This is a genomic window from Rossellomorea orangium (assembly GCF_019334305.1).
In the GTDB taxonomy this organism is placed as follows: Bacteria; Bacillota; Bacilli; order Bacillales; family Bacillaceae_B; genus Rossellomorea.
Window position 1 is genome coordinate 1 of record NZ_JAHWGH010000006.1, and the last position, 42,673, is coordinate 42,673.

Consider the following 42,673-nt stretch of genomic DNA (forward strand, 5'->3'; position numbering starts at 1 on the left):
AGGTCACACCCGTTCCCATGCCGAACACGGAAGTTAAGCTCTTCAGCGCCGATGGTAGTTGGGGGATCTCCCCCTGTGAGAGTAGGACGTCGCCAGGCGAAACAAATTCTTTTTCGTACAATCACTTTATTTGTGAAGGTGCATATAGTAAGATAGAATATAGTAACATTTTTATCGTCGCGGGGTGGAGCAGTTCGGTAGCTCGTCGGGCTCATAACCCGAAGGTCGCAGGTTCAAATCCTGTCCCCGCAATACCATTTTGATTTATTTATGAATTAGGCAGTTGATAATTCGCGATGAGTCACGTATGGATAGTTATTTTCGCTAACGCGAGGTAAGGAAACCTATTTTGCTAGCGCAAAAAGCTTTGGTCCGGTAGTTCAGTTGGTTAGAATGCCTGCCTGTCACGCAGGAGGTCGCGGGTTCGAGTCCCGTCCGGACCGCCATTTCTGTTCATTCAAACGAAACATTGTTTCGTTTTTTTTATTGTCTTTTTTCAGAACCTTTACTCTCATACCCCAAAAAGGGTAAACTACATATATACATTCTCCCTTAGGGTAACAAACGATCCTAAGGTTTTTTTATACTCTAAATGATGATTGAGGAGATTAACATGAATCAGTTCGAGGTTTTAACAAACAGCCCGGAAGAAACAGGCCGCTTTGCAGAAAAGCTGGCAGCACTATTAGAGCCAGGGGCTGTATTAACATTGGAAGGTGACCTTGGAGCGGGGAAGACAACGTTTACGAAAGGTCTTGCGAAGGGTCTTGGTGTCACGAAAACCGTGAACAGTCCCACCTTTACTATCATTAAAGAATATAAGGGGCATTTGCCTCTTTATCATATGGATGTATACAGACTCGATGATTCCTTTGAAGATCTGGGATTCGACGAATACTTTGAAGGAGAAGGTGTGACGGTCGTCGAGTGGGCGCATCTCATACAGGATCAACTTCCGGAAGAGTTGTTGAGTCTGTCGATATACCGTGAAGGCGATTCTAAGAGAAGGATCGTGTTGAAGCCATATGGAGCCCGATATAGTGAATTGTGTAAGGAGATTGTGTCATGACGATATTAGCAATAGATACATCCAATTATCCGTTTGGGGTTGCCCTCATTCAGGAGGACAGAGTAATTGGAGAGTACATTACCTATATTAAAAAAAATCATTCTGTAAGAGCGATGCCTGCCATCGAGCAGTTATTGAAAGACTGTGGGATAGAGGCTAAGGAGCTAACGAAGATCGTCGTTGCAAACGGTCCAGGTTCCTATACGGGCGTACGGATTGGAGTCACATTGGCCAAGACTCTTGCATGGTCATTGAGTATCCCTCTTATACCGGTTTCAAGCCTCGCCACACTGGCTTCATCTGGAAGGTATTTTTCAGGATATATTGTTCCTTTGTTTGATGCAAGAAGAGGACAGGTATATACAGGACTCTATGAGTTTCAAGGAGACCAACTTGTTTGCAAGGAAGAGGATCGAAATGTGATGCTTGAGGAATGGGTCATAAAGTTAAAAGAGTTGGATAAAGATATATTATTCGTCGGGAATGATGTCTCCCTGCATGAAAATAAGATTCAGGAAGTACTGGGAAAACAGGCGAGAATCGCTCCGTTTGTCAGTCATAATCCACGCCCGTCCGAGCTTGCTTATATTGGAATGGGTCTTAAAGAAACGACGGCTCATGAAGTGCTCCCTAATTATATTAGGATGGCAGAAGCCGAAGTGAAGTGGCTGGAGTCTCAAAAAAATCTCAATAAATGATAAGGATCGTTACGACATGGATATACGATTTATGACAGTCGATGATTTAGATGATGTAATGGAAATTGAAAATCAATCTTTTAGCATTCCTTGGAGCCGGGACGCTTTCTTGAATGAGCTTGAACACAATCATTTGTCCAGTTATCTTGTGGCGGAGGATGGGGACAGGCTTGCAGGCTATTGTGGGGTATGGCTCGTCGTGGATGAGGCACATATCACAAATGTGGCCGTTTTACCAGATTATCGGGGACAGGGCATGGGAGAAGCTCTCATGCGCAAGATTATGGGAATCGCCATTGAATTTGGCGCCCGGGTGATGACGCTAGAGGTCAGGATCTCAAACGCACCTGCCCAGCATTTATATCGGAAGCTCGGCTTTCAGGATGGCGGGATCCGTAAACGATACTATTCGGACAATCAAGAGGATGCTTTAGTAATGTGGGTGAACTTATGAAGAAGGATATATTTGTATTGGGAATCGAAACAAGCTGCGATGAAACAGCCGTTGCGATTATTAAAAATGGAACAGAAATTGTGACGAATATTGTTTCGTCTCAGATTGAAAGTCATAAGCGATTTGGTGGCGTGGTACCTGAAATTGCGTCACGCCATCATGTGGAGCAAGTTACATTTGTACTGGAGGAAGCTCTGGAACAAGCCGGGATGACCATGGACAATATTGATTGTGTTGCAGTGACTGAGGGGCCGGGGTTAGTAGGTGCGCTTTTAATTGGTGTCAATGCGGCCAAAGCACTTGCGTTTGCCCATAATAAACCATTAGTCGGAGTTCATCATATTGCAGGGCATATCTATGCAAATCGTCTATTGAAAGAGATGGAATTCCCACTCCTTTCCCTGGTCGTTTCAGGAGGACATACTGAGCTTATTCTCATGAAAGAGCACGGTTCCTTTGAGGTCATCGGTGAAACACGTGATGATGCAGCTGGAGAAGCTTATGATAAGGTAGCCCGTACCTTGGGTCTTCCGTATCCGGGTGGTCCACATATCGACCGTTTGGCACATGAGGGCGAACCAAGTATTGATCTTCCACGGGCATGGCTTGAGGAAGGATCTTATGATTTCAGCTTCAGTGGGCTTAAATCAGCCGTTATCAACACTTTACACAATGCGAAACAAAAAGGGATAAATATTCCTCCACAGGATTTGGCAGCAAGCTTTCAAGCCAGTGTAATTGATGTGTTAGTGACCAAAACCTTAAAAGCAGTAAAGGAACATGAAGTGGAGCAAGTACTCCTGGCCGGAGGAGTGGCGGCTAATAAAGGATTGCGTGCTGCATTACAAGAAGCATTTGAAGGAATGGATGCGGAGTTGATCATCCCGCCGTTATCCTTATGTACAGATAATGCCGCCATGATTGCGGCAGCCGGGACGATATTATTTGAACAAGGCAAAAGGGGAAGCATGGATATGAATGCTCACCCTGGACTTGATATCGAGAGTTTTTAAAGGTAAGGCTTGAGCGAAGATTTCGTTCAAGCTTTTTTTCGTTTCGGATATCCACGTCTGTTGATATCGTGTGAGTAATCTACAGAATCTCCGATGAATGTGAACGAACATACGTTTTATCAACAGATTGTGGATAAGTTGTTAGTAACTTATTAAAAAATGTGTACAGCATGTGAAAAAACCGTAGAACAAACTTCCATTTATTGGGTTTTTGCTGTGGATAAATAAGGTTATTCTTGTGGATATTGTGGAAAAGTGATATGAATAACGGTTCATACGTGTTTTGGTTGTGGATAATTATGTGGAATAAGAAAGGATTGGGGAGTAGTACTTATCCCCAATCCTGTGGATTACTGTCCTAGCAGTTCTTCAAGTTCTGTCCATTCTTCTAGTAAAGAATCCAGTTCTTCTTTTGCTTTTGTGAGTGATTCATTGATGTCCTGCACTTTCTCGTGATCTTGAAAGATTTCCGGATCACAGAGAAGGTCTTCTTTTTCCTGTATGGTTGTTTCAAGGGTTTCCATAAGGTCTTCGATTTCCTCTACTCTGCGCTTTCGTTGACGTTCGAGTTTTTTCGCTTCTTTATCAATCTTATGGGTTTGTTTTTGAGTCGTACTTTGAGATAGAGCTGTTTTACCTTGTTCCAAACTTTCAAGTGCTGCAAGCTCTTCCTGTTGCTGTAACTTCTCGACATAATAATCATAATCACCAAGGTATTCGGTTGATCCCTGCTTGGATAATTCCACGACCTTGGTGGCAATGCGGTTGATGAAATAACGGTCATGGGAAACGAAGAGGATGGTCCCTGGATAGTCGATCAGGGCATTCTCCAGCACTTCCTTACTGTCTAAATCCAGATGGTTAGTCGGTTCATCGAGTATAAGGACGTTCCCTTTTTCCATCATTAGCTTGGAGAGGGCTAAACGGGCTTTTTCTCCACCGCTTAATGTCGATACGGGCTTCAGGACATCTTCCCCGGAGAAGAGGAAGTTGCCGAGTACCGTACGGATCTCTTTCTCCATCTTCATCGGGTATTCGTCCCACAGTTCATTCAAGACCGTCTTGTTGGATGAGAGTTCGGCTTGTTCCTGGTCGTAGTAACTGATGGACACATTGGATCCGAATTTAAATGCACCGTCCAAAGGCTGAAGCTTATTCACCAATGTTTTTAACAGTGTCGATTTGCCGACTCCGTTCGGGCCGACGAGTGCGATGCTGTCCCCTTTTTTGACAGAAAAGTCAATATGGGAGGAAATGGTCTCACTCTCCCCATATCCGATGGTAAGATCCTGGACGTGGAGAACATCATTTCCGCTTGGGCGGTCGATCTGAAACGCGAAGTTGGCGGATTTCTCATCCCCGAGGGGACGGTCCATCATATCCATGCGCTCTAATTTCTTCCGGCGGCTCTGTGCCATCTTTGTGGTGGAGGCCCGTGCAATATTCCGTTGGATGAAGTCTTCAAGCTTTGCGACTTCCTGCTGCTGGCGCTCGAACATTTTCAGATCTTTTTCGTAGTCTTCTGCTTTTTGTTCAAGGTATCTGCTGTAGTTCCCCAGGTATTTCTTGCTCCGGTTCCGGGAAATCTCATATACTTGATTGACGACGCTGTCTAAGAAATAGCGATCATGGGAAACGATCAGGACCGCACCTGCATAGCTTTGCAGATAGGTCTCGAGCCATGATAATGTTTCGATATCCAAGTGGTTGGTCGGTTCATCAAGGATGAGGATGTCAGGCTTGGTGAGTAGAAGCTTACCGAGAGCAAGTCGGGTTTTCTGACCACCGCTCAAAGTGGATATCTTGGTTTCATAATCGAAATCGGCAAAGTTCAATCCGTGAAGGACGGAACGGATATCGGCTTCATATTGATAACCTCCTGAATCTTTGAAGCGGATCTGAAGTTCATCATATTCTTTTAATACCCGTTGATAGACTTCTTCGGCTTCATATACAGATGGATCTGCCATCTGCTGCTCCAATGCTCGTAATTGGGTTTCCTGACGGCGCAATTCTTCGAAGACGGTCAACATTTCGGACCAAATCGATAAATCCGACTCCAAGCCAGTGTTCTGTGCCAAGTATCCGATGGAGACACCTTTTGGCTTTGTAATCTCACCCGCATCATAGGAAAGATGACCTGCGATTATTTTTAGAAGCGTCGACTTCCCGGCTCCGTTACGTCCAACAAGGGCGACGCGATCTCTTGTCTGTATTTCAAGTTTAATATTTGATAGGATATTATCTGCACCAAAGTTTTTCGTTAATTGATTCACTTGTAGAAGAATCATGACGTTTCACCTCTATTTCATAGTGCTAGTGTACCGTATTCGAGAGGGGAACGGCAATAAAACACCTATTAATCTTCGTACACTTTGGATAAAATATAGTGTATGATGAGTAGTAGAGTTTATTAATACTGTGTGCTTTCTATTTTGGAAGCGGTATCAGAGGTTTTGAAAAGATGTGGGGGAATACAATATGAACCAGGATACAACGAAAATTCCACAGGCAACTGCCAAGCGCCTTCCGTTATACTATCGTTTTATCAAGAACCTGTACTCATCCGGTAAGCAGAGGGTGTCATCGAAGGAATTAAGTGAAGCGGTGAAGGTTGATTCTGCCACCATCCGCAGAGACTTTTCTTACTTTGGGGCATTGGGGAAGAAGGGATATGGCTATAATGTCAATTACCTACTATCCTTTTTCCGAAAGACGTTAGATCAGGATGCCCTTACGAAGGTTGTGCTGATCGGGGTGGGGAACCTGGGTACAGCGTTTCTTCATTATAATTTCATCAAAAATAATAATACGAAGATCGAGATGGCATTTGAAGTGGATGAAAATAAGGTCGGGACGCAAATCAGTGATGTACCCGTTTTTCATTTAAATGATTTAGAAGAGAAGCTTGTAGGGCATGATATTGAAGTAGCGATCTTGACGGTGCCGGCATCTTCTGCTCAAAATATCACAGACCGATTGGTTTCTTCTAATATTAAAGGGATCCTGAATTTCACTCCTGCGAGATTGACGGTACCGGATCATATCCGCGTCCATCATATCGACTTGGCTGTCGAGCTTCAGTCACTCGTTTATTTTTTGAAGCATTACTCAGAGGATGACACGGAAATGTCACAAGATGGAATCATAACAGAATAGAAAATTCTTCATATTTACGTTATGATAGAATGGTAAAAGAGGAGGTGTCTCATTATGTTAGGTGCAGGTAGTATCGTACTAATAACCGTTGTGGCTTTACTGATCTTTGGACCGAAGAAATTGCCCGAGTTAGGAAAAGCGGCTGGGAATACATTACGCGAATTCAAGAATGCAACAAAGGGCTTAGCAGATGATGAGGACGACAACAGCAAAAAAGCTAAGTAGGGTAGGATGAACGCCATGAGTCAAAGTCAAAGAGACATGACAGTCTATGAACATATAGGAGAATTGCAGAAACGACTCATGTTTGTAGTCGTTTTCTTCTTGTTGGCGGTTATCGTGAGTTTCTTTCTTGCGGAACCGTTAATTCGATATTTGCAGCACGCCGATGAGGCGAAAGAGCTGACCATGAACGCCTTTCGGATCACAGACCCTCTCAAAATCTATATGGAAATGATCATGTTCATTGCCATCATCATGACATCACCCATCATTTTATACCAAGTGTGGTCATTCATTAGTCCGGGTCTATATGAGAGAGAGAGAAAGGTGACGCTCAGCTACATACCGATTTCTCTTTTGCTTTTCTTAGGTGGATTGTCATTTTCATATTTTATTTTGTTTCCGTACGTCGTGAAATTCATGATGGGGTTATCAACCAATCTGAATATCGAGCAAGTCATAGGAATAAATGAATACTTTCATTTCCTGTTTCAAATTACGATCCCATTTGGATTTTTGTTTCAGCTACCGGTCATCATGCTATTCCTGACCCGTTTGGGAATTGTCACGCCGATGCTGCTGGCCCAAATGAGGAAAGTCGCTTACTTCATCCTGTTGGTCGTTGCGGCCTTCATTACACCGCCTGATATCGTATCCCATATGATGGTGACGGTTCCTTTGCTGCTTCTATATGAAATCAGTATATGGATCTCCAAGATCGGATACAAAAAGGTGCTGGAAGCGGAGCAGAAGCTTGAAATGGAACAGTTCGAGAATATAAATAAGGATTGATCAAATGATCAATCCTTATTTTTTGTTCTTTATTTGTTTTTTGATCTTGAAATGCAACATGATCATCCGTAGCCCGGAACCGAAGTCCAGGGTCGCAAGAAAGATGAGCATGTACGTGAAAAATCCCCAACCTTCATCATTCTGTACATTTTGTACAGCAAAGTATGTGAAGAGCACACCGAGAAGGAGATAGATCACTCCTGAGAATAATGGTGATCTCCTCATAGAAATAATCCTCCAATAAATCCTTGTATTTTTTCAGCTTCGTTCATCATTTTCTCGATTTCGTCCTTATAGATAGATTGCATTAGAACGACCGTTGTATTCATGGCAACGTGGGCAAATATTGGCACCAGGATCCGCTTCGTTTTTACATAAAGGAAGGCGAATGTGAAGCCCATCGCGGAATAAAGGATCACATGCTCCGGCTCGAAATGGGCTAGAGCGAAAATGACCGAGCTGATCAGAGCGGCAAAGAAGAAATGCATCTTCTCGTAAAGCACGCCGAAAATGATCTTCCTGAATACGATCTCTTCCAATATAGGTCCGATGATGGCCGCGACCAGCATGGATAACGGCACTTTTTCAATGATGCCGATGATCATCTGCGTATTTTCAGATCCCATTTGAATTCCCAGTGCATATTCAACTTGTATCGCAACCGATTGAGCGATGAATGCCATGAAGATCCCGAGAACCGCCCAAACAATCGAACGACCGGCACCCATGGGAGCACTCCGTTCAAGCCGGGTACTTGTTTCGCTTTTCCTGAGGATGCCTCCCACAATGAGAAGGGTCAGCGTGAAGCTGATGACAAGCCAGTATCCAGGGACAAGGCTCCGTACCGTCTCATCGGGTTTACCGAGGACGTCGACACCGATCTTATATAAAAGGGGTACCCCGACAATGCTTGAAAGCTGCATGACGATATAGGCAATTAAGATAAATCCAAAATGTTTTTTCAACGTTTGATCTCCTTTTGCACCTGTAAGATAACGATCAACCTAGTTACTCCTGTACAATTCTACTAAGAAAAGCGGAACTGTTCAAATCTAAGGGTTTCATTCGTCCTGGAATATATGGGGAACGGGGGGCATAGGATAGGAGGGTGTGAAAAAAAGAGAAATATGACGAAAAAAATTTTAAGCAGGAGTCTTGCAAAATGAAAACGAATTAATTAATATAATAGTTGTGTTAGCACTCACAGAGTGCGAGTGCTAATAAATATCATTTACATATTTCAAGGAGGTTGTTTCACTTGTTAAAACCACTAGGTGATCGCGTCGTTATCGAGCTAGTTGAGTCAGAAGAAAAAACAGCAAGCGGTATTGTGCTACCGGATTCCGCAAAGGAAAAGCCACAAGAAGGTAAAGTGATGGCTGTAGGTACTGGTCGCATTCTAGACAACGGTGAGCGCGTTGCTCTTGAGGTAGCTGTCGGCGATCGGATCATTTTCTCTAAATACGCTGGTACAGAAGTGAAATACCAAGGCACAGAATACCTGATCCTTCGCGATAGCGATATTCTGGCTGTAGTTGGCGAATAATTAAATTTCCGTAAACGTAAACCATACATTATTTAAATAAGAGGAGGACTTTATCAATGGCTAAAGATATTAAATTCAGCGAAGAAGCACGCCGTTCCATGCTTCGCGGTGTCGATCAATTAGCAAATGCAGTAAAAGTAACTCTTGGACCAAAAGGACGTAACGTGGTGCTTGAGAAGAAATTCGGTTCACCACTTATCACAAATGACGGTGTAACCATTGCGAAAGAAATTGAACTAGAAGATGCATTCGAAAACATGGGTGCGAAACTGGTTGCTGAAGTAGCAAGCAAAACAAACGAAATCGCCGGTGACGGTACAACGACTGCAACGGTCCTTGCTCAAGCAATGATCCGTGAAGGTCTTAAAAACGTAACAGCTGGTGCGAACCCTGTCGGCGTCCGTAAAGGAATCGAAAAAGCGGTTCAAGCTGCTATCGAAGAATTAAAAGTGATCTCCAAGCCGATCGAAGGCAAAGATTCCATCGCTCAAGTTGCAGCCATCTCAGCTGCTGACGAAGAAGTCGGTCAACTGATTGCAGAAGCAATGGAGCGCGTTGGAAACGACGGCGTTATCACAATCGAAGAATCTAAAGGGTTCACTACAGAACTTGACGTAGTAGAAGGAATGCAGTTCGACCGCGGATATGCATCTCCATACATGGTCACTGATTCAGATAAAATGGAAGCTGTCTTAGAAAATCCATACATCTTAATCACTGACAAGAAAATCGGTAACATCCAGGAAGTACTTCCTGTCCTTGAGCAAGTTGTACAACAAGGTAAGCCATTACTAATGGTAGCAGAAGATGTTGAAGGTGAAGCTCTTGCAACGCTTGTTGTGAACAAACTTCGCGGAACATTCAACGCTGTAGCTGTTAAAGCTCCTGGCTTTGGTGACCGTCGTAAAGCCATGCTTGAAGACTTAGCGGTTCTAACTGGTGGAGAAGTGATCACAGAAGATCTAGGCTTAGACCTTAAATCTGCAAACATCACTCAACTTGGCCGCGCTGCGAAAGTAGTCGTAACGAAAGAAAACACGACTGTCGTAGAAGGCTCTGGAGATCCAGAAAAAATCGCAGCTCGCGTAAACCAAATCCGTGCTCAATTAGAAGAGTCTACTTCTGAGTTCGACAAGGAAAAATTACAAGAGCGCCTTGCTAAGCTTGCAGGTGGAGTAGCAGTCGTGAAAGTTGGAGCTGCAACTGAAACCGAGCTTAAAGAGCGTAAACTACGCATCGAAGACGCCCTGAACTCTACTCGTGCAGCAGTAGAAGAAGGTATCGTATCCGGTGGTGGTACGGCACTCGTGAACGTATACAACAAAGTAGCATCAATCGAAGCGGATGCAGATGTAGCAACTGGTATCAACATCGTGCTACGCGCTCTAGAAGAGCCGATCCGTCAAATCGCTCACAACGCTGGATTAGAAGGTTCTATCATCGTAGAACGTCTGAAGAAGGAAGAAGTAGGCGTTGGATTCAACGCAGCTACTGGTGAGTGGGTCAACATGATCGAAAAAGGTATCGTAGATCCAACCAAAGTAACTCGTTCTGCACTGCAAAACGCAGCGTCTGTAGCAGCAATGTTCCTAACTACTGAAGCAGTAGTAGCGGACATTCCTGAAGAAGGCGGCGGCATGCCGGATATGTCCGGTATGGGCGGTATGGGTGGAATGGGCGGCATGATGTAATTCATCATCGCCATTCCCTTGGATGACATTAAGGTGAATAAAGAGAGGCTTCTCAGGAGTTCGGTGAACTTTTGGGGGGCTTCTTTTTTTTATGAGATAGGATTCGTTGGGGTTTAAAACCTGTTTTTGAAAATAAATACTGATGTTAGACTATGTAAAGTACTCAAAGTGGTCATTCCAACCGGAGTGACCACTTTTTCTCATCCCAAGAGAGTCCAAACGTTTACAAAATCACCATATAGGTAAAAAGTATGATAAAAACACATCCCTATCGAAATACTTTACGTATACTCCGTGTGACTTCTACTTTTTAACTAAACAAAAGCAGGTGATAATATGGACTACACAACGATGAAACTCAGGACACTGGTAGAGCGGGTCATTGAAGGAGACAAAATGGCAAAAGAAGAATTCGAAAGGCGATGGGAGATTCCGTGGGAGCAGGTCGGGACGGTCTCGATATCCATTGAAAAGAAGCCAAGGGACTGACGTGGTTCCATCCAACCTTCTTATGATAAAGTATGGATAGAACAGTTCAGAAAGAGGGTTAACGATGACAGTCAAACAATACTATCAAGATGCCTATATGAAAAGATTTCAAACATCCATTCAAGAACAGCAGGAGGATGAGTCAGGCTGGTACGTCGTATTAGAAAAGACGACTTTCTATCCAACAGGCGGCGGCCAGCCCCATGATACAGGTACATTACAGGATAAGCGAATTATCAATGTAGAAGAAGTGAACGGAGAGATCCGTCATTACATAGAAGAACCGTTTGAAGATATTTCAGGTATTGTCGAGGGACAGATCGATTGGAAACGCCGATTCGACCATATGCAGCAGCACGCCGGTCAGCATATCCTGTCGGCTGCATTTGCAGAAGCATTCCAATACGAGACGATCAGCTTTCATCTCGGGAAAGAGTTCCTCACCATCGACTTAAACGTAAGTGATATTAGTAACTCGGACGCACTGAAAGCAGAAGAACTCGCCAACCAAATCATAAGGGAAGCGCGTCCGGTCGAGACGAAGTGGTTGACGGAAGCGGAACTGTCCGACTATCCGCTGCGCAAACAGCCATCCGTCACGGATGAAATCCGTCTCGTCATCATCCCGGACTTCGACTATAACGGTTGCGGTGGAACCCATCCACGTTCCACGAGTGAAGTCGGAGCCATCAAGATCCTTGATTGGGAAAAGCACAAAGGCCATATCCGCCTGCAATTTATCTGCGGTGACAGGGTCCTCCATCAACTGCACCGGAAGCATGGACTGCTGAAAGAGCTCACAAGTATACTCCAGGTACCAGAAGAAACGATGGTACTGACCGCCGAGCAACTGATCGCCAAACAAAAAGAGCAGGAAAAAGCACTCGAAGGATTGAAAGAAGTCCTGCTTACATATGAAGCGGAAGGATTACTCGGAATCCCAAAAGATGACTATACACTCATTCAAAAAGCTTACAGTGACCGGCCGATCCAGGAACTCCAGAAGATCGCCCAGCATATCGTCTCTAAGAGAGAAGATGCGATTGTGATGCTGGTCGTGCATAATGATCAAAAGCTTCAGCTCGTAGTGGCGAAGGGGTCTCTCCAGACGATTGACTTAAGAGAAGTCGCACAAAAAGTTTTCCCGCTCATCAATGGAAAAGGGGGCGGGAAAGAATCGTTTGTTCAAGGCGGTGGAGAGGCAGTTATGAGTAAGGAAGATTTACTTGAAAAACTGGTAAACGAACTATAGAGAAGATGAATGAGCCATCCGGCGTGACCGGGTGGCTTTTTCAATTATATGGCTGATATTATCTGAATTTGGAAAATTCGAACAACATAAAAATCCCATGGTGCAGTCACACCTCATTCACAAATGATTCCAATTACCTACCAATTTTAATACTTGTAATAAAACACCTAAAAATTACCACTATAAAATTCAAATCCTCTGTTGATAAAAGTGAAGTAATCCTTTCGTAACTATACAAAATACCTATTTTTACCTATGGAAAATTTTATAAAATAGTCCAATGATAACAGACAAAATTCGACAAAACCTTTGTCGGATTGACGTTCCCGGTTACCAGTGATAATTATTATATAGAAAAAAAGTATCAGGATTTTACAATGAAAAGTTTTTAAACATGAAATTCGTGGTAAATAAGGATAGAATTAATTCCATTTTCTTCAAACCTCATACTAACGAATCATTTTGAGGGAAATGTGACATTGTTTTGTCTTTTGGTTCGTAGATACAACTAGAAGTGGGGGATGAATAAAGAACCTAGATATTTAACTACCTGCAAAAGAGTAATCAACAATTAATAGTAACTAAACAACCTTGTAATGGAGTGACATTGGAGATGATTGAGTCCAAAAAAAGGGCATTTATATTTTTGTTTTTAGCATTTCTATTAGCCGTCGGTGCAGGCTACTTGGTATACGACAAAGTGAAAGATCTAAATTCTGAGTTGGGTGGCATGACAAAGGTTTATGTGGCAAAAAGTGATATTCCGTCAAGAACGCCTATAAAAGAAAATCAGATCGATGTAATGGAAATACCTAATAAATTCGTTACAAAATCACATATTACAGGGAAACTTCAATTGGAGAACCGGGTATCAGTGGTCCCCCTTAAAGCCGGTGATATTATCACTGAAAATATGATTAAACCTGTTTCAAATTTAAATAACGAAAACAATAGATTAGTTGCCATTTATCGGAATGATAAGGTTCAATTCGACCAGGTAATAGAAGCTCTGGATAGAATCGATATCATTGTTTCCACTGAAGTGAATGGTGAAAGAAAGACGGAGCTATTTATGAAGGATGTACCAGTCTCATATGCTGAGGGAGATGAAAAGAATTTCGCTGGAGTTGCGGTCGAGGTTCCGGAAGAAAAGGCACCCAAGTTAATACATATGCAAAACTACGCGGAGCATATACGAATTTTAAAAGCTAATGTAGGGAAAATGGAAGGACCTCCAGCTGAACAAGAAAAACCTGAAAAGTCCGCGGAAACCGAAAAGAAAGAACAACCTGCACAGACTACAAAAGAAAAGACATCAGATCAAAAGCCAGCTGAACAAAACAAACCAAAAGAATCAAATCAAGGAGACGCATCAAATGGAAAAGAATCTTGATATTCTACTAGTAAGTGAAGATGACGTAGTGACCAATCAAGTCTTAAACACCCTTGATCAAGAGGATAGTAGAGTTTCTGTCATACCCGCAGAAGATACAGTAAGGGAAGTAAATAGACAACCAAGAGATATGATCGTATTTGTCCAATCAAATAATGATAATTCAGTCGAGCTGATCCAATACATTAAATCAGTTAATCCTTCCACTTATATCATTTTTTTAGCAAGAGATTCAGATTTTACTATATTACGAAACATTTCAAAAGCTGGTGCAGAAGACTTCTTCGTATTGCCGGATGAGATGTCATTGTTCCTTAGTAGGTTCCCAACAATTAAGAAGAATTATGAAATGAAAAAGAGCAGTCAAGAAGAGAGTACAGTGGTCTTTGGAAAGGGACGTGGACAAATCTATTCGTTTTACAGCGGAAAGGGAGGAAGTGGGAAGTCAATCATATCTTCTACTTTTGCCCAAACGCTCAAGCTTGAGTCGGCTGCAGAAGTTATCCTTATTGATTTCAATCTGCAGTATGGCGGTATTGAAACGATGATGTCGATTGAAACGAATCGATCTATAGCTGATTTGACGCCAGTCATTGAAGAGCTGAATGAAAGCCATGTAAGGAATGTTTCTCAAACCGAAACGCATTCCCAATTAGAAATATTAGTAAGTCCATGCGATGCAGAAGTAGGGGAAACATTAGATGAACAATTCATCGCTAAACTTCTTAGAACATGTAGAAGGTCATTTGATTATGTCATCATCGATTTACCATCTGACGTCAATAATTTAATTGTCACGGCGATGGAAGAGTCAGACAAGATTTATTACGTTCTATATCCGGAAACTTCATCTTTGAAAGTCCTTAAGCATTATGAAGAATTATGTACCCGCTTAGGGATAGATCTTCAATCTCGATTGGAAATTGTTCTAAATGAGATTTCCAAAGAAAACGAACTGCAGCAGAGTGACTTAAAGGACATTCTTAGATTTCCAATATCGGCGTCCATAAGGAGAGATCTTAAAGGACTGCAAACTTATATTAATAAGGGTGAACCGGTGCGGAAATCACCTAAGGAGAAAAGGTTGATTCCTTTTGCAAAGGATGTAAGAAAATTCACTATGGCAGTCTTGAAATAGGAGGGAATAAAGATTGTCGTCCCTATTCGATAAACGAAAAGAAAAAATGAAGAAAAATCGGCCGACAACATATGAATATGAAAATCATTTAGTTGACGACCTTGTTGAACACTATAAAGCAAGACTTCTTAGAGATACGAATTTAGAAGCCCTTACCCAATTAACTCAAGGGGAAATGAGATTAAAGATTGAACAATTGGTATCGCAATTCATGTCGGAGGAGAGAGTAATTATATCTCGACATGATAAGGAGTTATTGATCTCTAGAATTCTTGATGAAGCAGTGGGATTTGGACCGTTGGAGCCACTTATTAATGATGAGACCGTCACGGAAATCCTGATTAATGGGTATGAAGAAATTTATGTCGAAAGATTAGGGAAGTTAGAAGTTAGTAACATTAAGTTCCGTGATGATGAGCATGTACGGCATGTGGTAGATCGAATCGTTGCACCATTAGGAAGACGGATTGATGAAAGTTCACCAATGGTAGACGCCAGACTTCCTGATGGAAGCCGTGTGAATGCGGTTATCTCTCCGATTAGCTTAAACGGTACCTTGGTGTCAATCAGGAAATTCAGAGCAGAACCATTTAAAATGGAAGATCTATTAAACTTCAACTCATTGAATTCTCATATGGCCCACTTTTTAGAGGCGGTTGTAAAATCCAAACTTAACACGTTGATCTCAGGCGGTACCGGTTCTGGGAAGACAACGATCTTGAATGTCATTGCTGCGTCTATCCCTTATGGTGAAAGGGTTATAACGATAGAGGATTCAGCAGAACTTAGACTCGATCGACCCAACGTTGTCGGGATGGAAGCAAGACCTGAAAATGTCGAAGGTCGAGGCGAGGTTACGATTCGTAATCTGGTGAAAAACGCTTTGCGTATGAGACCTGACCGCATCATCGTTGGGGAAGTTCGTAGTGGAGAAGCTTTTGATATGCTTCAAGCCATGAATACGGGTCATGAAGGTTCTATTACGACAGTGCATGCCAACTCACCTGAAGATGCATTGAGGCGTGTAGAAGCCATGGTTGTAATGGCAGGAATGGATCTCCCGTCCCATATTGTTAGGGAATATATTGTAGGTGCCTTGGATATCATCATTCAAGCAACACGATTGACTGATGGTACAAGGAAGATCATCTCGATATCGGAAGTTATAAAACACTCTGATGGTCGTCATGAAATGAAAGAAATCTTTACGTTTAAAAGAACGGGTATGAAAAAAGATGGGTCCATAGAAGGCCATTATACGGCCACAGGATATGTACCTAAGTGCCTGGAACGACTGAAGGTGTTTGGGAATAACATTTCCGAATCCGCCTTCACACCTGTTTTTGAGGAGGTGAGCACTTGATATCTGCTGCCATAGCGACTCTCTCGGCTCTTCTATTCATTATTTCCATAAGCTTCTATTTGGATTACCGCAAGGAAAAAAGAGAATGGAAAAAGCAAGTAAACGATTTTTATAGTAATGGAGAAAAAAGAAAAAGTTATATCGTCCTCTTAGGAGATAAGTTTGACCGAACAGAAACGGCGAAACCTATTTTTGAGAAACTAAGGGAGTCAAATATTCCCCTTACTCCGTCTGAATACTTTGGTGCACAATTTGTGGCTTTTATGGGAATCGTCATTATGCTGAAGAACTTTTTCAGTCTTAGCTTTCTAATCAGTATCTTTGTGTCTCTCCTTTTCTTGGAAGGGGGAAAAAGACTTCTCTTTCTATTGAGGAAAAACAAATTGAAACAACGACTGGTTGAACAATTACCTGAAATTTGCCGCTTGCTTGCAAATGCAACCAGATCGGGGATGACGTTGAATCAGGGAGTACAGCTTGTAGCCCAGGAAGTAAATGAACCAGCTAAAGGGGAATTCAAACGATTAGCGCAGGAAATTTCATTGGGGATTGATTTTAACACAGCCATTCGATCGATGGAAAAGCGCGTTGACAACCGTGAATTCAAACTATTCGTTGCTACAATTCTCATTCAGAAAAAAGCCGGAGGTAATTTATTCTCTGTTTTGGATGAGATGGGCCAAACGTTGGAAGAGCGGAAGATCTTAATGCAAGAAATTAAAACGATGACAGCAGAACAACGTTATGTTGCCTATATCGTTCCGGTCATTCCAATTTTCCTGGTTCTGATGATGAACAATATAATCGACGGATTCTTAGATCCTTTGTTCACAGGTCTTGGTGTCATCCTGTTGCTATTATTCATAGGTGGTACTTTATTAACTTTTATCCTAGTTAAAAAAGTAACCAATATTAGGGTGTGAGACGATGGATGGTTTAATTGTCATATTTCTAGTGTTAACCTTGTTGTTTTTGGGTTTAAGCCTGAGAAGTTTTTACACATATATTATTTATAAAAATGATCTAAAGAAGGAAATAGAAGAAAAAACGTATATTTATAATTCTTTTGAAAAGAAAATTACGAGAAAAGAAAAAATACTCAGTAAACTTTTTGAGTATGCAGATGATTTTTCCGGTATTGGACAAAGGGTGAACTTCTTCAGCGAAGATCACGACATACAGAAGTTGCTGATTAAAGCCGGGCACCCTTATGGACTTACGGTTCAACGATTTCAAGGGTTAAAGATGTTCTTTCTCGTAATTGGATTTATTGTAGGAGGGATTTGCTTTCTCTTAAGACTACCATTCTCGCAGATTGCGGTGATTATCTATCCACTTGCAGGGTATGGAGGAGCCATTCTATGGTTAAATGGAAAAGCCAAAAAACGACAAGAAGACTTGTCCTTTCAACTTCCAGACTTTCTCGACACCATGAGCGTCACTCTTCAAGCAGGGGTAGGGTTGGATCAAGCCTTAAGGGATATCGTCCCCTACTTTGAAGGACCCATCAGGGAAGAGTTCGGGCGCTTCATTCAGGAGTTAAGTGTAGGCGTTCCGAGAGGGGAAGCATATAACACCTTGTTAGAACGAAACGATAGTAGAGAATTTCAATTACTCTTAAAGTCATTAATACAAGGCGAAAGACTCGGAGTTCCAATATCAAAGACATTCAAATTACAAGCCGAAGAAATGAGGAAAATCAAGAAAGAAATGATTAAAGAGAAGGCTGCCAAAGCCTCTCCAAAAGTAACGCTGATTACCACATTTCTAGTTTTGCCATCTGCACTAATTCTGATTGGCGGCTTGATGATTATAAATATGTTTAGTGAAAACCGAAACATTTTACAAATGTTTCAGTAAATAAAATTAAAACCAACTTTAAGGAGAGAAAAAAACATGATGAACAAACTAACAGAACTTTACGTGAAATTTACTACACCGGTGAAAAATGAAAGAGGAGCTCAATCGTTAGAGTGGTTAGGATTAGCGGCTTTATTGATTTTAGTATTGGGTATTGTATCGACGGCTGTGAGTGATAACAAGGATAGCGTATCATCAATTATTAGTAAAATATTCTCCAAAATCGGCAAGATGGTAGGAGAATAATGAAATCCATAAAAAGTTTATTAAGTATAATAATAGTTTTATCACTATTTATTATCGGTTGTGGTAACGAGAGTAAAGAAGGAAAAGAAAAAGCAAATCAACAAGGGGAACCCCCTCAAGAAACATCTAAAGTCGATAAAGATAAGGAAGTAAATGAAAAGGAGGTAGAGGTTCAAGTCGAACCTTTACCTTCTACATATAGCGAACTGGAGAATAAACCCGTTGGAAAAGATTCGAATTATATTCCATTATCTACTTCTGAAGATAAAGAAAAGGCAGTAGAAAGGTTCAAAGATCTGCCGGAGATAAAAAATGATCCAAGTGAAAAAGAATTGGATTACTATTATCAAGAGCTATTGAAACGTGTCCAGAGAGACTTTAATGGGCCAGATAGCTTGATAAAACAGCTTAAATTTCAATCCTTTGGTAATCCAGAAATAGAAGATCCAAGATATCAGTTCAAAGAGAATTTGAATGTTGAAGTGATCCTTGATGCGTCTGGGAGCATGGCTCAAGACGCTGGTGGCCAAACAAAGATGAAAGCAGCAAAAGAAGAAATCACACAATTTGTAAAGAATTTGCCTGAGGGAACTAAAGTAGGTCTGAGAGTATATGGACATAAGGGTAGCAATGCTGATTCTGATAAGGAGTTGTCTTGCAAAAGCTCGGATATCTTATATCCAATAGATAATTACGATTCTACAAAGTTTAATCAATCACTCGACAAAGTTAAACCAACTGGGTGGACGCCAATAAGCCTAGCCTTAAATGATGCTAAAAACGATTTGTCCAGTTTTAATGGAGATAAAAATACTAATATTGTTTATTTAGTAAGTGATGGAATTGAAACATGTGACCAAGACCCAGTAGAAGCTGCTAAAGAACTTTATAATTCGGACTTGACTCCAATAATAAATGTGATTGGTTTTAATGTAGATGGGGAAGGTCAGAGACAGCTAAAGGATATTGCGGATGAGACTAATGGTATTTATTCTAATGTTGAAGACCAAGCTGGTCTCAAAACAGAGCTTGAAAAAATAAATAATATTGCAGAGGCATGGAAAAAGTGGAAAGAAAAAGGAGAAAAATCGATAGAGCTTAAAGAGGTGCAAAATAACCTGGAAATCTTCAATTATATTGCTGAGGAGGAGTCTAAGTCTCTCAAAGAAAAAGACCAGATTAATCTCCTGATCTACACCTTACAACAAAAGAATTTAATGAGTAAGGAATCACGTGAGTATATTGAAAAGAAGAACAATGAATATCACAGTTGGATAGATTCCGAGATTAATAACTTTAATGATGAATTAAAGAAAATTAACCAACAAAGCTATCTCGAGGCCAAAGAAGCACTTGAAGAAAAATATCAAATTAACACTCAATAAGACTGGGGTGAGAATGAGTTGAATATAACCAGAGTTTTCAGTCTGATGTTAACGTTCACGATATTATTTTGGAATGTATTCCCTGTAGTGAGTATGGCCGCCGGTACATTTATAACCCCAGGAGAATCCATCAAACCAGGTCAAGCAATCACTCCAGGTGAAGCAATAAGCGGTGGTGAATTCCTTGTTCCTGGTGATGTGTTCAAACCAGGCCAAGCGATCAAGCCCGGGGAGTCATATAATGGAGGTCAAGTTTCGAATTCGGGAAAACCAATCTTAGAAAATTTCCCTTTAAATAACGGTACTTTCATAATTCCAAACGCTCCACCACCTGTTCCAAACTTTGTATTTGGAGGAGAGAGTTTTACTACTGGAGGACCGATTACTCCAGGGACTCCTCCTAATTCAGGCAAATCAGTAGAAGGCGGAGATGTAGACGGAAACGGTAAATCAATAGAAGGCGGAGATGTAGGCGGAAACGGTAAATCAATAGAAGGCGGAGATGTAGACGGAAATGGTAAATCAGTAGAAGGTGGGGACGTAGATGGAAATGGTAAATCAGTAGAAGGCGGAGACGTAGATGGAGATGGCAAATCAGTAGAAGGCGGAGACGTAGATGGAGATGGCAAATCAGTAGAAGGCGGAGACGTAGATGGAGATGGTAAATCAGTAGAAGGCGGAGACGTAGATGGAGATGGTAAATCAACAGAAGGTGGAGATGTAGACGGGAATGGTAAGTCAGTAAAGGGCGTTGAAACTCTTGATGAAAAACTATCGTCAAGTTTAGCATGGATTAAAGCTGCGAAAAGATGGGGAACTGATATGTTATTCGCAGCAGATGATATTGTTCAGGGATTAGTTGCTCATAAAGCTGGTTACAAATTTGTCAAAGACGGGACGAAAAATTGGAAATTGAAAGGGGATCGCAAGACTGGTAACAAAGTTACACAATGGTTCCTTGATCGATTCAATGACAATGATAGTATTAATAATGGGAAGAAAAACTTTAATAATTTCAGAAGGAATGAATTCCTAGACGGAAAAAAGTTAAATGGATTTACTTCTAACCTTAAAAAAAGTATAAGGGATAAATGGATACCTTTTTATAAAAAGACAGAAGAAATTCAAAAAAAGGGTTGGATGAAGCCCAAATATGTATCCAATTGGACTTTTAATACAAAGGTATTAAAGCCTATGCAACTGATTAAGGGGAGTGCTCCGGTAAATTTTGTACTTACAACTGGTCAAACCCTAATAGATTATACAGTCGGTGCCAAAAAGAGTATGTTCAATACTTCTGATTTTTATGCTGACCTTTCAACAGATCTGACAATAGGTGCTGGAACCACACTGGTTGGTTCAATTGTAGGATCAGCTGCAACAGGTGCTGTAGGGGGTTCTATTGTTCCAGGGTTAGGCACAGCAATTGGTGCAGTAGCTGGTATCGGAGTGGGTGTAGGTTCTTATTTCTTTATGCAATCCAGACCAGGAAAGGCGCTAAGACGCGGTATTCGGTCGGGATATAAGAAAGCATATGATTTTGTTGGAAATTCAGCGAAAAAAATTGGAAGCAAGGTCGGCGAATTAGGAGATAAACTGAAGTCAGGATTGGGTGGTATTTTTGGATGAAACGAACAACCTTTCTTTTAAAGAAAGCAGGATCATACATGTTACGGTTTCTATAATAATTGTTACTTTCTTATTTAGTGCTCTGCCAGAATGGTATACTCCACAATTCATTATGAACAGTATTGTTTCTAGCATATTAGTCATCATAATTGTGGTTTCTTGGAGAATAGTGGAACTTAAAGTGAGATATTTCTCTATCCAAAGCTATTGTTTAGTTTTCAGTCTTTCCTTTTTGTTTGCCCAGCCACTTATTAAATACTTCTGGCAAGAAGAAAATTCCATATGGTTTTTCTTATTAGGAATTTGGATAGGAAGCTTTATCATTACACATCTCTTAAAGGAGAATATTTTTCAAGCCTTTTCAAAGACGTTTGAAAATAAGTTTAGCATTGCTTTTCATATTGTAGTCTTTATCTGCATAACGGTTGGTCCAATGTTTATCATTATCGGGAATGCAAATGATTTTAATAAAAATATTTCATATGGGTTGGTATTATATTTTTTATCAGCTCTATTACAAATTACTCTCCCTGCGTTTTTAAAGCACCCAAAAGATATTTAAGATAATTTCTAGGTCATAATATCTTATGTATGGCCTAGAAACTTTCTTTAGAAAGAAGTGGTTTTTTGGTTAATATTAATGGAATTTTAAAGACCATAAGTTACCCCTTATTAGTAAATGTGGTAATCGGATTTTTATTTGGTATCTTTGATTTAAGTAATATGAACTTGCTATTTATTTTATTGTTTGTAATTAGTCACCTACTAATTGGTTGGACAGCTCCAAAATTCAATCCGGATACTCCATATTTTTCTTGCTATATCTCAACGGTCACATTTAACTTTCTAAATTACTTGGCAGGGACATATGTGTTTGAGTTTTATATTTTGGAATCACCAGATTTAGTGAATCGTAATATGGTGTTAAGTTCTATTTTTGCACTCGTAATATCTACAGTTTACTTAAAGGTAATAGAACGAAAAGGTGAAAAATATGCTTAAAGAAACGTTTTATATATTTAATCAAAATTTGGTAAAGATTTTCCTTTTAAGTTTGGCGGTGGTACTGCCAGTAAGTTATTTGATTCAGTCTTTCGTCATATATTTCTTAACTGCGGATTATTTGATGACACCGAACCTTTATTCAATGTGTATGGTGTTAATTAACTTCACCATTTTATTCCCTCCATTTGTTGTAGTGGCTAAGAATTACCTAAATGATGAAGAGTATAGTATTAAAGATTCATTACAAAGTTTCTTGGATAACTTTTTTTTAATATTAATAGTCACAATCATTGCATTTATAATTATGGTCGTGGGATCACCCTTAATACTGATTCCTACCTTAATTTCTTTATCATTTTTAATTGTATTCCCACTGTTTGCTACAGATGATATCCCATTGATCAATAAAATAAAAAATGCGTGGTCGGTAATGAAAAATGAGAATATAGGTCTGTTAGGAGATTTGATACTCGTCATTTCAATAAATATTTTGCTGTGGTTTTTACTCACTTTATTTGTCGATAAAATGGAGAACAGTTTAATAGTTTATTTAACATTAAAAGTGTTGATTTTCACTATATTTTCTCCATTAATATACATCTACTTAGCGGTGAAATATCATAAAAGCAATACAACAATATAAAAAGAGGGAGAAAATGAATGGCTGATAAAACAATGATATTTAAGAAATCAAACTTATTCTTCCTTATTCCAATATCCATACTTACATTTGGTGTTTATTATGCTTATTGGTTTATTTCAAGAAAAAAGTCGTTTTCTCAACTCACTTCTAAAAATTTCATACCTCATGGATGGTGGAAATTTTTCTTGGTATTTACAATTGTATCTTTAATTTACGATCTAATTAAGGACTCGTTCTTCACGGGATATGGCATATCTATATTAGATAGTTATGACATAATTTTATCTTTCTATTTTGTAGGTTGCCTTTACTATTCAGTTTTTAGGGCAAGGGAAATGATAGAAGAACATTTTGACGAAAAAATTTTTAAACCTTGGTTATTAGTCATATTTAATGTTTGGTATCTCCAATTCAAAATCAATCGACTAAAAGAAAATTAGGAGAGGGTAGCAATGAGAAAGTACTTCAAAAAAGTAAATAATGAAAAAGGTGCTCTCACATTTGAATTCCTTGGAATTCTACCTTTCTTCTTCATGTTTTTTCTGCTCCTCTGGCAGGTTGTAGCGTCAGGGTATGCCATATATACAGTTAAAACGGCAGTGAATGAAGGGGCTAAATCTTACTCTGCTACTAAAGATGCATTAGAAGCAGAAAATACGGTAAAAAAAGCAATTGGAGCAAGCAATGTGATAACTTATGATGGAATGTCCATTACTACACCCGATGTCAACGGAAAGTTTGAAATTAATGTTAAGGTCGAGCACCCGCTTGTGTTTATTCCTAAACAATGGAAAGATGAAACGGCTCTTTCATTTGATCAATCGGCAGTGGGCCAGGTGTTGGTGGAATGAGAAAGTATATAGACAATGAGAAAGGGAACTCAATCTTTTTTATTCTTTGGCTATTTGGCATCGTTGCTGTCGTTTTTCTGATTGTGGCAAATATTGCAAAGATCTACGTTGTTCAAGCCCAGGCAAACAGTTCTGTAGAGCAAGCTGCCTTTGCTGGTACGTCTGTATTAATAGATGAAACAACGAAAACGGTAGAAGAATTCGACGGTAGTGTCATTTCCGCCGCTCAGAAGGCCTTAGATGGTGGTAAAAGTATTAATGAACAAATCGAAGAAAAACAACAGGAGCTCAAGGATTCTGGGAAAGCTTCTGATCTTGCTTATATACAGGCGCTCAATGACGTGCTCCCTGGCGAATTAGAAGAACACCCTTTATTGAAAGAGGCTTTTAGAGAGCATTTTTCTGATTCTACTCTTAATAGTAGAATTCAAAATGCAGCTCAATCTATATTGACCGACAATGATGCAAACCCTGAAGATATGGATATTATTTTATCTACAGAGGATTGGAGAATTGAAGTAAAGTCAACGGCAACTTTCGAAAGTATTTCGGACAATAAACTCATTAAGGTATTTCAAGAGAAAATCCCTCAGAAGGGATATGGGCCTAAACTGAAATATCTTGAGAAGGTATATGAATAATTAAGTGGAGAAGACCTTGGAAGTTAGTTTTTTCAAGGTTTTTATTTTTTTTTGTGAACACAATATAGAAATTATGATTTGGAAGTAATAGAAATGTGTCTTTAGAAGCTGATGCACATATTGCCATTTTACTAGTGGGAGAACAGATTAAATATTTGTAAGAGACTTCGAAAATGCAGTCAATGAAAAACTCTCTCGGTATAAGCAAGAGCAAGGTTAACCCCAAAAATCTCAGTTACGGAAGGTGGGTTAGAATGAATGCAGAGATTCTCTTATCAAAGGCATATAAACATAAGAGATTATTTGAAACCGTCCTTATTAATCCATTCGGTTACATGGTCAGTGGGACATATTATTATTTATCAATCTATAAAAGAAAGAATAAAGTTAAGGGATACTCAGTGATCTCAGAAGATGATCCTGTAGAAAACGATGCTCTTGAAGCATTTGAGATTCTTGTTTTATATACAGCTTATGCAAACAACTATTTCTCGATTGGAGAAAAAAGAGGGCAATTAAGCACGGATTATTTCTTTAAGCCGGTAAGTGTAATTAATGATTATTTAATTAATAATGAAAATAACGTATTGGCAAAAGGGAAAAATATCTTATTGGAATATGGTAATCTTCAGAAAGATTTAAAGAAAAGAGTTATTGGTTTTTCAAATGATTACGACCATCGTATATTAAAGGAAAATATTATAACAGATCAAGATTATGAAAATTTAATAGAAATTCTTATACATGTCGATAGAGTCCAATATATCCAATCTAAAACATTACTAGAAAACTTCGAGGTCCTAAAACGAATGTTGGCTGAGATGAAAGAGACAAATATATTTGGAAAACTCCCAAAAGAGAATAAAGATTTTTTAGAGGAGTTTTTAAAAGGCAAGAAAGAAGTTGAACAATCATTAAAAGAGTTTGATCAAGATAGACAAGCAGAAATTCTGACTGACAATCACGATATGAATGAAATAAAAAAGACATATTATAAAAACGGAATTGAAAAATTGCGACGCTATAAACAAGACCTACGTTATCCAAAGCAAGGTGAATGAGGATTGATATTAATGAATATACCAGTATTAAAAAGAAATGCGAATAAACACAAGAAATTATTCGAAAATAAGGTAATGATAAATCAATTTGGTTATGAAGTAAACGATGTAAGTTACTATTTAGCGATTTATAAAAAGGGAATAAGCATAGAGGATATACCGTTATTGCTGAAGAGGAATACTCTGAAGCTGATGCAATTCTAGCTTTTGAAAAGTTAGTCTTGTTTACCGCGTACGTTAATAATTTTTTTGATCTTGAAAAGATGAAGATGAGACTTTCACCAGAGTCCTTTTCCAATATAAGTACTGTGGTAGATCCATATGTTGATAAGAATGACTGCTTAAAAAAAGGAAAAGAAGTGATTGACCAACTAAATGATAGAACTTCAAGAAAGATTAAAAGCGTATACGCATTATTACGATAATCATATATTGGTTCATCATACACTCGACGACCAGGAGATTCAGACAGTATTAGAAGCATCGGCACACTTAAATCGGCTGCAATACAAACAGGCAAGGGTGCTAATTGATTCCTTTAAAAATATTAAAAAGACGTATAAAGAAATGAAGAAATTAAATCTCTTGAAATTGCTCAACGAGTATGATCGGACAGTATTGAAGGAGCTCGCTCGTGGAGTAGGGGAAACAAAGAAAAGTATTAAGGATTTTACATATGAGAAAGAAATAGCACATCTTCCAGTGGAACAACAAATAGAGTTAATCGTGCAGAGTATAGAAAAGGCTGGTCAGGAAAAACTACCGCGTTATAAACAAGACTTGCGATATCCAAGAGCCTAAGTACGTATAACCGCCATACATGTTTATGGTGAATCATGGGCGTGTACACTTGGTTACGATGCAAAGGTGAATGAAGTTAGGAACAAATAATAAAATTTGGTTTACTAATTTATTTTCACAACAAACTTGATAAAGGAGAAATACTCTTGAGTAAAAACCTTTTTATTACGATTTTGGTTATATGCTTATCCTTCGCTATTACAGGTTGTCAATCAGCAGATGATAAATCTGATGGTAGCAAAGAAGCAGAAATGAAAAACGAAAGTTCTATATTAAATGAACAAGAAAATGATGAAAAAAATCTGCTTTCCAATTATCCAGAGCTTTCATCGACGCCTGATGCTCCTAAAACAATGGAAGAAGTAATTGATTATCCTGCCGGACCATATGCAAATGCAAAGTTTGATAAGAATAACGAAGAGATCGTTAAAGAGATAAATCAGCTTCCTGCAATTAAAGGTTCTGCCGATGAAGAGTTTCTTGAGTCATACTGGAACCAACTTCTTTCACTCTTCGCTGTAGATTATAAGGATCCACAAATCATGCTTGAAAAATTAAAAGCAAAGTCATTTGGGAGTCCTGAAATTGAAGATCCACGTTATCAATTTAAAGAAAATTTAAATGTTGAAATTATCCTTGACGCAAGCGGCAGTATGAAGGCGCAGGTAAAGGGACGTACGAAGATGGAGTTAGCTAAAGAAGCAATCGATACTTTTGCATCTTCACTTCCTAAAGGTAGTAAAGTGGCACTTAGAGTATATGGTCATAAAGGGACAGGCAGTGATAAGGATAAAGAAATGTCCTGTAAAGCAAATGAAAAAGTTTATGATTTTCAAAGCTATGACAAAAGTAAATTAAACCAATCTTTAAAAGATGTTGAAGCAAAAGGTTGGACCCCGGTAGCCGCTTCTTTAAGAGAAGCTCAAAAGGATTTATCTCAATTTCCTGCAGAGCAAAACACAAATATCATTTTCCTGGTCAGTGACGGAATTGAGACATGTGATGGTAACCCCGTTGAGGTAGCAAAGTCTTTACAAGACTCTTCTGTAAAACCAATTGTCAATATTATTGGATTTGATGTTGATGCAGAAGGCCAAAAACAACTTCAGGATGTCGCAGAGAATGCCTCTGGTTCATACGCAAATGTTTACGATTTAGATGAATTGAACTCAGAGTTTAATCGCGCAGAAGAAATAGCGAAACAGTGGGAAAGTTGGAAGAGTAAAGCGCTAAATAATAATGATCTAGAACAGTATCTGAATACTAGTGAAATATCTGAATTTACCTATGATTGGTCGTATAAACGTATTAAAGAAAACAATAATCTCTTAGGAGTCATTCTCTATCTTAAAGATAAGGGTGAATTAACAGATGAAGCATACACATATTTGTCTGATAAAGCCAAAAGAAGACAAAAGGATGTCTTCAAGTATTCAAAAGAAATTAAAAGTGAACTCCATAAAGTAAATGATGCAAGTTATGAAGAAACGAAAAGTTTGATAAATGAAAAGTTTAATAAAAATAATGATTAGGTAGTAAGTAGAGAATGTGGAGTCAGTCTCCTGCATAGTAATGCGTGATTGTGACGGGGGACTGCCCCCGTTTTTTGGGAGGAGCCTATACTTTGTATGGGAACGGTCATCGGGGGCATTGCATATCTGTATTTCTATATGAGTGACGGTGTGGTGGATGATGGTGACCGGAATATCATGATAACGGCCGTTGTTTTAGTCGTTATTTCAGTGTTTGGCCTGTCCATTGATATGTCGACAGATGGAGGGAAGAATACGAGTAAGAAAGCGATTATGGCCGGGGGTAGTTTTGCGATGTTCATGCTGGTGTGGCGAGTTCTGGCTTCGTTATTTTAAGATGGGGCTTTTAGGGATAGTAGGTATTGCGCTTTTTGTGAATCTCTCTCATTTATTATTTGAACAATTAATCAAACGTTTGTTTAAAACCACAACCTAAACTAATCATTCGATATCCCACCCAATATTGGTTAAAATAGATAAGACACATCATGTTCAACAATTGGCTATAGCTTAAAGGAGAGAAATACATGACGAACTATGCAGATGATAGTTTAGCGTTGCATACAGATTTGTATCAGATCAATATGACGAAGGCTTACTGGGATGATGATTTCCATAATCGAAAGGCTGTTTTTGAAGTGTTCTTTCGAAAGCTGCCTTTTGGCAATGGATATGCGGTATTTGCCGGGCTTGAACGGATCATTGAATATGTGAAAAAGTTTCATTTCTCGGAGAGTGATATCGAGTATTTACGGGAGCTCGGGTATGAGGAGGCTTTCCTGGAATATTTGGCGGAGCTCCGTTTCACCGGGACGATTCGATCCATGCAGGAAGGGGAGGTTGCGTTCGGGAATGTCCCCCTTGTTCGTGTGGAGGCGCCGCTTGCTCAGGCTCAGTTACTGGAGACGGCGATCTTGAATATCGTGAACTACCAGACGTTGATTGCGACGAAGGCGAACCGGATCAAGCAGGTGGTGCAGGATGAAGTCGTGATGGAGTTCGGTACGAGGCGTGCCCATGAGCTGGATGCGGCGATTTGGGGAACCCGGGCAGCGTACATCGGCGGATTTGATGCGACGAGTAATGTCCGTGCCGGGAAATTATTCGGCATGCCGGTTTCCGGAACCCACGCTCATGCCATGGTTCAGGCTTATCGGGATGAATATCAGGCTTTCCATAAGTATGCGGAGAGCCATAAGGATTGTGTGTTCCTAGTCGATACGTATGACACATTGAAATCCGGTGTACCGACGGCAATCAGAGTGGCGAAGGAGCTTGGCGATAAGATCAACTTCAAGGGGATCCGTCTTGATAGCGGTGACATGGCGTACCAATCAAAGATTGCCCGCAAGATGCTGGATGATGCCGGCTTTACGGATACGAAAATCATCGCTTCCAACGACTTGGACGAGTATACGATCTTGAACTTGAAGGCGCAAGGGGCACAGATTGATGTGTGGGGTGTCGGGACGAAGCTGATCACAGCGTACGATCAGCCTGCTTTAGGTGCCGTGTATAAGCTTGTGTCTATTGAAAATGAGTCAGGTGAAATGGAAGACACGATTAAAATATCGAGCAACGCGGAGAAAGTTTCGACTCCCGGGATGAAAAGGGTTTACCGCATCATCAATACGGTTAATCGTAAATCAGAGGGTGAATATATTGCCCTTGACCATGAACATCCTGAAAGTCAGGAACGGTTGAAGATGTTCCATCCCGTTCATACGTACATCAGTAAGTTCGTGACGAATTTTGAAGCGAGGGAGCTTCATGTGGATGTATTCAAGGACGGGGAGCTTGTGTATGATACACCTCCACTGGAAAATATGAGAAGCTTCGTGAATGAAAACCTTGAAATGCTATGGGACGAGTATAAGCGTTCCATGAACCCGGAAGAGTACCCTGTGGACTTAAGTGAAGAGTGTTGGAACAATAAGATGGATCTGATTCACCGTGTAAAAGCCGAAGTGAAGGAAAGACATAGCGAAAATTGGTAAGTTTGCCTGTGTTTGGGTAAGATAAAAAGATATAATATGATGTAACAAAACCTAACATGGAGTGTGAAAACATGGATTCTCTTCAAAAACAAATCGTAGAAGAAATGATGGTCTCCCCGGAAATCAATCCGCAGGAAGAAATCCGTCGCAGTGTCGACTTTATGAAGGCTTACTTGAAGAAGCATTCATTTCTGAAAAGTCTGGTCCTTGGCATTTCAGGAGGTCAGGATTCTACTTTATTAGGGAAACTGGCTCAAATGGCCATTGATGAAATGAATCAGGAGTCAGGATCATCGGATTATGCTTTTTATGCCGTCAGGCTTCCTTACGGGGAGCAGGGTGACGCCCAGGATGCCATCGATGCAGTGGAATTTATCAGCCCGACCGTGTCGATGACGGTCAATGTGCAACCTGCCGTAGATGCAAGCGTCGAAACGTTGAAGAAAAACGGCATCGAGCTTTCCGACTTCGTAAAAGGAAACGAAAAAGCACGTGAACGGATGAAGGTGCAATTCGCCATTGCAGCTATGAAGGATGGCGTGGTGCTCGGGACCGATCACTCTGCTGAAGCGGTCACCGGCTTCTACACGAAATTCGGCGATGGAGCGGCAGACCTTGTTCCTCTATTCCGTTTGAACAAGAGGCAGGGAAAGATGCTCTTAATGGAACTCGGCTGTCCGGAACATTTATACAACAAGAAACCGACAGCAGATCTTGAAGAAAATCGTCCGCAGCTGCCGGATGAAGAAGCCCTTGGGGTCACGTATGATCAGCTGGACGATTACCTGGAAGGGAAAGAAGTGCCTGCTGAAGCCAAGAAAGTTATTGAAGGTCATTACCTGAAAACACAGCATAAACGTCATCTGCCGGTTACGGTGTTTGATGATTTTTGGAAATAAGAAAGTGAAGCCGATTCTCGATTCATGGGATCGGCTTTTATTATTTCGACAAAAATCGCAGCTCCCCACCCTCATAACCACCTTATCTCCTACCAATTCCCTAAAATTTCTATGCGAATTTACCATTTTATAGAGGATTTTCGACTTTTTAAACGAAAGTAGTAATAGTTAAAGATGAGTTTGAATCATTCAGGAGGGGTACGATGTCGTCACATGAAATGGTGAATCCGAAGTTGCAAAGTATCATTGATAATATAGAGAAAGTCATGATTGGAAAGAGAAAGGTAGCGGAGCTGAGCATTGTCTCTCTGCTTGCCGGCGGGCATGTATTGCTTGAAGATGTTCCGGGTGTCGGGAAGACGATGATGGTGCGTGCATTGGCGAAGTCCGTAGGGGCAAGCTTCAAGCGGATTCAGTTTACACCTGATTTGCTGCCATCTGACGTGATCGGTGTATCGATTTATAACCCGAAGGAAATGGAGTTCACTTTCAGGCCGGGGCCAATCATGGGGAATATCATTCTCGCGGATGAAATCAACCGTACTTCGCCGAAGACCCAGTCCGCGTTACTTGAAGGGATGGAAGAGAGCAGCGTCACGATTGACGGGATGACCCGGAAGCTTGATAAGCCGTTCTTCGTTATGGCGACTCAGAATCCGATTGAGTATGAAGGGACTTACCCGCTTCCGGAAGCGCAGCTCGACCGATTCCTGTTGAAGATGAAGATGGGGTATCCGGAGCCGGAAGAAGAGATGGAAGTCCTTCACCGCGCCCAGCGGACTCCTCCGATCGATGAATTGGAGCCGGTGATGACCCTTGAGGAATTGAGATATATCCAAGGGGATGTGAAGGAAGTGTTGGTGGACGACACCATCAAGAAATACATTGTTGAAATTGCGAACCGCACGAGGATCCATGCCAATGTATACCTCGGGGCGAGCCCGCGTGGATCGATTGCGTTGATGAAGGCGTGTCAGGCTTATGCTTATTTACGAGGCAGGGATTATGTAGTTCCTGACGATGTTCAATTCCTTGCGCCTTATGTATTCTCACACCGTATCATCATGAAGTCTGAAGCGAGATACGAAGGGATCACTCCTGAGGAAGTGGTGGAAAGAGTCATGGCGCGTATTCCTGTTCCTGTCCAAAGGATTGCGAGATAGATGAAGACGAAACTTCGATTTTTAAAACCACTTGTGAAGTTTTTGCTTCTGCTCCTCTTAATGGGGGTGACGTTTTCGTATGCGATGTTCCAAGGTGGGTTTGTGAGCTGGTTTTTATTTTATAGCTTTTTGCCGTTTGCCCTTTATTCCTTATTGGTTTTCTTATACCCTCTTTCGGAGTTTTATGTGGAGAGGAGTTTTGAATCAGCGGAGTACAAAGCGGGGGATGAATTAAAGGTGACGATCACCCTGTCCCGGAAGTTTCCTTTTCCCTTGTTTTACATGGTGATGGAGGATGTGGTGACGGATTCGGTCTTTCATCATTCCGGTTTTCAAAAGGCGAAGGCCATGATTCACCCTGGATTCAGAAAACGGATCAAGCTGACATATGTTGTGGATGAGCTTCCACGTGGAGAACATATTTTCTCTAAAGTGCGGTTTAAAACGGGTGATTTCTTTGGCGTGTTTGAGAAGGAAGCGACGGTGGATTGTGTGGACAAACTCCTCGTTTATCCGTCGATTGTCGATGTCCCGTATCGTCCGTTGGAGAACCGGTATGATCAAGGGATGACGACTTCGAACGTAAAGATTCAAAAGGATACGACGATGGCAACGGGTATCCGTGGTTATCAGCCCGGGGACCGGTTTTCATGGATCCATTGGAAAACCTTCGCCAGAACCAATGAGCTGATGACGAAGGAGTTTGAAGAACGTCAGTCCCATGATGTCCTCATCGTACTCGACAGAGAGGCTTCTCCGGCATTTGAAGCGATGGTCACCTTTACGGCTTCGATGATCAGATCCATCGTGAAAAAGGGTGCTCAGGTCGGCCTTGTGTCCATCGGGGAAGATCATGTTTCATTTCCAATCCGTGGTGGTGATGAGCACTTGAGTCAGCTGAATTATCACTTGGCAAAAGTGAGGCAGGACAGTCCTTTTGCTTTAGGAAAGGTCCTGCAGGGAGCGGGATTGAACTATTCCCAATCAGCAGCGGTTGTGTTCGTGACGTCCTCGGTGTCGAAAAAAATGATTATGAGCGTGAATGAGTATGCGAAGCGAAACAGCTCCGTTGTCATCTTCTTGGTGAAAAGAATGGGAGAGGCGTATACAGCAGAAGAGAAATCGCTGAAAGCCTATGCTTCTTCAAGGGGCATCCGATTGAAAGTATGCTTTGAAGGCGATTTTTCATCCGCCTTTTTGGAGGTGAAGCGGGCATGAGGCATGACACAACGAACTCATTTTTCAAGGTCCTGATATATTTATTTGGATTTTTACTTCTGTGGGAGTGGTTAAAGCCCCTGAAGGTCGTGACGGACACGGCGAGTTTGACCTATTTTGTTGTGTTTATCGGTTTGGCCCTCGTTCTGTCTTATTTTAGGATTCATTATGTCATCACGGCATCAGTGAAGGTTCTGTTTATCCTTTACAGTCTGAATAAACTGTACTATTCCGGTTCATTTTTTGCTACCGGTTGGTTGAAGAAGTTCAGTCAAGATCTATGGAGTAATCTCGGCTTGACCCTTGGTCGGGAGTGGCCGAGTTTGTCATTTGAATACAGAAGTTTATTGTTTTTCGTGCTTCTTTGGTTGATGACGTACTTGATCCATTATTGGATCTCGGTCCGAAAGACGATTCTCCTTTTTTATATCATGACGGTTGCTTACGTTTGTCTGATTGACACGTTCACGGTATACGAAGGAGATCGATCCATCATCCGTGTCGTCATCTTCGGCTTTCTTCTTATGGGGCTGCTGGCTCTTGAAAGACTTGTACAAAGAGAGAACCTGAGTGGTTCCAAGATGAGCCGCCATCGTTGGATCGTTCCACTTACGGTGATGCTCGGTGTTAGTTCCGTCGTGGCTTTTGCCGCGCCAAAAGCGAATCCCATTTGGCCGGATCCGGTCCCATATCTTCAATCCTTTTCTGAAGATGCAGGCGGCAGCGGCGTGAACAAAATTGGGTATGATACCGATGACACGAAGCTTGGAGGTCCCTTTGTCGGCGATCCTACCGTCGTATTTAATGCTGAGGTGACCAAAGAGCATTATTGGAAGATCGAATCGAAGGACTTGTACACAGGGAAGGGATGGGAGCAATCCATACCGGATGAACAGCAGGCTGCCATGCCGTTCGATCCTGGGAAAAAGGTTCCGATTCCTTCACCACAAACCGATGAACAGCGTGATCTGGAAAGTGAAAAGGTTCTGGTCGAGCGCAAGTATTCCCATGTTGTCTATCCGTATGGGGTGGAAAGCATTAACGGAAACGATAAGGGCTATTTCAGCTTCAATCCCATCAATGAAAAGGTGACAAGCTATAAAGAGCTCGATGAAACCGTTAAGCTTGACGAGTATGAAGTTTCGTACCGTTCCCCCTCTTTTTCTCAGAAAAAGATGAAGGCGGCGAATGAAACTCAGGAGATCATGCAGGTACCCGAGTTCGTGGATCGCTACACCCAGCTTCCTGATGCGATGCCTCAACGGGTCAAGGACTTGGCCGTTGAGATTACGTCGGAAGAGGATAATTGGTATGACAAAGTAAGGGCGATCGAGCAATACTTTTCAAAGGAAGCCTATGTATACGATCAATTCGACGTACCCGTTCCTGAAGAAGGGCAGGATTACGTCGATCAGTTCCTCTTTGAAACACAGCGGGGATACTGTGATAACTTCTCCACTTCCATGGTCGTGATGGTCAGATCCCTTGGAATCCCTGCAAGATGGGCAAAAGGCTATACGGAAGGGGAATACAGCAGGCAGGTTGATTCGACCTACAAGCTTTACGAGGTATCCAACAACAATGCCCACTCGTGGGTAGAAGTGTTCTTCCCGGAAGTGGGGTGGGTCCCGTTTGAACCTACTGTTGGGTTCAGCAATAACGTTTCCTATCAGTATGACCTGGATGTACCTGATCCGGAAGATAATGAAGTACCGGTTCCGGAGCAGAAGGAGACGCCAAAGAAACCTTTGCAGCCTGAGGAAGATACAGCATCTGCAGGTGACGGTTTTTCTATAACGAAGCTTTGGGATGATCTGAAGTCATTTGTCGTGGACAACTGGGGCAAGATTGTGATGGGGGCCATTCTCCTGATCATCATTGTGGTCGCTTTATACCTTGTGAGAAGACGCTGGATGCCGTATGTCCTGATTTTTTATTATCGCAGGAAGGCATCAAGCGATGTATTCTCAGAAGCCTATCTGTCCCTCATGAAACAGTTGGAAAGGTACGGATTGAGAATGGAAGACGGCCAAACATTGCGGGGGTATTCAAGATACATCGATTCCTTCTTCGGTACCCGTGAAATGACCAGTCTGACGAATAATTATGAACGGATTTTGTACGGTCAGAAGCCTACTTCGGAAGATTGGGTGAAGATGAGGGAATTATGGGAAAATTTAATTAAAAGGACAACCGGTTGACCCGGTTCATTTCAGAGTATAAAATGATGTCAAATTCAAAATAGTGTTCGTTAGCATCCTTCGTATATCCTCGATAATACGGTTCGAAAGTATCTACCCGGTCACCTTAAATGACTGGACTATGAAGGCAGTGTTCTAAGTTGACATCCGTGTATGCAAAAAAACTAGAATTCTGCCTTTTTTTAAGGCGAAGTCTAGTTTTTTTTATATTTTTTTGGAATGCTAACAACAATAGATAGTAAAAGGTAAATAAACTGAAGAGGTGAACTGAATGCTTGGTAAAGAAGAATTGCACAATCAAGAAATGATCGTCGTTTTAGACTTTGGAAGTCAGTACAATCAGTTAATCACGCGAAGAATCCGTGAGTTTGGTGTTTATAGTGAGCTCCACCCGCATACAGTTACCCTTGAAGAAATCCAGGAAATGAATCCAACGGGGATCATCTTCTCCGGTGGGCCGAACAGTGTCTACGGTGAGGATTCATTCCGTTGTGATGAGCGAATCTTCGATCTGGATATCCCGATTCTCGGGATTTGCTACGGCATGCAGCTGATGACGATGCATTTCGGAGGGAAGGTAGAGCGTGCAAAGCACCGCGAGTACGGAAAAGCAGCCATCAACATTGAGAAGCAGTCCAAATTATTCTCAGAACTCCCGGAAGAGCAAGTTGTATGGATGAGTCACGGTGATCTTGTCGTGGAAGCACCTGCAGGCTTTGATGTAAATGCGACGAACCCTTCTTGTCCGATTGCTTCCATGAGTAACGAAGAACAAGGACTATATGCGGTTCAATTCCACCCTGAAGTGCGTCATTCGGTGCACGGAAACGAAATGCTGAAGAATTTCGTATTTGGAGTGTGTGGATGCACAGGCGACTGGTCCATGGAGAACTTTATCGAAATGGAAATGGACAAGATCCGACAAACAGTTGGTGATAAGAAAGTTCTTTGCGCTCTAAGCGGAGGGGTCGATTCTTCCGTTGTGGCTGTATTGATCCACAAAGCAATCGGCGATCAACTGACATGTATCTTCGTCGATCACGGCCTTCTTCGAAAAGGCGAGGCGGACAGCGTCATGAAGACATTCGCTGACGGATTTAACATGAACGTCATTAAAGTGGATGCTCAAGACCGTTTCTTAAATAAACTAAAAGGTGTATCCGATCCAGAGCAAAAACGTAAGATCATCGGAAATGAATTCATTTACGTATTCGACGATGAAGCGACGAAGCTTAAAGGCATCGAATATCTTGCACAAGGTACGCTTTATACGGATATCATTGAAAGTGGTACAGCGACTGCTCAAACAATTAAGTCCCACCATAATGTCGGTGGCCTTCCTGAAGATATGCAGTTCACCCTGATCGAGCCGTTGAACACTCTATTTAAAGATGAAGTGCGTGCTTTAGGTTCTGAGCTTGGCATTCCGGATGAAATTGTGTGGCGTCAGCCATTCCCGGGACCTGGTCTTGGTATCCGTGTCCTTGGTGAAATTTCTGAACAGAAGCTTGAAATCGTCCGTGAGTCTGATTACATTCTCCGTGATGAAATCAAGAAAGCCGGACTTGATCGTGACATCTGGCAATACTTCACTGTCCTGCCTGATATCCGTAGTGTCGGTGTTATGGGGGATGCGAGGACATATGATTACACGATCGGAATCCGTGCAGTTACCTCTATTGACGGTATGACGTCAGATTGGGCGCGTATCCCATGGGACGTATTGGAGAAAATATCAACTCGCATCGTAAATGAAGTCGATCATATCAACCGCGTAGTGTATGATGTGACGAGTAAGCCACCTGCAACGATTGAGTGGGAATAATAACGTGGTATAAATAAAATGACAGGCTTCTTCCTTATCGATTCCATTCGACAAACGGGAGAATGCCTGTCGTTTTTTGTATTAAACGAACATTAACTCAAATATTTTGTTTTAATGTTCGTATTTTGTGTTGACGGACTCCTTTTCCGTTGGTACAATAGTACTGTAATCATAACAAAACATAATAAAAGTATTACGTCGTATAATTTCGGGAATAGGGCCCGAGCGTTTCTACCAAGCTACCGTAAATGGCTTGACTACGAGGTGATGGATGAAAAGGACCGCATGTTGGTTCCTTCTTGATCTTGATCTTAACAGTCAAAGCCTTGAACTCTGGTAGTTCGAGGTTTTTTTATTTTCTACGGCGACTCTATAGGAGGAGTACAAGCATGAGGAATTTCTTTCAGTTTGACCAGTTAGGAACAAATTATAAAAGGGAGATCATCGGGGGACTGACCACGTTCCTATCGATGGCTTATATCTTAATCGTCAACCCGCTTACGTTGACGCTTCAATCCGTGCCGGATCTTCCGGATAGCATGAGAATGGATTATGGTGCGGTCTTCGTGGCAACGGCATTGGCCGCAGCCATCGGGTCGTTGATCATGGGGCTCATCGCCAAATATCCGATCGCTCTGGCGCCGGGGATGGGCTTGAATGCCTTCTTCGCATACACTGTCGTATTAACAATGGGTGTACCTTGGCAATCGGCTTTGACGGGAGTTTTGATCTCGGGACTGATTTTCATCGCATTAACACTTTCGGGCATCCGGGAAAAGATCATTAACTCGATTCCAGCAGAACTAAAATACGCTGTCGGTGCAGGAATCGGTTTATTCATTACCTTCATCGGTTTTCAAAATGCAGGCATCATAGTCAATAACGATGCTGTATTAGTCGGTCTGGGTGATCTGACAAATGGAACTACCTTACTTGCGATCTTCGGAATCATCTTTACGGTCATTTTAATGACAAAAGGCGTTAAAGGCGGAATTTTCATCGGGATGGTCGTAACGGCCATCGTGGGAATGATTGCAGGACTGATTGATACACCGGAAAGAGTAGTAGATGCAGCACCAAGTCTTGCGCCGACGTTCGGAGCGGCACTTGAGCCTTTATTTAATGATGCAGGCAGTATATTTACCATCCAAATGCTTGTAGTCATCCTGACGTTCCTATTCGTCGATTTCTTTGATACAGCCGGTACACTGGTAGCGGTGGCCAACCAGGCTGGACTTATGAAAGACAATAAATTACCACGAGCCGGTAAAGCGTTGTTCGCTGATTCTTGTGCAACAGTAGTTGGAGCGATCCTGGGAACATCTACAACCACGTCTTACATCGAATCATCAGCAGGAGTTGCTGCAGGAGCAAGAACTGGATTCGCATCTGTTGTAACAGCTATCCTATTCCTGCTCTCGATTTTCTTCTTCCCGTTACTGGCGGTCATCACATCAGCCGTGACGGCACCGGCCCTTATCATTGTAGGGGTACTGATGGTATCGTCATTAGGTGAAATCGATTGGAAGAAATTCGAAGTAGCTGTACCGGCATTCCTGACGATTGTCGCCATGCCTCTTACGTACAGCATAGCAACGGGTATCGCCATCGGATTCATTTTCTATCCGATCACGATGATCATGAAAGGTCGTACGAAAGAAATTCATCCAATCATGTATTTCTTATTTGTGATTTTTGTCCTGTACTTTATATTCCTGGTATAATATAGGTACCGATTCACGAGAAGCTGATCTATCCCAGATCAGCTTCTTTCTGATTTTTATTGAAAAAAGTGTAGAATATAAATAAAGGGAATGACGTCAAGGTTAGAGAAGGTAGTACTAAGGTAAGAAGTAAGAATTGAAAAAAGGGTCAGTTTTCGTTAAAATCATGAAATCGGGTAATGTCGAAAATGGTCGAATATATAGGGAGAATTGAGTATGTCTACTTTAAATGTGAAAAAAGTCTTAAATAACAACGTATTGATTGCCGTCCACGAAAGCTACGGTGAAGTTGTGCTGATCGGAAAAGGGATAGGGTTCAACCGGAAAAAGGGTGATCCCATCCAAAATGATATTGCAGAAAAGATGTTTGTCCTAAAAGGGGAAAAAGAACAGGAGCAGTACAAGAACCTTCTTCCTTTCTTGAATGATGACATGTCGAACGTCATTATTTCTGCCATCGAGTTGATCCGGAAAAGAACCAATTCATTTCTTAACGAGCATATTCACATCGCCCTTACAGACCATATTCTATTTGCCATTAACCGATTGATGAGAGGGATGGAGATTCGGAATCCGTTCCTGGTCGAGACAAGAACGCTGTATCCATTTGAATATGAAATAGCGAGAGAAGTCGTCAGTATGATCAATGAAATGACTGATGTCCATCTTCCTGAAGGGGAAGTGGGATTCATCGCCCTTCATATTCACAGTGCCATGATGAACAAAGATCTTTCCGAAGTGAATCAGCATTCCCAGTTGATCAGTCGTCTAATAGGGATGATTGAACAACAGCTGGACGTTGAAATCAATAAAGAAAGCGTCGATTATATGAGGCTCATACGGCATATTCGATATACCATCGAGAGGGTTCTCAGGGGAGAAAGAGTAGAAGAACCAGAAAAAATTGCAAAACTGTTGAAAGAAGAATACCCTGTCTGCTATAATCTATCTTGGAAGCTGATTAAGATGATGCAGCAAACATTGCAGAAACCCGTGTACGATGCCGAGGCAGTATACCTCACAATGCATCTGCAGCGGATTCAAAATAAAGTGAATTAACGTACTTATCTTTTCTTACGTGTTACTGATTCGATCAGGCATGAGTAAAGAAGATAATTGAAACGTGTATTTTGGGGTAGTCTATCCATATACGTTCATTATCCTCTTTTCTCATGCCTTTTTTGTTTGGTTAGGCGCAATCATCTAATTAGTCGAAAATGAATATAAAGGGAGGAAACTCACATGTTTAAAAAGGCTTTTGGTGTACTACAAAAAGTCGGTAAAGCATTAATGCTTCCAGTTGCGATCTTACCAGCAGCCGGACTTTTACTAGCGTTTGGTAATGCCCTTCAAAATCCAACGCTTCTAGACATTGCTCCATTCCTTAACAACGGCGGCGTTGAAACCGTTGCCAGCGTAATGGAACAAGCGGGCGGAATTATCTTCGGTAACCTGGCACTACTCTTTGCGGTCGGTGTAGCCATCGGTCTTGCCGGTGGAGAAGGGGTAGCCGGTTTAGCGGCTATCGTCGGATTCCTGATCATGAACGTAACAATGGGTACAGTTGAAGGATTAGGTATTGGTGATGTTACAGGTGACGGCGTCGATCCGGCATTTGCGCTGGTACTCGGTATCCCAACCTTACAAACAGGTGTATTCGGCGGTATCATCGTCGGGATCCTGGCAGCATCCATGTACAATCGTTTCTACCAGATTGAACTTCCTTCATACTTAGGATTCTTCGCAGGTAAACGATTTGTTCCAATTGCAACAGCAGCATCTTCAGTAGTATTAGGATTATTAATGTTATTAATCTGGCCACCGATCCAAGATGGTCTTAACACATTCTCAAACTTTATGCTTGGTGAAAACAGAGCATTCGCAGCATTTGTATTCGGTGTAATTGAACGTTCACTTATTCCATTTGGATTACACCACATTTTCTATGCTCCATTCTGGTTCGAATTCGGTTCTTACACATCAGCAGCTGGTGAAGTTGTACGTGGGGACCAGGCAATCTTTATGAAACAAATTCAAGATGGTGTACAAGACCTGACGGCAGGTACGTTCATGACTGGTAAATTCCCATTCATGATGTTCGGACTTCCGGCAGCGGCATTAGCGATCTACCATGAAGCGAAGCCTGAGCGTAAAGCGGTTGTAGGTGGAATCATGGCATCAGCAGCATTGACTTCATTCTTGACAGGTATCACAGAACCAATCGAATTCTCATTCTTATTCGTAGCACCAGTGTTATTTGGAATTCACACAATCTTCGCCGGTCTTTCATTCCTGACGATGCATCTATTAGATGTCAAAATCGGTATGACATTCTCCGGTGGTTTAATCGACTACGTCCTATTTGGACTGATCAACCCGCAAACAAATGCGTGGATCGTCATCCCGGTAGGTATCGTGTTTGCATTCATCTACTACTTCGGATTCCGTTTCGCTATCCGTAAGTTCAACCTTATGACTCCTGGTCGTGAGGACGTAGATGAAGATGAAGATGACGCTCCTGCAAGTTCAGCAGGCGATCTTCCTTACAACATCCTTGAAGCAATGGGTGGACAAGAAAACATCGCTCACTTAGACGCATGTATCACTCGTCTTCGTGTATCTGTCAATGACGTAAAACAAGTAGATAAAAACCGTCTGAAAAAACTGGGTGCTTCAGGTGTACTTGAAGTAGGAGATAACATTCAAGCGATCTTCGGACCAAAATCAGACACAATCAAATCACAAATGCAAGACATCATCCGTGGGAAAGCTCCACGTAGAGTAGAAACAAACGCAGACGAAGAAGTAGAGCAACAAATCGAAGAAGTGAATCCGGAAGCTCTTCAAACTGAACGTGACAACGAAAAGTTCGTAGCTCCGATCACAGGTGAGATCAAAGACATCACAGAAGTTCCTGACCAAGTATTCTCAGGTAAGATGATGGGTGACGGTTTCGCGATCGTGCCGACTGAAGGAACAATCGTTTCTCCAATCACAGGTAAAGTCGTGAACGTATTCCCGACGAAGCATGCCATCGGACTTGAGTCCAAAGCAGGCCGTGAAGTCCTGATCCACGTTGGAATCGATACAGTGAAACTGGAAGGTAAAGGTTTCGAAGCCCTAGTAAAAGAAGGGGACCAGGTAGAAGCCGGTCAACCATTACTAGAGGTTGATTTAGACTACATCAAAGAAAACGCACCTTCCATCATGACACCGATTGTCTTCACGAACCTTAAAGAAGGTCAGCAAGTGACAATCGAGAAGTCTGGTAACGTGAACCGTAACGACGAAAACATCATTAAGATCGACTAATTTCTTTATAAAAACCGGCCCGTCCTCCATCGAGAGGTTGGGCCGGTTTTGTTTTGTTCATATATAGAAGAAAGAGGGGTCTATTATAGAAGAATCATTAGCGCTTAATAGGGGGATATGAAAGTTTTTAAAATAAATCTATTAAATCTATTGACGAATATCTAATAGCTTGATATACTTTAAAAACCGTCGCAAGAGAGTAGCGGATTACATAACAACATTACAACGAGATCATAAAACATTTCAAAAAAAGTTGTTGACAAACACACTGCATTCTTGATATGATGGTCAAGTCGCTTCGAGAGAAGCGCTACATTGAACCTTGAAAACTGAACAAAACAAGACAATACGTCAACGTTAATTCTAGATTTATTTTAAGAGCTATTCAAACTTTTATCGGA

40 protein-coding genes, 2 tRNA genes, 1 rRNA gene and 2 riboswitches are annotated in these 42,673 nt (G+C 41.4%); of the genes, 40 read left to right on the forward strand and 3 right to left on the reverse strand.

Annotation, left to right across the window (positions count from 1 at the left end):
• From rrf to tsaD, 7 genes are all read left to right on the forward strand, one after another.
• Positions 1-98: ribosomal RNA gene (gene rrf, locus KYJ26_RS02410) — 5S ribosomal RNA — on the forward strand; the annotation flags it as partial.
• 80 nt (positions 99-178) lie between these two features.
• Positions 179-252: transfer RNA gene (locus tag KYJ26_RS02415), tRNA-Met, on the forward strand.
• A gap of 117 nt (positions 253-369) precedes the next feature.
• Positions 370-446, forward strand: a tRNA-Asp gene (locus KYJ26_RS02420).
• Between the two features lie 167 nt (positions 447-613).
• On the forward strand, positions 614-1,069 hold the full coding sequence (tsaE, locus tag KYJ26_RS02425) for a tRNA (adenosine(37)-N6)-threonylcarbamoyltransferase complex ATPase subunit type 1 TsaE (protein ID WP_219165763.1): 456 nt from the start codon (positions 614-616) through the stop codon (positions 1,067-1,069).
• Positions 1,066-1,767, forward strand: coding sequence for a tRNA (adenosine(37)-N6)-threonylcarbamoyltransferase complex dimerization subunit type 1 TsaB (tsaB, locus tag KYJ26_RS02430; protein ID WP_219165764.1), 702 nt, complete (start codon positions 1,066-1,068; stop codon positions 1,765-1,767). The genes tsaE and tsaB overlap by 4 nt, the downstream gene beginning before the upstream one ends.
• Before the next feature lie 16 nt (positions 1,768-1,783).
• Positions 1,784-2,221, forward strand: coding sequence for a ribosomal protein S18-alanine N-acetyltransferase (gene rimI, locus KYJ26_RS02435; RefSeq protein ID WP_257474857.1), 438 nt, complete (start codon positions 1,784-1,786; stop codon positions 2,219-2,221).
• Entirely contained in the window at positions 2,218-3,234 is a 1,017-nt protein-coding gene (tsaD, locus tag KYJ26_RS02440) for a tRNA (adenosine(37)-N6)-threonylcarbamoyltransferase complex transferase subunit TsaD (protein WP_219165765.1), read from the forward strand. The genes rimI and tsaD overlap by 4 nt, the downstream gene beginning before the upstream one ends.
• Before the next feature lie 350 nt (positions 3,235-3,584).
• Here the strand turns inward: tsaD and KYJ26_RS02445 are convergent, their stop codons facing one another.
• Positions 3,585-5,525, reverse strand: a complete 1,941-nt coding sequence (locus tag KYJ26_RS02445; protein ID WP_219165766.1) for an ABC-F family ATP-binding cassette domain-containing protein — start codon at positions 5,523-5,525, stop codon at positions 3,585-3,587.
• A gap of 190 nt (positions 5,526-5,715) precedes the next feature.
• Between KYJ26_RS02445 and KYJ26_RS02450 the strand changes: the two genes are divergently transcribed.
• From KYJ26_RS02450 to tatC, 3 genes are read left to right on the forward strand one after another with little or no spacing between them, the layout of a single operon-like run.
• On the forward strand, positions 5,716-6,393 hold the full coding sequence (locus KYJ26_RS02450; RefSeq protein WP_201717022.1) for a redox-sensing transcriptional repressor Rex: 678 nt from the start codon (positions 5,716-5,718) through the stop codon (positions 6,391-6,393).
• A gap of 54 nt (positions 6,394-6,447) precedes the next feature.
• Positions 6,448-6,618, forward strand: coding sequence for a twin-arginine translocase TatA/TatE family subunit (locus KYJ26_RS02455; RefSeq protein ID WP_044340658.1), 171 nt, complete (start codon positions 6,448-6,450; stop codon positions 6,616-6,618).
• Positions 6,619-6,633: 15 nt separating this feature from the next.
• The gene (tatC, locus tag KYJ26_RS02460) at positions 6,634-7,407 is read left to right on the forward strand and encodes a twin-arginine translocase subunit TatC (RefSeq protein WP_219165767.1); all 774 of its coding nucleotides are present in this window, start codon (positions 6,634-6,636) and stop codon (positions 7,405-7,407) included.
• Positions 7,408-7,422: 15 nt separating this feature from the next.
• Here the strand turns inward: tatC and KYJ26_RS02465 are convergent, their stop codons facing one another.
• The gene (locus KYJ26_RS02465) at positions 7,423-7,632 is read right to left on the reverse strand and encodes a YdiK family protein (RefSeq protein WP_219165768.1); all 210 of its coding nucleotides are present in this window, start codon (positions 7,630-7,632) and stop codon (positions 7,423-7,425) included.
• Positions 7,629-8,372: a CPBP family intramembrane glutamic endopeptidase gene (locus KYJ26_RS02470; protein ID WP_219165769.1), complete on the reverse strand. Its 744-nt coding sequence runs from the start codon at positions 8,370-8,372 to the stop codon at positions 7,629-7,631. Before KYJ26_RS02470 ends, KYJ26_RS02465 begins: the two co-directional genes overlap by 4 nt.
• Before the next feature lie 293 nt (positions 8,373-8,665).
• On the opposite strand from KYJ26_RS02470, the gene groES reads away from it, so the two are divergent.
• From groES to ptsG, 30 genes are all read left to right on the forward strand, one after another.
• Positions 8,666-8,953, forward strand: a complete 288-nt coding sequence (groES, locus tag KYJ26_RS02475) for a co-chaperone GroES (RefSeq protein WP_034766060.1) — start codon at positions 8,666-8,668, stop codon at positions 8,951-8,953.
• A gap of 56 nt (positions 8,954-9,009) precedes the next feature.
• Entirely contained in the window at positions 9,010-10,644 is a 1,635-nt protein-coding gene (gene groL / locus KYJ26_RS02480; RefSeq protein WP_034766062.1) for a chaperonin GroEL, read from the forward strand.
• Between the two features lie 336 nt (positions 10,645-10,980).
• Positions 10,981-11,133: a hypothetical protein gene (locus tag KYJ26_RS02485; RefSeq protein WP_219165770.1), complete on the forward strand. Its 153-nt coding sequence runs from the start codon at positions 10,981-10,983 to the stop codon at positions 11,131-11,133.
• A gap of 64 nt (positions 11,134-11,197) precedes the next feature.
• Positions 11,198-12,385 (forward strand): alanyl-tRNA editing protein, encoded by a 1,188-nt coding sequence (locus KYJ26_RS02490; protein ID WP_219165771.1) that lies wholly within the window; start codon positions 11,198-11,200, stop codon positions 12,383-12,385.
• A gap of 613 nt (positions 12,386-12,998) precedes the next feature.
• Complete coding sequence (locus KYJ26_RS02495) at positions 12,999-13,778, forward strand: flagella basal body P-ring formation protein FlgA (protein WP_219165772.1); 780 nt, start codon at positions 12,999-13,001, stop codon at positions 13,776-13,778.
• Positions 13,762-14,916 (forward strand): CpaE/TadZ family protein, encoded by a 1,155-nt coding sequence (locus tag KYJ26_RS02500; RefSeq protein WP_219165773.1) that lies wholly within the window; start codon positions 13,762-13,764, stop codon positions 14,914-14,916. Before KYJ26_RS02495 ends, KYJ26_RS02500 begins: the two co-directional genes overlap by 17 nt.
• 13 nt (positions 14,917-14,929) lie before the next feature.
• Complete coding sequence (locus tag KYJ26_RS02505; RefSeq protein WP_226677663.1) at positions 14,930-16,279, forward strand: CpaF family protein; 1,350 nt, start codon at positions 14,930-14,932, stop codon at positions 16,277-16,279.
• On the forward strand, positions 16,276-17,202 hold the full coding sequence (locus KYJ26_RS02510; RefSeq protein ID WP_219165774.1) for a type II secretion system F family protein: 927 nt from the start codon (positions 16,276-16,278) through the stop codon (positions 17,200-17,202). Before KYJ26_RS02505 ends, KYJ26_RS02510 begins: the two co-directional genes overlap by 4 nt.
• Positions 17,203-17,206: 4 nt before the next feature.
• Complete coding sequence (locus KYJ26_RS02515; protein ID WP_219165775.1) at positions 17,207-18,139, forward strand: type II secretion system F family protein; 933 nt, start codon at positions 17,207-17,209, stop codon at positions 18,137-18,139.
• Positions 18,140-18,175: 36 nt separating this feature from the next.
• Positions 18,176-18,385, forward strand: coding sequence for a hypothetical protein (locus tag KYJ26_RS02520; RefSeq protein ID WP_219165776.1), 210 nt, complete (start codon positions 18,176-18,178; stop codon positions 18,383-18,385).
• Positions 18,385-19,770 (forward strand): VWA domain-containing protein, encoded by a 1,386-nt coding sequence (locus KYJ26_RS02525; RefSeq protein WP_219165777.1) that lies wholly within the window; start codon positions 18,385-18,387, stop codon positions 19,768-19,770. Before KYJ26_RS02520 ends, KYJ26_RS02525 begins: the two co-directional genes overlap by 1 nt.
• 18 nt (positions 19,771-19,788) lie before the next feature.
• Positions 19,789-21,399 carry an MSCRAMM family adhesin SdrC gene (locus KYJ26_RS02530; protein WP_219165778.1) on the forward strand — a complete coding sequence of 537 codons (1,611 nt, stop codon included), beginning with the start codon at positions 19,789-19,791 and terminating at the stop codon, positions 21,397-21,399.
• Positions 21,392-21,961: a hypothetical protein gene (locus tag KYJ26_RS02535; protein ID WP_219165779.1), complete on the forward strand. Its 570-nt coding sequence runs from the start codon at positions 21,392-21,394 to the stop codon at positions 21,959-21,961. The genes KYJ26_RS02530 and KYJ26_RS02535 overlap by 8 nt, the downstream gene beginning before the upstream one ends.
• Positions 21,962-22,393: 432 nt before the next feature.
• The gene (locus KYJ26_RS02540; protein ID WP_219165780.1) at positions 22,394-23,047 is read left to right on the forward strand and encodes a hypothetical protein; all 654 of its coding nucleotides are present in this window, start codon (positions 22,394-22,396) and stop codon (positions 23,045-23,047) included.
• A gap of 32 nt (positions 23,048-23,079) precedes the next feature.
• Positions 23,080-23,487: a DUF4234 domain-containing protein gene (locus tag KYJ26_RS24430; protein ID WP_226677699.1), complete on the forward strand. Its 408-nt coding sequence runs from the start codon at positions 23,080-23,082 to the stop codon at positions 23,485-23,487.
• A gap of 12 nt (positions 23,488-23,499) precedes the next feature.
• The gene (locus KYJ26_RS02550; RefSeq protein WP_219165782.1) at positions 23,500-23,898 is read left to right on the forward strand and encodes a pilus assembly protein; all 399 of its coding nucleotides are present in this window, start codon (positions 23,500-23,502) and stop codon (positions 23,896-23,898) included.
• Positions 23,895-24,539 (forward strand): hypothetical protein, encoded by a 645-nt coding sequence (locus KYJ26_RS02555; protein ID WP_219165783.1) that lies wholly within the window; start codon positions 23,895-23,897, stop codon positions 24,537-24,539. The genes KYJ26_RS02550 and KYJ26_RS02555 overlap by 4 nt, the downstream gene beginning before the upstream one ends.
• A 254-nt stretch (positions 24,540-24,793) precedes the next feature.
• Positions 24,794-25,600 carry a hypothetical protein gene (locus KYJ26_RS02560; protein WP_219165784.1) on the forward strand — a complete coding sequence of 269 codons (807 nt, stop codon included), beginning with the start codon at positions 24,794-24,796 and terminating at the stop codon, positions 25,598-25,600.
• A 375-nt stretch (positions 25,601-25,975) separates the two neighbouring features.
• On the forward strand, positions 25,976-26,401 hold the full coding sequence (locus KYJ26_RS02565) for a hypothetical protein (protein WP_219165785.1): 426 nt from the start codon (positions 25,976-25,978) through the stop codon (positions 26,399-26,401).
• A 146-nt stretch (positions 26,402-26,547) separates the two neighbouring features.
• Complete coding sequence (locus KYJ26_RS02570; RefSeq protein WP_219165786.1) at positions 26,548-27,933, forward strand: vWA domain-containing protein; 1,386 nt, start codon at positions 26,548-26,550, stop codon at positions 27,931-27,933.
• Between the two features lie 96 nt (positions 27,934-28,029).
• Positions 28,030-28,269: a hypothetical protein gene (locus KYJ26_RS02575; RefSeq protein WP_219165787.1), complete on the forward strand. Its 240-nt coding sequence runs from the start codon at positions 28,030-28,032 to the stop codon at positions 28,267-28,269.
• Between the two features lie 191 nt (positions 28,270-28,460).
• Positions 28,461-29,930, forward strand: a complete 1,470-nt coding sequence (locus KYJ26_RS02580) for a nicotinate phosphoribosyltransferase (protein ID WP_219165788.1) — start codon at positions 28,461-28,463, stop codon at positions 29,928-29,930.
• A gap of 71 nt (positions 29,931-30,001) precedes the next feature.
• Complete coding sequence (nadE, locus tag KYJ26_RS02585; protein WP_219165789.1) at positions 30,002-30,829, forward strand: ammonia-dependent NAD(+) synthetase; 828 nt, start codon at positions 30,002-30,004, stop codon at positions 30,827-30,829.
• A gap of 203 nt (positions 30,830-31,032) precedes the next feature.
• Positions 31,033-31,992 (forward strand): AAA family ATPase, encoded by a 960-nt coding sequence (locus KYJ26_RS02590; protein WP_219165790.1) that lies wholly within the window; start codon positions 31,033-31,035, stop codon positions 31,990-31,992.
• Entirely contained in the window at positions 31,993-33,210 is a 1,218-nt protein-coding gene (locus KYJ26_RS02595) for a DUF58 domain-containing protein (protein WP_219165791.1), read from the forward strand.
• Positions 33,207-35,411: a transglutaminase TgpA family protein gene (locus KYJ26_RS02600; protein WP_219165792.1), complete on the forward strand. Its 2,205-nt coding sequence runs from the start codon at positions 33,207-33,209 to the stop codon at positions 35,409-35,411. Before KYJ26_RS02595 ends, KYJ26_RS02600 begins: the two co-directional genes overlap by 4 nt.
• A 40-nt stretch (positions 35,412-35,451) precedes the next feature.
• A riboswitch (purine riboswitch) is annotated at positions 35,452-35,553 on the forward strand.
• A 129-nt stretch (positions 35,554-35,682) separates the two neighbouring features.
• Complete coding sequence (gene guaA / locus KYJ26_RS02605) at positions 35,683-37,236, forward strand: glutamine-hydrolyzing GMP synthase (protein ID WP_219165793.1); 1,554 nt, start codon at positions 35,683-35,685, stop codon at positions 37,234-37,236.
• 178 nt (positions 37,237-37,414) lie between these two features.
• Positions 37,415-37,516, forward strand: a riboswitch (purine riboswitch).
• A gap of 109 nt (positions 37,517-37,625) precedes the next feature.
• Complete coding sequence (locus tag KYJ26_RS02610) at positions 37,626-38,960, forward strand: NCS2 family permease (RefSeq protein ID WP_219165794.1); 1,335 nt, start codon at positions 37,626-37,628, stop codon at positions 38,958-38,960.
• Between the two features lie 216 nt (positions 38,961-39,176).
• A complete protein-coding gene (glcT, locus tag KYJ26_RS02615; protein ID WP_206858106.1) occupies positions 39,177-40,019 on the forward strand; it encodes a glucose PTS transporter transcription antiterminator GlcT in 843 nt (280 codons plus the stop codon).
• A 183-nt stretch (positions 40,020-40,202) separates the two neighbouring features.
• The gene (ptsG, locus tag KYJ26_RS02620; RefSeq protein ID WP_219165795.1) at positions 40,203-42,272 is read left to right on the forward strand and encodes a glucose-specific PTS transporter subunit IIBC; all 2,070 of its coding nucleotides are present in this window, start codon (positions 40,203-40,205) and stop codon (positions 42,270-42,272) included.
• The last annotated feature ends 401 nt before the right edge of the window (positions 42,273-42,673 follow it).

Excerpts from the sequence above, each read along its gene's own strand:
- KYJ26_RS02495 (WP_219165772.1), top strand. The coding sequence starts at position 12,999 with ATGATTGAGTCCAAAAAAAGGGCATTTATATTTTTGTTTTTAGCATTT.
- KYJ26_RS02590 (WP_219165790.1), top strand. The coding sequence starts at position 31,033 with ATGTCGTCACATGAAATGGTGAATCCGAAGTTGCAAAGTATCATTGAT.
- nadE (WP_219165789.1), top strand. The coding sequence starts at position 30,002 with ATGGATTCTCTTCAAAAACAAATCGTAGAAGAAATGATGGTCTCCCCG.
- KYJ26_RS02490 (WP_219165771.1), top strand. The coding sequence starts at position 11,198 with ATGACAGTCAAACAATACTATCAAGATGCCTATATGAAAAGATTTCAA.
- KYJ26_RS02560 (WP_219165784.1), top strand. The coding sequence starts at position 24,794 with ATGAATGCAGAGATTCTCTTATCAAAGGCATATAAACATAAGAGATTA.
- KYJ26_RS02485 (WP_219165770.1), top strand. The coding sequence starts at position 10,981 with ATGGACTACACAACGATGAAACTCAGGACACTGGTAGAGCGGGTCATT.
- KYJ26_RS02520 (WP_219165776.1), top strand. The coding sequence starts at position 18,176 with ATGATGAACAAACTAACAGAACTTTACGTGAAATTTACTACACCGGTG.
- glcT (WP_206858106.1), top strand. The coding sequence starts at position 39,177 with ATGTCTACTTTAAATGTGAAAAAAGTCTTAAATAACAACGTATTGATT.
- ptsG (WP_219165795.1), top strand. The coding sequence starts at position 40,203 with ATGTTTAAAAAGGCTTTTGGTGTACTACAAAAAGTCGGTAAAGCATTA.
- groL (WP_034766062.1), top strand. The coding sequence starts at position 9,010 with ATGGCTAAAGATATTAAATTCAGCGAAGAAGCACGCCGTTCCATGCTT.
- KYJ26_RS02450 (WP_201717022.1), top strand. The coding sequence starts at position 5,716 with ATGAACCAGGATACAACGAAAATTCCACAGGCAACTGCCAAGCGCCTT.
- KYJ26_RS02540 (WP_219165780.1), top strand. The coding sequence starts at position 22,394 with ATGCTTAAAGAAACGTTTTATATATTTAATCAAAATTTGGTAAAGATT.
- KYJ26_RS02580 (WP_219165788.1), top strand. The coding sequence starts at position 28,461 with ATGACGAACTATGCAGATGATAGTTTAGCGTTGCATACAGATTTGTAT.
- KYJ26_RS02445 (WP_219165766.1), bottom strand. The coding sequence starts at position 5,525 with ATGATTCTTCTACAAGTGAATCAATTAACGAAAAACTTTGGTGCAGAT.
- KYJ26_RS02455 (WP_044340658.1), top strand. The coding sequence starts at position 6,448 with ATGTTAGGTGCAGGTAGTATCGTACTAATAACCGTTGTGGCTTTACTG.
- KYJ26_RS02500 (WP_219165773.1), top strand. The coding sequence starts at position 13,762 with ATGGAAAAGAATCTTGATATTCTACTAGTAAGTGAAGATGACGTAGTG.
- KYJ26_RS02610 (WP_219165794.1), top strand. The coding sequence starts at position 37,626 with ATGAGGAATTTCTTTCAGTTTGACCAGTTAGGAACAAATTATAAAAGG.
- tsaB (WP_219165764.1), top strand. The coding sequence starts at position 1,066 with ATGACGATATTAGCAATAGATACATCCAATTATCCGTTTGGGGTTGCC.
- KYJ26_RS02550 (WP_219165782.1), top strand. The coding sequence starts at position 23,500 with ATGAGAAAGTACTTCAAAAAAGTAAATAATGAAAAAGGTGCTCTCACA.
- guaA (WP_219165793.1), top strand. The coding sequence starts at position 35,683 with ATGCTTGGTAAAGAAGAATTGCACAATCAAGAAATGATCGTCGTTTTA.
- tsaE (WP_219165763.1), top strand. The coding sequence starts at position 614 with ATGAATCAGTTCGAGGTTTTAACAAACAGCCCGGAAGAAACAGGCCGC.
- KYJ26_RS02600 (WP_219165792.1), top strand. The coding sequence starts at position 33,207 with ATGAGGCATGACACAACGAACTCATTTTTCAAGGTCCTGATATATTTA.
- KYJ26_RS02595 (WP_219165791.1), top strand. The coding sequence starts at position 31,993 with ATGAAGACGAAACTTCGATTTTTAAAACCACTTGTGAAGTTTTTGCTT.
- rimI (WP_257474857.1), top strand. The coding sequence starts at position 1,784 with ATGGATATACGATTTATGACAGTCGATGATTTAGATGATGTAATGGAA.
- KYJ26_RS02555 (WP_219165783.1), top strand. The coding sequence starts at position 23,895 with ATGAGAAAGTATATAGACAATGAGAAAGGGAACTCAATCTTTTTTATT.
- KYJ26_RS02465 (WP_219165768.1), bottom strand. The coding sequence starts at position 7,632 with ATGAGGAGATCACCATTATTCTCAGGAGTGATCTATCTCCTTCTCGGT.
- KYJ26_RS02525 (WP_219165777.1), top strand. The coding sequence starts at position 18,385 with ATGAAATCCATAAAAAGTTTATTAAGTATAATAATAGTTTTATCACTA.
- KYJ26_RS02565 (WP_219165785.1), top strand. The coding sequence starts at position 25,976 with ATGATAGAACTTCAAGAAAGATTAAAAGCGTATACGCATTATTACGAT.
- tsaD (WP_219165765.1), top strand. The coding sequence starts at position 2,218 with ATGAAGAAGGATATATTTGTATTGGGAATCGAAACAAGCTGCGATGAA.
- KYJ26_RS24430 (WP_226677699.1), top strand. The coding sequence starts at position 23,080 with ATGATATTTAAGAAATCAAACTTATTCTTCCTTATTCCAATATCCATA.
- tatC (WP_219165767.1), top strand. The coding sequence starts at position 6,634 with ATGAGTCAAAGTCAAAGAGACATGACAGTCTATGAACATATAGGAGAA.
- KYJ26_RS02515 (WP_219165775.1), top strand. The coding sequence starts at position 17,207 with ATGGATGGTTTAATTGTCATATTTCTAGTGTTAACCTTGTTGTTTTTG.
- KYJ26_RS02575 (WP_219165787.1), top strand. The coding sequence starts at position 28,030 with ATGGGAACGGTCATCGGGGGCATTGCATATCTGTATTTCTATATGAGT.